This is a genomic window from Bacillus sp. 05T21 (assembly GCF_056396785.1).
This window is the reverse complement of the sequence record NZ_JBFTMD010000001.1, coordinates 458735-516097: the sequence shown is the minus strand read 5'-3', so window position 1 is coordinate 516097 and position 57363 is coordinate 458735. Positions and strand designations below refer to the sequence as shown.

Sequence of the window (57363 nt, the reverse complement as noted above, 5' to 3'; positions counted from 1 at the left end):
TTAAAGATCGTTGAGCAATAAATATCTTTTTTGACCGATAAATAACACGGTCATTTGGTGATAAACACCGTTCTTTTGGTAGTTACTAAAACTATCGAGAGGGCGGTGTTTTTTTGTTGTCTGATTTCGGATTTCAAATCGAAAATTTTATGTTGTATTGTACGTCGAAGAATCTTTCGGTCAAGACTTTGAAAAGTTACGAACAAACACTTAGGTTGTTTTCAGCGTACATAAAGAACGAATTTGATATAAGTGAAGTCGATAAAGTTAAATCGGCACACATACGTCATTATATTAAGTATTTGAGAGAACGCGGTAAGTATACGGTAACAGTTAACAAAAAATCTGCGACAGTTAATTTTCCGCATAAGCGAGACGATTATCGTAAGCCTTTAAGTACTACGACGATTTCTAATTATATTCGAAATATAAAAGTGTTTTTTAATTATTTATACGAAGTAGAGCGGGAGATACGCAAGAATCCAGTCGAAGCGATAGAAAGTATAAAGCCTAGCCGTAAGAAGAAGCCGTTATTGTCAAAAGAAGAACTTCAAAAAGTAATGAGAACTTTCGATAACACAACGTTTCATGGGTATCGTGATTGGTTAATTACACGTCTGATATTAGATACAGGAATGCGGATTGGAGAATGTTTATCTCTTACACCCGACGTAATTGATTTTAAAACGAAGTCTATTCTTATTGAAAACCCTAAAAACAATCAACAAAGATATGTGTATTTTTCTCAAAAGGTATCTAGAGAATTGAAAAATTGGCTGTTATATAGAGATCGCTATTCAAACAGTTTTTATCTATTCCCTACGATAAGAGGGACTCAATTAGAAATTCGTAATTTTGAAAGAACGCTTAGGTTGAACGGTAAGAAGGTAGGAGTAGATATACATCCACATCAATTACGGAATAATTTTGCGAAGTATTACCTGTTAAATGGAGGAGACTTTGTTACATTATCACGTATTTTAGGACATTCAAGCGTAGAAGTAACGCAAAAAGCGTATTTAGATTTTACAGATGGTGAGATTGGGCGCAAATATCAACGCCATTCACCGTTAAGTCATTTGGATATTTAATCGAAAAAGAAAAAGTCCCCAGCGCCAACTGGAGACTCAAAACATTCGCATATAACTAAATAACCGATGACCCCGTCATTTAGTACCTTCATTCTATCGAAAAAATTCGAAGGGTGCAAGGCTTGGTTTCCTATTGTCTTTTTTAGGTACTGATGCGGTAAGTCGAAAAAGCGGAAGCCGTGCCGCTATAAAAACGTAAAAGGGGAGCTAGACCGCTGCAAACACTAGCGCTATACAATTCAACGCATATCATTCCCCGTGCGTCGTATAGGTCTAGCCGATTGCGGGCATTGTACGGCAAGGGTGGAAATACGTTGTTACTACGGTAACAGGGTGTATCGAAAGATTGCGCACTACGGGACGTTTTGTAGTGTAGAAAGTCGATGTTACGAGAAGTCGTAAAGGACGGGGAATGCGTTACTGAAAACCTCACACAACGAGCCGACGCTAGTTGTTAACGCCTCACCTCTATTCGCATTGATATATACGAAAGCTGACGAAGTTTAAATGCTTCGTTATTTTTTAATCTTTGCGAAATAGGGGTTCAAACTGCGCCCTGCTTCCTACAACTTCCTTGCCTCCGCTAGTTGATGTGTCACTGCTTGTCAATAGCATAAATTCGGTATTTAACGTCACTTGCGGAAGTGAGTTGAATATCGGAGGATAACACAGGCGCTATAAGAGGTGGAAGACTTACGCATGGAAAGCAGACTTAATATAAGACAATATGCCGTTAGAGGCGAAGACATAGACACAACATTAAACAGAATCGCAATATTAGCTAAGAAAGAAGTGGAAGATTATTACACTGGAATATATGATAATAAGTATATAGAAAAAATTGAAGCGCACTACATACCGTTGATTGAACACCTGGCCAATGATAGCTGGTATAAGGTAAATAATGAAGTACACTTAATCGAGGATTGTTTCCGTAAGATAAGATATGCGATCAGAACGTTTGATATATATCGAGGGGACTTTGACAGTCGAGTTAAATGGTTATTGTATCAGAGTGTACGACAGTATTGCGGAAGTAGAGGAAAGAAGCGAGGTGCGTTAACGTTGATCGGAGATACTAGCGTATTGGAATCGTTAGGGGATTGCATAGATAATACAGAAGAAAAAGCGATCTATAATGTAAGTACATACGAAGAGATATACGCAAAGCTAAGCGAGAAAGAAGCAGATATTTTGGTATTGGATGCAATGATCTATGCGGCAAAGCATTACGATAAAGTTTCAGAGAGATCGGTTTCCCGATTGTTATCTGAAAGGACTGGAAGATCGTTTGATTCCGCTAGAGGTGCGGTAAGAGGTTTTAAGAAGAGATTGCGCAAAAGGAACGTCAGAAGGGAGGATGTAGCGTGAAAAACAAGAAGGGTAGCGGAACTATACTATTATTAATCGCATTAATGTTAATGTTTGTAACGAAGGCGATTGGGAACGTCATTATAGGAGGACTGGCAGTAGTATTCGGGCTAGCTGTAGCCGCATCGGTTGTTACGAGTATGGTAGGCGACTTCATACGCAAGCGGAAGGAAGAAGAGGACGTATAAAGGTTCGATTTAAGAAAGAGGACGGAGGAATTATACTATGAAAAACAAACGCAAAGAAACGTTATTCATCGTATTCGCATTTTTATTTATGACCGCAGCAAAGGCATTCGGTAATCTGTACGTAGCAGCATTCGGTGTTGCATTCGGATTATCGGTAGGTTTGGCGTTTTTAACTGACATGATTTCGAAGGCACGAGGCAAAGATACTCGCAAGTGATCGCGTTAATGAATTTAATATGCGAATGAAAGTGTGCTAATTTACGTAAGAAGAACATGCAATAGTAACGGTATTTGCGGTGGTGTATGCGTAAAGAATATTGTTTACGCTGTTGAGCAAAAAGTATTACGTATGTGCAGGATAGGCTTTTTAAATCAATAACTTTATATCTCCAGTTATGAAAAAATGTATAATAAAATTGTCGCTTATTGTTATTTAATGTAAAGAAAAAAGAAAGAGTGAAGCAATTTAAAAAGAAAAATTGATCTTCTAAAAGTTAGGTGGGGGAATAATTGAACAGTATACTTACTTGGGTTAATTCAAACGTTTGGATAGTCTCTATTATTACATTAGTTTTTGGAGCTGTATTAAATGCAATTTTAACAAAAAATAAAGACATACTTATAAAAATAGCAGATAAAAAAAGTCAATACTATGCTGAGTATATTAAAGCTTTATTGGAATTTAGTAAACCAGCACAAAATCAAGAACAAAAATATGAGATAGAGAGAAATTATTTTTACTCTAAAAATTTAGTGATTTTGTATGGCTCAGATAATGTTATAGAGAAATGTGCTGTTTGTGAAAAGCACAGTCATGATTTTACATCACCTAAAGGACAAGAGAGATATATTGAATTAATTAAAGCTATGAAACAAGATGTGGAGAATCCTAAAATTATTAAATACTGGTTTAAGCGCAGAAAATCCTATGATTTAGATAATGACATTGCCGATATAGTGTTTAATTTATAAAAAGCAGTAAAGGAATAAGGGTGAATGAATATGCGTCGATTCATATACACTACATAACATTGGGGGAAATATACTATGAAATTTAGCACGAAGTCATTTAAGAAATTATTTTTATTAGGTACGGTTTCCGTATCGATTTTTGGCGTGGTCGGGTGCGGTAATGATTCTATAAAGAATACTGAAAGCGATACAAAGGACAATGCGAAACAAGTAACGAAGACCGATGCACAAAAGAATGATGAATTAAAAGAGAAAAGCAAAGAAACTAACGATAATACACCATACTATAAAGAAACGAATGACGACGGTATTCCTGTTTATATGGAAGAGTACGAGAAAATAGAGGTCGGAATATCTGCTAATAAGGTGAAAGAACTAATCGGAAAACCTAGCGATATTGAAAAATATAAGTCTTATTCGCTATATCGTTACGGTGGTTGGGATAGCGAAGGCACAATGGTTATCTACTTCGATACAAACGGCACTGTTACGAAGAAGGAACAAAATGGGCTTCGTTATCAGCCAGACGATTTTGAACGTAATTATGGCGTTAAGCGTGAAGATGTACAAGCCCCAACGAAGAAAGCCGAGGAAAAGACGCCCGCATCTGTTACGGATTCCGAGCCTACTCATTCGCCTGTAATCGAAAAGCTATTGGGTCTAGAGCCAGGCAGTCAATCTAAAGCTGTATACAGTGACGAAGCCAAACGCATAAAGATCGGTATGAGTTACGATGAAGTTACTGACATACTAGGCACACTCCCGAACATAGTCGAGGGTTACGACACGCACGGAATCGAAGCGGCTTACAAAGGTTACTATAGCGGTTTGCTTGTCGTTGAATTCAATATGCAAGGGGAAGTCGCGCATATAGAAGACGAAGGTATACAATCTAAAGCGGAAGTTGAATCCGAGAAAGTTAACGATAAGAAATATGAGAAACAACGGGAAGAAGAATCCAAGAAACTACAAGAATCATACAAGGAATCTGAACAGAAACGTATAGAGGAATACAAGAAAGTACCCGAAGGTGCGAATCATTCGAATTACGATAGCACATTACCGAATGGTGGCATGGGCGTAGATTAAGTGAATAGGATACGAATGAGAGACGCTGTAATATGCGTCTTTTTTTGTTTCTGTAGAAAGCGAAGATATAAGAAGAAAACGGAAAGACAAGCGCTAAGGTGAGCGCATCCTTCCGTTTTATGAAAAATCCGTTCTTATTGAGAGAGCACATGAATAGAGCGTGTGACAGCAAGCTCTATCTTTCTTCATATTATAGCACTTCTTTCCGATATTAACGATATGTCGATTCTACGTCACCGTTTTCAAGTCTAACGTCTTATTATCGGAAACTTTACGTTTACTAGCATTAGATCATTGCTTACTAAGGGCAATTCGGGATATATCACCAATCCTTATAACGCTATCTCCTGTTTTTCTACCTGTTAGTTCACTTTTATCTATATTGATTTTTTCTATTATTGTCTTTTTTTGTTTAGTCCCTCTAATTCCACCAAGTCCAGCCATACTCTGAGAAAGTGCTACCTGAAGAGGCGAAGGGATGTCTATTTCTTTAGTTACTTTCTTTTGGCATACTGCAAATTTCGGATATACTTCAGTAACTTCTAAGGTATCCTTTATGAAATCGAGCGTCCCCAGTGTTTTGTGGTCATTAAATGGATCGGTTATTTCATCCCCTTCCAAATATATTTCAATGCTATCCCCTATTGAAATATCTTCATAGAGTCCACCGTTTATTACGATGCTATATTCATCAATAATCTTAATTACTTTGAATTTTGTATAACTGCTCATCAAAATCCCTCTTTTCTTTATTCATTATCTCAATTGTTTTGCTTTTCACATTTGTTGTAAGCACTCTTAATTCTTGATGTTTCTGTCCTCTGCATGAATCTTTTACATGAACTTCAAATTCAGTGATTAATTCACCTAACTTGGGTAAGTCATGTTGTATAAATAACTTTCTTTTATGTACAAAATTATCGTACTTACTAATTGATTCATCAGAATTCCTTTTTTCGTTTTTTAGCTGAGTGAGTTCGGTATTTAAGGAGGTAAAACTTTTTTGAACTCCAGTTAGTTTGTTGTGCAAATATATTACTATTCCCAGAAAATAAACAGTGGATAATATGAGTGTTAAGAGCAATTTCACAGTAATGCTCCACGAAGGATTAAAGAAACTTAAAACCCCAGCAAACCCAGGTAATATAGCTAAAATGAAGTTTCGTAACTGTTTCAATTCATTTCACCCCCTTTAATTAGAAGTTTAATAGTTCACTGGTTTTCCTCATTTAAAATTATTATACATTTTTTCTTAGTATTATAATAACCACATATACTTGATTTTTCCAAGTGAAATTGATTGTTTGTATCCGAATGTATTGAAATGAATTTATTTGTAGTGAAATGTAAGATCGCCCATCGATTTAAACGCAGTAATAATCGGGGATATAGTTATTTATATAAAAGTGTAGGCGAATGTAGCGGAATGAATCGAAATGTAAACTCCCCGATAATCTAACAGAAAACGGCGAATCCCTTGCGAGAGTAAGCGCCATACGCATGTGAATGAACGTAAAAAAGTTGACGATAGGTTACGTATACAGGAATTATCCGAGGGATATGCGTATGAATTACGATAGGTTAACGTTGAGTTATCGCCTTTATATTAGCTGGAAAGGCCGAGAGAAAGACCGATCTCAAAAACCAGGGGGTGCAGCGAGACAAGTTTTACGATAAATAAAAAGACCGACCAAAAGCGGCCGATCCTTCACGCATTATAATACGAATTCGTTTAAACTGTTTTCAATTTCTTCGCTAGTAATTCCGATATATGTCAATGTAACTTGCGGGTGTGAGTGGTTTAATATCGTTTGAAGTTTCGCAACGTCCTTCGTTTGCTTATAGAACCAATAACCGAACGTTTTTCTCATCGTGTGAGTTCCGATGCTTTCTACTTCTGCGAATTCAGCGGCTTTTTGTAACTGTCGATATGCCTGCGTTGTCGTGATCGGCTTATCACCTTTTCTTGACGGAAATAACCATTCACTATCGTTAGCCTTCGCATAGGTTTGTACTTCTTCGTATATGTTTAATAGATTAACTTCACGGACTTTTTTTGTTTTTCCCTCTGAAATCTTTACGATCTTTCTACGAATAACATCCGATGTTTTCAACTTCAAAAGATCTCCGACACGTAATCCCGTATTAATACCGATAAGGAATAATATGTAATCTCTTTCAGAACAATGACGCTTCAAAGCCCACTTCATATCCTCTATTTGTTCTTTACTGCGGATCGGCTGCACGTCCTTAAGTTGATTCATGTTATTTCCTCCTATTATAAACCTAATATTTATGCGGTTTTGAATGTACGTTTTTTTAGTGTATTTATAGAATATCACCGAAATGCGTACGCGTCAACAATACCAACGATATGAATGTACGTTTTTATCTAAAATCATACATTCGACCAGGATGCGCATTGTATTACGAATAGGCCCGTATATATCTGCACATTATCAGCGGACCAGGGCACACGCTCATATATAACCAGGCCCGTATATGTATCGACCAACAGGCCAGCACCTATCGACAATAGCCCGACATACATCCCCGTTATATCATGGCCCACCACGTGGGGCCGTACGAGTCTGCACAGTACGTTGTATATGTATATGAATATCTGTATTAGAAATAGAATAGAAAACATTCTCGAAGCAACTGGGAAGCCTGGTGGGTATCTGTCACGCTCTATCATATGCCAGCAACTGGGCTTATGTCTGTATGCTATCATGTCGCAGGCTGCTGCAATGCATCATGTTGTCTATCATCGTGAGTAGCTGCGGATCTTTCTTCGTTCTTCTTTCTTCTTATTAAAATATATTATCGAATCGATTCGAATTGTAATTGTTCTTTGTTTGTTGAGATCTTCTTTGATCAAGATCGTTCGAAGTTAGTTGCGCTCTTTCTTCTTATTAATATAATAGTTTGATCAATCGTAACTGAATCGAATTGCAATCGAATCGTAATTGATTTCGTTTGTTTAAATCATTCTTATTTTGCGTGAAAGAAATCAGCGAAGAAAAGTCTTTCTTGTTTCGTTGTCGCAGTCGAATCGAATTGAATCAGCAATGAAGCAAGCGGACCAGGCACGGCGATCCCGAATCGGAAAATCAGCCAATCCCCCCAAAGGCCCAGCGATATCCCCAGCAGCAAGCGGCCAGAAATAGCGAGCACAATTTTTAAAGTCGGGTAGTTAGATCGCGCGCCAACTGTCGCAGCCTCTCACGAAGTAACGTCGAATCTATCGACTATAATTTTGCGCTATCTCCTTCGAAAATCCTTCGCTTATTCTTCGTTAAATATACGTATATCTATTTTAAGGCCTATGACACCTTTCTAACACGTTCCTAGTAATTTTGATTTGTATTAGATCGATAGATAACGTGAAATAGCGTCGAATCTCGTAATCCGTTTTCGCAGTCTATCGAATCTATTTTACCCAGGGCGATCATTTTGCGTTATTTCGTTAACCGTAAAAAAATTTCGCAGCAATTTTTTAAAACAGGCCCGTTTTTAACCCAGGTTCTAAATTTAGAGCGCCTATGTTTTTGTAAGACAAGAAACGCAAAATAAATCGTAAGGCCGAAGCCTAAAATGTATAGGCGATTGCACCTATATTAAAAGGCGGGCCGTCGGCGATTATTTATATAAAAGATCTTCTCTATTAATCTATAACTTTTTATGCGTAGAGTGAGAGTATTCTTTTTATACTCGAAACTCAAATGATTAAGTAAAGATGAATAGATTAAAGCTGAATAAAGTAAAGCTGAATTCCGTATATCATGTTAGCCATCAAAAGGCCAGCATGTTAGCCACAAGAAGGCCAGCATGTTAGCTATCAAAAGGCCAGCATGTTAGCTACGGCACACGAAACCAAAATAAAACAGGAGGAATCGACGTGAAACTAACAATAAAACAGATAGTAGAAAACGGAAAGTTAGCGAGACAGGCGACAGAAAAGCAGCCTCAACAACCACTATATGATAAAAACGATTTCACGGACGGATCTGGATTTATTAGAACGCCGTCCCAACTAAGGTATTACACGGATCTATACCCGTACGGAATTACAACCGATGCAATGTGGATATATCAGTTAATTATCGACTGGTACAACCACGAAGACGGATCGGCATATCCTTCACAATATGTTATTGCTCGCAGACTTCGAAAAAGCGTTGCGACAGTAAAGAAGCACATTTCAGCGCTGCGAAGTGTCGGTCTTATCAGCGTACAATCTCGCGGCATCGGTCGAAGCAATTTGTACTTACCACTAAAGCCGCTAGACAAGCAAACGATGTACGAGCGATTCCCACTGGCAAAGCAATTCGCCGATGAACATGAAGCGCTTATAGATAAATACGAAGGTATCGACAAAGCAACGATCGAGCCGAACAAGAAACGCCAGGATGAGAAAAAAGCCGAAGTGGCTGCGGAAAATAAATAAAACATACGGAGGAATTCAAATGAAAAACACTATCAAAAATCAATCAATCGTAAGAAACACAGAAAAGGGATTCGACATAATCAAAATGGATCGAATCAACATCGGAAAAAGAAAGAACAAGATAGAAAGATATATCGCTACACTATCAGACGGAACCCAGCGAAATTTCAAACGTTGTATAGGCGAATGTGGTGAAATGCTTACATACGAATCATTCCCGAATAATCACGTGACTAGGGACGGACATCTAAATGTATGTAGAAATTGTAGATCGGAATCGAGTCGTAAAAGACAAGCGAAATTAATGGCCCAGGTAAACGAAAACGAAAAACGTACATGCTCAGTATGTAATGAAGATAAGAGAATATCAGAATATAACACCAAGGGATATGGGTACCGAAAAGAATGCAAAAGATGCCAGTACAAAGAAGATAGACTGCGAGCACATGCCCGAAAAAGTAGAAAACTAGGGTTACACGTAAAACTAGAAGGTGAAGGAATGGAGGAGTTTCGAAATATAGTAATGAATGCAGCTTGTATATTAACGGGAAGTTTCGAAAATGTATCGAGTGATCATATTATCCCGACGTCGTTAACAGGTGGAAGTCATATAAGTAACCTATTGCCGATCCGACGAGAACTAAACGCATCAAAAGGGGCGCTTCCATTCTTTTTATGGGTTAGAACGAAGAATTTCTGCGAAATCGCGAAAAAATACGATGTTAGGCCCGAACGAGTTGAATTTTTTATTGATCTTGCCGCAAAAAGTAATTGTATGACAAGCGATCAATATGAACGTTATACATTATGGGTTTGGAAGATGCAGCAGGACAAAGACACGAAACATATCACGGCGAATCCTACGTTTTCAGAGGCGAGCGACTACGGAACGGGGGAATTATGTGGATTTTCCCACGACGGGGCCGTGTATTATCGACCAACAGTAACAGACAAGGAAAGAGCTGAAATATATGCGAATTTCGACGCAGAACAAGCGAATTAATAAAAAGTTTCGTAAAAGTTAACCCGAATTCTGAGAAATAGGAGCCTATGTTTTTGTAAGGGAAAGCGAAATTGATCGGAAATATTACAAGCGTGTTACATATCGGAAATGAACGGAATTAGTAACCCCGATAGACGTCCATATGTAATAGAAGATCTTTTCCTTTTTCTGATTTCATAGTTTTGTTGGCTGCTGGTTTTTGGAAAGGCTGGCAGCCGTTTTCTCCTAATACATACGAAGGGGTGAACAACTAAGCTTGCTAAAAGCATATAAGAAACCATAAATTGATTAGCGGGGAAACCCGCAAAATAAAAAATAGAAATCGATGTTACTATATCGAAGTTATAGAGAGACTTCTTTGAACAAAAATTCTTCGAACATTTAAAAGGCGCCTTGTGTTTGTCGCCGCGGCGCCACGCGGTAGACATACGTTACACAGAAAAGCATACGTAAGGGAACGGCGGTGGCGGTTTAGTGGTTTTTCCTTCGCTGCGTCTCCTTTATTTGATCAAACGGGGTGAGATATCCCGACAAGAAAGGAACGAATACACGTGATAACATCTAGCATTCTATCATTGATACTAAAATTTTCAGCATTAACACAATATGAATTTGCTGAAAAAATTGGTATTTCTCAATCGGCGCTATCAAGGTACATCATAGGTGAACGAGAAATCCCGTACGAAGTGGCCGCAAGCATCACGAAAACGATCGGGGAACACAATATATTTTTGCTGCGAACCTTTGACAGCGGTTTAAACACGATCGAGATCGATATTAAAAAGCGAATGAACGAAAACTATAAAAATGAAAAAGGGGAACCAAAACTATGAAAAACACAAATAACACAGTAGAAAACAATAAACTAACGGTAGAGGAAATAAAAGGACGCTTGCAAGATGCGCATGTTCTTCGAAGTTCTCTAACTTCTCATATGGCAAACGAAGTTTTACCACGAACGCGCCAGGCGATTTCGGCTATTAGAAAAGATCAAGAATTAACGTTCAAAGGACAACAGGCGAAAATCGAACGATATAAAAAGCAACAGGAAGTGCGATTGCTTGATGAAATACACACGTTGAAAAAATCACACGGTTTATTGCTAGCCGATGCAAAAGCGTCAGCAGAAGCGATTCTAATTGCCGATGTTGAGCAACCAGACGAAACGGCACAAGCACTATTTAATATGCGAAAACAGAAATTGCAATCAGCGATCATGTATGCACCGACACCGCAAGCGAAACTAAAAGCACTGTCAGACTTTGCCGAACTAGGAAACGAAGGCCAGGCGTTTGCACGTCAGATTCAAGGAGATTTCCAACAGTTATCACTAATGGCGATGAACTCGACAACGAATTCTGGCGAACTGCAATCGATCACGAAGGCATTAGGCACGATCAACGCAAAACTAGAAAATGCAGCTTACACGGAAGAACAACAAGAGGTCGCAGAGTTGCTGCAAGGTATCGATGAGAATCTGAATACGCGTTTTGTAAATACGACTGTTCTAGGTACATCATTAAGCGAGATCTCACAAACAACACTTGAATACGCGAATAAAACAGATGAATACGAAACAGATTTTGCCGAAGACGTGGCCGAATACGAACAGGCGAAGAACCTGGCATTATTAATAAAATAACGAAATCATAGCAAAGAAAATGGCGGTTAGGTTTGGCGCCTGGCTGCTGCGCTTGATCACAATAAACGAAACTATGCAATATATCGGGGGAAACTGGACATGAAAACAAACTACAATCCAGAAAATAATGAGAGAATCGAAGGAAAGTCGGTACAAAGTGTATTATCAGCGGCGCGCGTGCGTTTTGGCGGGAATTGTCTTGTACTAAACACGCAAACGTACAACAATCCACACTGGATCGCTGAATACAATGGCCCGACAAAAGGAAACGCAGGGATTGACGACGTTACGAGAAGCATTTCGCCAGGAGGCGCGGATCTTATGTAGAAAAATTTCACACACCAGACTATAAAACGAAAAGGAAGCGACACTATGAAAACACTAATCGAAATCTATCAAGAGGAACAAAAGCTATACGAGGAGAAAGAAGTGCGACTAAAAGCGCAGGAGGCGGCCGAAAAGGAATGGCAGGAAGCAATCAGCAGACTACAAGAAGAAAAAGCGAAGGTTTTAGATCATGAGCGAAACAAACGTGAAGGCGTGGCAATGAGTCGCATGATTGTCGGATAATATTGCGAAGAAGGACGATACTTAGGGGCGTTGCCTTACCAAATCATAAGGCACGATAATTCTAACGGAAAGGGGAGGCGATAGTGGTGGTGGCCCAATCGTCAATAGCTTCCATATCGAAAACATGAATGTACGTGACGATAGTGATATCGAAAGAATTGCGCGAGAGTTAAAGACAATGGAACGTACGCAAGATCGGGCGCGTGGTATATAGTAACGAAGATTGGCGGGAGGATTCCCGCCTTTCTTTATTTTATAGACTATATGCGAAAAGTGCGATGCCGAGAATGACGGTACTCTATATATCTTAGGCGACGAAACGGTCAAGGAGGAAGAAGTCGTTAAGGCGTTAGCTAAAACGAAGTAATCGTAAATGATTGGTTAGGGATTCGGCTCATTCACATTCAAAGAAAATAACGTTTCTAGTGCGATTGGGCAGCCGTTATCGGAACTTATCCCCCGACAGTGTGTTACAATTAAACGAAGCGGAAAGCGAGGATCTCCAATTGACTGGACGTGTGATTAGTTGGACAGTTTAAGAAGGTTGTATAAAAAGGGAGATGGCGCAAAGATGGCGAGAGCAAACGAGAATGATATAACGGAGAAATTGGCAGAAGGTCACCGAAAATATGGTGACGGCAACTTTACAATACAGAACATCGGCGATGAAACTAATTCGAATTGGACTGTCGTAAAAAATGTGAGGAAGGGATCAGCAGGCATCCGAGAAGAGGAAGATATATTAAGACTGCAATCAAAATATATAAAATAGTGCGGAAATGGGCGGGGATCAATTCGCCTGTCTTTCTTTTTATAGAATATATGCGAAAAGCGCGATACTGAGAGACGCAATTCTAGACGATTAGATTTAATATGATGAACAGTTCGCCTATATGCGTTCTATTTCGATTTAATTAGATTAAGAGACGGGCGGAAGTGAGGTGAGCGGCAGATTTGCTACACCTTTTTTATTATTTATGTGATATATTTAGAAGATAATATTGTAAAAATTAGATAATATAATATTACGCAAGTTGCGTAATGAGAAGGAGAGGATCATGTGGAAATTGAGGAAGTACTAGCGTCGTTGAAAGAAAGTAACGCTAAGGAAGTTGGAAAAGAAATTGGTATGTGTGATAAAAGGTTGTTAAAGAGGTTAAAAAACGCGGGGTATAAACATAGTAAAAAAGGTGGTATAGGTTGGTATTTTACAGGACAAGGAGAAGCGCGTTTAAAAGCGGATATCCGAGAATTTATAGCGGTTGCCGATGATACGAAGGTAGAAACTACAGATGATGTACTTACGAAAAAAGACATAAGTGAATTACGGAAAATGCTAAGCGAATGGGGTCCGACTAAAAACGCAGTTAATACGATCATGCAACAGAAGGAAAAGATTTCGGCGCATAAGAATATAAATCCGATCTATTCGTTGTATATGTGTATTGGAGAAAGTGGGACGCAAGAAAAGGTGAGTAGGACAGTGAATCTCGACAAGGGGATATGTACGAAAATAGATAGTGTCGAGGAGAAGCATCGTTTAAATCGTGATGAAATTGTAGAGATTGCGCTTTTTGAGTTCTTTGAGAAGTATAAGGTGTAATAGCGGTGAGAGGGACGTGGGATTTCGTTATCTACGTCCTTTTTTCGGCTATAAGTGCATAAGGTTGCGCTGAGAAACACAATTTGAGACGATTATCTTGTCTTCCATGGATATAGTATCATCTAAATGCGTCAGAATCGTCGATAGAGAATCGGTAGAATATGAGCATATACAAGTTATTATAGAATCGTGAGATTTGCGCTTGCTATTGCGTTAGATTTTCGATATTATGGAATTAACGAGGTAGATACAGTTTACCGATAAATTCGGTAAGGATAAGCCTATAAACTACCAAAAGAACGGAAAAGATAAAACGATTAAAAACGTTATAACGTCAGCATTCGATACTGTATCCATGTCAAAAGCAAAACCTACGAATTCTGAGTTCATCGCAATGGTTGCGGATAAGCTAAGACTTGAACATAAGGCTAGTTGAGATTAGTATATTCAAAATAAATATTTTTATAAAAGATCAATGAGTTTAAAACACTCGTTGATCTTTTATTTTGTTTCCCACATTCATAATTTTAGTGGGTAAGTTATCCGTGATATAATAGGTGATAATAAAAAGCCCTGCAAAACAGGACTATATTATTCTTCGTCTTTATTTTGTTTTTCTAATTCAACTAACTTTTGTATTAAAATATGCTGTGGCATATGCATAAGTTGTTCAAGTGGAACACCTAACGCTTTTGATAGGCGGACTGCAGTGTCTGGAGAAATTTGTAATGGTCTCATAGAAGTACCTCCTTTTTCGTATAGTATAGCATAAGATTGGGGGAGTGAGGATGACTCTTATATTTGCACATCGTGGTGCAGCGGGAACGTATCCGGAAAATACAATGATTTCATTTGAAGCGGCGGAGGCTTTCGGGGCAGATGGAATTGAACTCGATGTTCAATTCACGAAAGATGGAAAAGTTGTCGTTATTCATGATGAAACGGTGGATCGGACAACAAATGGAAAAGGTGCGGTTCGAAATTATTTATATGAGGATTTATGTAAGTTGGATGCGAGTTATAAATTCGGTGACAAAGTAGGTTTTTGCAAAATACCTCTTCTAGAAGAGGTGTTAGAATGGCTCGCAAAAACGAAATTGCTACTCAATATTGAACTGAAAAATAATAAAATTCCATACAGAGGTTTAGAAGAAGAGGTTATAACACTTGTACGTAAGTTTAGTCTAGAGGATCGTGTTATATTTTCTTCGTTTAATCACTACAGTATGAAAAAATGTCATTTGATGGCTCCTGATATTCAAACAGCTATTTTGTATCGTGAAGGTTTGCATAGCCCGTGGGCATATGCAAAAAAGATGGGTGCTACTGCAGTGCATCCGAATTATCGTTATCTTCAAGATGCTATCGCTGAATTAACGATGGAAAGTGGTGTGGAGGTTCGTCCTTACACAATAAATGAAGAAACGCTTATGCGTAAATATTTTGATATGAATATATCAGCGATTATTACTGATCATCCTGAAACAGCAAGAACTTTATTACCGATAAAAAAATGAGACCTAATATAATGGTCTCATTTTTTTATCGGTATGTGAAAACTTTGTTCTATCTTCTGAAGCGAGCTTGCACTTTATTTCTCTTACGATCTCTGTGTAAGACGAAGCCGCCGAAAATATAAAACCCGAGTGCAAAGCAAAGAGCGCCGATTAAAAATTGTAACCATAATATAGGGATTGGGGAGAATAAAATCCCAAATACAGTATCTCTCATTAGTTTAATACCAAGCACGGCTAATGAAATTGGGATGAGTGCTAATGATAGAGCGAGGTAACGCTGCATACATAACGCTCCTTTTCAGATTATTTTGTGTATTTTAATGATGTTATATGGAATGGGGGTTTGTCAAGAGGTTGCTGAACGAGTAAGATAAGAATGTGAAAAATTTTGCAGAGATACTTCGAGAGGAAGTGTAATGTATGAAACAAAATGTGTTAATTATTGGAGCAGGTGAAGGTGGGAGTACACTGCTGAGTCTGTTGCAAAATTCGAATATATTTCAAATTATAGGGGTTATTGATATTAATCCAATTGCGAAAGGATTACAAATCGCAAAGGAACATGGAGTTCCGATTGGTGATAGTGTAACTCCGTTTCTTTCTATGCATATTGATGTAATGTTTGATATGACAGGTGATTATGATTTACATAAAGTGTTATTGGGAAGTAAGCATAAAGATACTCTTCTTATACCAGGGGATATTGCAAAAATTGTTACGAGACTAGCGCATGAGAAGGAAAGTTTAATTGGAAAGCTAGAAGAACAGACGCAACAAGGGAATTTAATTTTAAATTCAACGCATGACGGTATGATTGTTATAGACCAAGAGGGACAAGTTCGTCTGTTTAATAAAAGCGCAGAGCGTATTACTGGATATAAAAAAGAGGAAGCAATAGGGAAATATATTTTAGAAGTTATTCCAACGAGTAAGTTGCTTCGTATTATACGCACGAAAAAATTAGAAGTGAATCATGAACTGACGTTAGAGAATGAAAAAAAGATTATTACAACGCGTATTCCGATATTAAAAGAAGGTGGAGAGGTTCAAGGGGCATTTGCGATTTTTAAAGACATTACAGAAGTTGTAGATTTAGCGGAAGAAGTTACAGACTTAAAAGAAATTCAAACGCTACTTGAGGCGATTATTAACTCATCTGAGGAAGCAATTTCGGTTGTTGATGAGAAAGGAAGAGGACTAGTTATAAACCCTGCTTATACGAAGTTAACGGGTTTGACTGAAGAAGAAATTATTGGGAAGCCGGCTACAACTGATATTGTGGAAGGTGAAAGTATGCATATGAAAGTACTTCGGACGCGCCGAGCGGTACGAGGAATACATATGAAGATTGGGCAAAAAAAGCGAGATGTAATTGTAAACGTAGCACCGGTTATTGTCGATGGAATATTGAAAGGGAGCGTCGGGGTAATTCGCGATGTATCAGAAATTCAAAAGTTAACAAATGAATTGAATAGGGCAAGACAAATTATTCGAACGTTAGAAGCAAAATATTCATTTGATGATATTGTTGGTGATTCAGATGAAACGACGGCAGCTATTGAACAAGCAAAACTTGGAGCGAATACACCGGCAACAGTATTGCTTAGAGGGGAATCTGGTACGGGGAAAGAGTTATTTGCACACGCTATTCATAACAGTAGTAATCGAAAATACAATAAGTTTGTACGAGTAAACTGTGCTGCTATTTCTGAGACCTTATTAGAAAGTGAATTATTCGGTTATGAGGAAGGTGCGTTTTCTGGAGCGAAAAGAGGCGGGAAACGAGGATTCTTTGAAGAAGCGAATAATGGAAGTGTTTTTTTAGATGAAATCGGAGAGTTATCTGCAAATACGCAAGCGAAGCTCCTTCGTGTGCTACAAGAAAAGGAAATTGTGAAAGTAGGGGGAACGAAAGCGATACCTATTAATGTTCGAGTGATCGCTGCGACGCACGTGAATTTAGAAAAAGCTATTTTAGAAGGGAATTTCAGAGAGGACTTATATTATCGTTTAAATAAAATCCCGATTCAAATTCCTTCCCTTCGTCAGCGTAAAGGAGATATACCAGCGATTGCAGAAAGGTTAATTCAAAAAATTAATCAAGACTATGGTCGTAATGTAGAAGGACTCACCGATTCAGCCGTTTCGTATTTACAATCATATGAATGGCCAGGGAATGTTAGGGAACTTGAAAATATTTTAGGACGAGCTATTATCTTTATGAATTATAACGAGATATATATTGATGTACATCATTTACCGCCTTTACATAAAGAAGAACAAGTAGAGACGAAACAAAATAATTTATTACCTGAATTAGAAGAGAAGGCCCTTGAACACCTAGTGACAGAATTTGAGGGGAATATTATCCGTGAATATTTAGAGAAATTTGATGGGAACAAAACGAAGACTGCAAAAGCGTTAGGAATTTCAGTTCGAAACTTATATTACAAGCTAGAAAAGTATGACTGTGCAAAAAATAGCATGCAATAAATTGCGTACCGTGCAATTTATTGCGTGGTATACAAAAAGCGACAAAACGAGACAGAATATTTCGTTGTTTTCCAAAGTATTGATTTTACTGCATTTTGAATGCGTTTTCATTATTGGTAAGACCACTTTTAAAAGTTGGCACGGTATTTGCTTAATGAATAGACGAGGGACGACGGAAAGGGTTGATTACAAAATATGAAGTTAGAACACTTAATTGATCAAGCAGCAGGACAGCCTAAAAAAACTGTGGCTGTAGCAGTAGCTGAAGATCATGAAGTAATTGAAGCTGTAGCGAAAGCAATCAAGTTACAGCTAGCTCAATTTCGTCTATATGGAAATCAAGAGAAAATAATAGGGATGCTACAAGAGCATGGGTTACAAACTTCAGAACATATTGAAGTGATTGCAGCAGCGTCAAGTGCTGAGGCTGCAGAACTTTCTGTTAAATCTGTAAGCAATGGCGAAGCAGATGTGCTAATGAAGGGGAACATCCCAACAGCAAATATTTTGAAAGCTGTATTAAATAAAGAGTGGGGACTTCGTAAGGGCAGCGTGCTTTCACATGTTGCAGCGTTTGAAGTTCCAAATTATGATCGTCTTATTTTTGTTACAGACGCAGCGATGAACATTGCACCTGATGTAACACAAAAAGCTGCTATTATACAAAATACTGTAGAAGTTGCCCAGGCAATAGGAATTGATTTGCCGAAGGTAGCGCCAATTGCAGCGGTAGAGGTTGTTAATCCTGCGATGCAAGCGACAATTGATGCAGCGATGTTAACTCAAATGAATCGCCGCGGACAAATTAAAAATTGTGTCGTTGATGGACCACTTGCTTTAGATAATGCAGTATCACAAATTGCAGCAGAACATAAAGGCATAGTAAGTGATGTAGCAGGTAAGGCAGACATTTTACTCGTCCCAACGATTGAAGCTGGAAATGTGCTATATAAATCACTCGTCTATTTTGCAAATGCAAAGGTAGGAGCGATGATTGCTGGCGCTAAAGCACCGATTGTTTTAACATCACGTGCTGATTCAGCAGAAACAAAAGTATATTCATTAGCATTGGCAGTTGCGACTGCTTCAAAATAAACCAAATAGGGTAAAACAATTAGGGGGAAACGACAATGACATTAGAAATCTTCGAATACTTAGAAAAATATGATTATGAGCAAGTGGTATTTTGTCAAGATAAAGAATCTGGTTTAAAAGCAATCATTGCAATCCATGATACAACACTTGGACCAGCTCTTGGTGGAACAAGAATGTGGACATATGATTCTGAAGAAGCGGCGATTGAAGATGCATTGCGTCTTGCAAAAGGGATGACATACAAAAATGCAGCAGCTGGTTTAAACTTAGGTGGTGCAAAAACAGTAATTATCGGTGATCCACGTAAAGATAAAAGCGAAGCGATGTTCCGTGCATTAGGACGCTACATTCAAGGACTAAACGGACGTTACATTACAGCTGAAGATGTTGGTACAACAGTAGATGATATGGATATTATCCATGAGGAAACTGATTTTGTAACAGGGATTTCACCATCATTCGGTTCTTCTGGTAACCCATCTCCAGTAACTGCATACGGTGTTTACCGTGGTATGAAAGCAGCTGCAAAAGAAGCATTTGGTACAGATAACCTAGAAGGAAGAGTAATTTCTATTCAAGGTGTTGGTAACGTAGCGTATCACCTATGCAAACATTTACACGCTGAAGGAGCAAAATTAATCGTTACAGATATTAATAAAGAAGCTGTACAACGTGCAGTAGAAGAATTCGGTGCAACAGCAGTTGAGCCAAATGAAATTTACGGTGTTGAATGTGATATTTACGCACCATGTGCATTAGGCGCAACAGTTAATGATGAAACTATTCCACAACTTAAAGCAAAAGTAATCGCAGGTTCTGCAAATAACCAATTAAAAGAAGATCGTCATGGCGACCTTATTCATGAAATGGGTATTGTATACGCACCAGACTATGTTATTAATGCAGGTGGCGTAATTAACGTAGCAGACGAATTATATGGATACAATAGAGAACGTGCATTAAAACGTGTTGAGTCTATTTATGACACAATTGCAAAAGTAATCGAAATTTCAAAACGCGATGGCATAGCAACTTATGTAGCAGCAGATCGTCTAGCTGAAGAGCGCATTGCAAGCTTGAAAAACTCTCGTAGCACATACTTACGCAACGGTCACGACATTATTAGCCGTCGCTAATCATTCATATATAACTTTTACAAAAGGTGTGGTTACCTCTTATGAGGTTTCCACTTCCTTTTAAATTTATTAGTGGAGGTAGCAACATTGTCTGTAAATCGAATTCTTGTTATTAACCCAGGTAGTACATCCACAAAGATTGGTGTTTTTGATAATGAAAGACCCGTTCTAGAAGAAACTATTCGTCATGACGTAGAACAGATTGGAAAATATAAGCGAATTATCGACCAATATGAGTTTCGTAAAGAAACGATTTTAGAAGTTCTACATTCTCATGGTATTAACATTTCAAAATTAAACGCTGTTTGTGGACGTGGTGGATTACTTCGTCCAATCGAAGGCGGTACGTATACAGTAAACGATGCGATGTTAGAAGATTTAAAAAATGGGTTTAGCGGTCATCACGCTTCAAACCTTGGAGGCATTTTAGCATATGAAATTGCTTCTGGATTAAACATTCCTGCATTCATTGTGGATCCTGTCGTTGTAGATGAAATGGAGCCAATTGCTCGTATTAGCGGTATTGCTGGTATGGAACGTAAAAGTATTTTCCATGCATTAAACCAAAAAGCGGTTGCTCGTAAAGTAGCAGATGAATTAAATCACAAATATGAGGATTTAAATTTATTAGTTACACATATGGGCGGCGGTATTACAGTTGGTGCTCATAAAAAAGGAAAAGTTATCGATGTGAATAATGGCTTAAACGGAGAAGGACCATTTAGTCCAGAGCGTGCTGGTACAGTACCAGTAGGACAATTAGTTGAAATGTGTTTTTCTGGTGAGTACTACCGAGACGAAATGGTTAAAAAACTTGTCGGACAAGGTGGACTTGTAAGTCTTATCGGTACAAACGATGCAATTAAAGTAGAACAAATGGTTGAAAAAGGTGATCCTGAAGCAACTCTTATTTATAAAGCAATGGCGTATCAAGTTGCAAAAGAGATTGGCGGAGCTAGTGCTGTACTTCACGGGAAAATCGATGCAATCGTATTAACTGGTGGACTTGCGTACAGTAAAATTCTTGTCGATGAAATAAAAGAACGTGTTCACTGGATTGCAGATGTTATCGTACATCCAGGAGAAGATGAATTACAAGCGTTAGCAGAAGGAGCACTTCGTGTATTACGTGAAGAAGAAGCTCCAAAAGAATATATTGTACGAGAAAAACAAACAGTAGCTAGGGGTTGAGATAATGGCAAGAGAATATGATTTAGTCATCGTTGGCGGCGGTACTGGTGGATATGTTGCTGCTATTCGTGCATCACAACTAGGGTTAAAAACTGCACTTGTTGAAAAAGAAAATCTTGGTGGTACTTGTTTACACAAAGGATGTATTCCTAGTAAAGCTCTTTTACGTAGTGCGGAAGTATACGCAACTGCTAAAAAAGGAGAAGAGTTCGGAGTTATTGCAAGTAATGTAGAACTAAACTTTGCTAAAGTACAAGAGCGTAAAGAGAAGATTGTAACGCAGCTTCATAAAGGCGTTCAGCATTTAATGAAACAAGGTAAAATTGATGTGTTTGAAGGTATTGGCCGTATTCTTGGCCCATCTATTTTCTCTCCAATGCCAGGTACAATTTCAGTTGAACTTGCAAGTGGAGAAGAGAATGAAATGTTAATTCCAAAAAATGTACTTGTTGCAACAGGTTCTCGTCCAAATTCATTACCAGGATTAGAGTTAGACGGAGAGTATGTAATGTCTTCGGATCATGCCCTAAAAATGGAAACGCTTCCTAGTTCAATTATTATCGTTGGTGGCGGTGTAATTGGTATTGAGTGGGCATCTATGCTTGCTGACTTCGGTGTAGAAGTTACTGTATTAGAATATGCGAAAAACATATTACCACTAGAAGATAATGACGTTTCAAAAGAAATGCAACGTCTATTCAAGAAAAAAGGTATTAAAGTGGTAACTGGTGCAAAAGTATTACCAGAAACATTGGTAAAAGATAATGGAGTAACAATTCAAGCTGAACATAACGGTGAGAACAAAGCATTTAAAGCAGAAAAAATGCTTGTATCTGTAGGAAGACAAGCGAATACGCAAAATATGGGCTTAGAGAACACAGATATTGTTGTGGAAAAAGGATACATTCAAACAAATGAGTTTTATCAAACGAAGGAATCTCATATTTACGCAATTGGAGATGTAATCGGTGGCTTGCAACTTGCTCACGTTGCTTCTCATGAAGGAATTGTTGCAGTAGAACATATCGCTGGTAAAGAAGTTACACCAATTGATTATTCTATGGTATCAAAATGCGTATATAGTAGTCCAGAAGTTGCTTCTGTCGGCTTAACAGAACGAGAAGCAAAAGAAAAAGGCTATAAGTTAAAAGTAGGTAAGTTCTCATTCCGTGCAATCGGAAAGGCACTTGTATACGGAGAATCAGACGGTTTTGTAAAACTTGTAGTTGATGAAGAAACAAATGACATTCTCGGTGTTCATATGATCGGACCACATGTAACAGATATGATTTCTGAAGCTGGTCTTGCAAGAGTACTTGATGCAACACCTTGGGAAGTAGCACATACAATTCATCCGCATCCATCATTATCTGAGGCGATTGGTGAAGCTGCACTTGCTGTAGATGGAAGAGCGTTACACGCATAAAAATGTGGATTTAGGAGGTTATGAAAAATGGCAGAAGTAAAAGAAAAGCGCCATGAAGAGCTTGGCTTAAGTGATGAGCAAGTATTAGAAATGTTCCGTACGATGTTACTTGCACGTAAAATTGACGAACGTATGTGGTTATTAAACCGTGCAGGTAAAATTCCATTCGTAATTTCTTGTCAAGGACAAGAGGCTGCACAAGTTGGAGCGGCGTTCGCTCTTGATAGAGAGAAAGATTATGCATTACCATACTACCGTGATATGGGTGTTGTACTAGCGTTTGGTATGACAGCTAAAGAGCTTATGTTGTCTGCTTTCGCAAAAGCTGGAGATCCAAACTCTGGTGGTCGTCAAATGCCTGGTCACTTCGGTCAAAAGAAAAATCGTATTGTTACAGGATCATCACCAGTAACAACGCAAGTACCACATGCAGTTGGTATTGCACTAGCTGGAAAAATGGAGAAGAAAGATTTAGTAACGTTCGTTACATTCGGAGAAGGCTCTTCAAACCAAGGTGACTTCCATGAAGGAGCAAACTTTGCTGGTGTACACAAACTACCTGTTATTTTCATGTGTGAAAATAACAAATATGCAATCTCTATTCCAGTTGAAAAACAATTAGCATGTAAAAACGTATCAGATCGTGCAATTGGTTACGGCATGCCTGGATATACAATAGACGGAAACGATCCGCTTGCAGTATATAAAGCTGTAAAAGAAGCAGCAGACCGCGGTCGTCGTGGTGAAGGTCCGACTTTAATTGAAGCAGTATCATATCGTTTGACAGCACATTCTAGTGACGACGATGATCGTGTTTATCGTGATAAAGAAGAGGTAGAAGAAGCGAAGAAAAAAGATTCAATTATAACATTTGCAGCTTATTTAAAAGAAGTTGGTGTGTTAACTGAGGAATTTGAAAAACAAATGCTAGACGAAATTATGCATATCGTAAATGAAGCAACAGAATATGCAGAAAATGCTCCGTATGCAGCACCTGAAGATGCATTGAAGCACGTATACGCAGAATAGGGGGGAACGTTTCATGGCTGTAATGTCTTATATTGATGCTATTACATTAGCAATGCGCGAAGAAATGGAACGCGATGAGAAAGTATTCGTTTTAGGAGAAGATGTTGGTAAAAAAGGTGGCGTGTTTAAAGCGACACACGGTTTGTATGATCAATTTGGTGAAGATCGTGCGCTTGATGCACCGCTTGCAGAATCTGCAATTGCTGGGGTAGCAATTGGTGCGGCAATGTATGGTATGCGTCCAATCGCTGAAATGCAGTTTGCTGATTTCATCATGCCAGCAGTAAACCAAATTGTTTCTGAGGCAGCAAAAATTCGTTATCGTTCTAATAACGATTGGACTTGTCCAGTTACAATTCGTGCGCCATTCGGCGGGGGTGTTCACGGTGCATTGTATCATTCACAATCTGTAGAAGCGATGTTTGCAAACCAACCAGGTTTAAAAATTGTTATCCCTTCTACACCATATGATGCAAAAGGCTTATTAAAAGCTGCAATTCGTGATGAAGATCCAGTATTATTCTTTGAGCATAAGCGTGCATATCGCTTAATTAAAGGTGAAGTGCCAGAAGATGACTATGTATTACCAATCGGAAAAGCAGATGTAAAACGCGAAGGTGATGATATTACTGTTATCACTTACGGATTATGTGTTCACTTTGCTCTTCAAGCAGCTGAGAAGTTAGCACAAGATGGAATCTCTGCACACATTCTTGATTTAAGAACGGTATATCCTTTAGATAAAGAAGCGATTATTGAAGCGGCTTCTAAAACAGGTAAAGTTCTTCTTGTAACAGAAGACAATAAAGAAGGAAGTATTATAAGTGAAGTGGCAGCTATTATCGCTGAAAATTGCCTGTTTGATTTAGATGCACCAATTGCACGTCTTGCAGGCCCAGACGTTCCAGCAATGCCATATGCACCAACAATGGAAAAATTCTTTATGGTAAATCCAGATAAAGTTGAAAAAGCAATGCGTGAACTTGCGGAATTTTAATCGGGGGGACTATACATGGCTGTAGAAAATATTACAATGCCCCAGCTCGGGGAGAGCGTTACAGAGGGTACAATTAGTAAGTGGCTCGTTAATGTTGGCGATCACGTAAATAAGTATGATCCGCTTGCAGAAGTAATGACGGACAAAGTAAATGCCGAAGTACCATCTTCTTTCACTGGTATTGTGAAAGAGCTAATAGCTGGCGAAGGTGAAACGTTAGCCGTAGGTGAAGTTGTTTGTGTCATTCAAGTAGAAGGCGCAGATGAAGTAGCAGCAACAACTGTAGAGGAAAAAACGAAAGAAGAACCAAAAGCAGAAATAACTACGCCTGAAAAAGCACCGAAAGCAAAACAACCAACTGATGGAAAACCACGTTTTTCACCAGCGGTTTTAAAACTTGCGGGCGAGCATAACGTCGATTTCGATTTAGTAGAAGGTACGGGGGCAAATGGCCGTATTACTCGTAAAGATATTTTAAAGCTAGTGGAATCTGGAAATATTCCGCAAGCAGGTGCCAAGAAAGAGGAAGTTGTTGCAGTAGCAGAGCGTCCAGAAGCACCAAAATCAGCGGCAGTAGCACCGGTAGCGCAAAAAGTAGAAGCTGCAAAACCAGTTTCTGTGCCGACAATGCCTGGAGATATCGAGATTCCGGTAACAGGTGTGCGTAAAGCAATTGCAGCAAATATGTTACGCAGTAAACATGAGGCACCTCATGCTTGGATGATGATTGAAGTAGATGTGACAAACCTTGTATCATACCGTAACTCAATTAAAGGCGATTTCAAAAAGCGTGAAGGCTTTAACTTAACGTTCTTTGCTTTCTTCGTAAAAGCAGTAGCACAGGCGTTAAAAGAATATCCTCAAATTAACTCAATGTGGGCTGGCGATAAAATCGTTCAGAAGAAGGACATTAACCTTTCTATCGCTGTTGCAACAGAGGAAGAACTATTTGTACCAGTAATTAAGCACGCGGACGAAAAAACGATTAAAGGCATCGCTCGTGAAATTACAGAGCTTGCAGGAAAAGTACGTACGAAATCGTTAAAAGCGGACGAAATGCAAGGCGGAACATTTACAATTAATAACACAGGATCATTCGGTTCTGTTCAATCTATGGGTATTATTAATTACCCACAAGCGGCTATTTTACAAGTTGAATCAATTGTAAAACGCCCAGTAATTATGGATAATGGTATGTTCGGTGCTCGCGACATGGTTAACTTATGTTTATCACTTGATCACCGTGTACTAGATGGCTTAATTTGTGGTAAGTTCTTAGGACGTGTAAAAGAAATTTTAGAAAATACGTCAGAAAACAATACATCTGTATATTAATAAAAAGCTCGCTTATGCGAGCTTTTTATCATCTTATTTCTTCATCTGCATCCTACTATATGTACAAAACTTTTCCCAGTAATCTTACAATGAACGATTATGTATTAGAAATTTACGAAAATACATTGCTGATATATGGTATATAGATATAAAATAAGAAAAGAATAATTTTTTTGGCAAATCTTACTGATGAAACTGTAGTATAATATATTGTATTGTATGAAAAAGAGAGTTATTCTATATAAGTGTTTTATAGATAATGTGTAATCAGTCGTCAAAACATGAAGAATGTTGACTCCTGGTTTTTTATTTTGCTGTAACAATGTTTCAGGAGGATGTCATGAAAAGAAGTACCGAGTTTCTAAAAAGTTTAGATGTAAAATTAATTTTAATTTTGTGTGCATTTTGTGTTATAAGTATAACTGCTATATATAGCAGTCAGCAAACCGGACAGTATGGAGATGCAAACTTTGCTATGAAGCAGGGAGTTAACTACATAATTGGGGTTGTATTGTTACTTCTTGTTGCTAGCATCGACTTAGATCAGTTGCAAAAATTGTCTTGGCCGCTTTATATTGCTGGGTTTGCTTCACTTATTCTTTTGAAAGTATTACCACCATCAGGTTTCACACCTGAAAAGTTAGGGGCAAAAAGGTGGTTCGTTTTTCCAGTACTTGGACAAATTCAGCCATCCGAGTTTTTCAAAATCGCATTGCTTCTTGTAGTAGCAAGTATAGCAGTGAAGCATAATGCACAGTATATGGCAAGGACATTCCAAACGGATTTAAAATTAGTAGGTAAAATTATGCTAGTATCCCTCCCGCCTATGGCCGTTGTATATAGCCAACCGGATACAGGTATGGTGTTCTTATATGCAGCAGCTATCGCATGTATTTTATTTATGTCAGGAATTCAAAAGAAATTAATTGCGTTATGTACAGTTATTCCGGTGACCATATTGTCTACATTAATATTTATATTTGTAAAATATCCAGATTTCTTCTTTAATAAATTAGTTACTTTGTTAAAACCTCACCAACAATCACGTATTATAGGTTGGCTAAATCCATTTGAGAATGCAAATGAAGGCTATCAAACACAGCAATCGATTTTAGCTGTAGGTAGTGGAGGTATGGAAGGGAAAGGATTCGGTGAAGGGAACGTCTATATTCCAGAGAAACACACTGACTTTATTTTCGCTACAATTGCCGAAGAAGGTGGATTTATAGTAGCGGCGTTAGTTGTGTTCTTGTTCCTATTACTACTATATCGAACAATTATTATCGGTTATTCTGCTGATAATTTATTTGGTACATTATTATGTGCTGGATCAATAGGAATACTAACGGTTCAAATATTCCRAAACATCGGTATGATCGTTGGATTAATGCCTGTAAAAGGTATCGCATTACCTTTCTTATCATATGGGGGAAGTTCCTTATTTTCGAATATGATTATGATGGGGCTCATATTATCGGTACGGAAAACGTATAAAAAATATATGTTTTCAGTTAAGTAAAAAAGCTAGTTCGTGTAAAAACGAACTAGCTTTTTTACATATATGCCCTTAAACGTTGCAAACTAAGACAGAATAGCAGTTTGAGACGGGTAAGGAGTGCAAAGTGATGCATATGCATATTTTTGAAGGAGCACGGCATCTATCTAATGGTGAATGGGTTATTCGAGCTATCATAGCATACATATTTTTAATATTAGTTGCGAAAGCGATGGGACAAAGGTCCATCGCACAACTTCGTTTTTTAGATGTCGTATTAGTATTATTGCTTGGTGGGAATATTTCTAACGCATTATCTGATGAAAAAGTGGGGTTACTCGGCTCGATGATTACAACGTTCATACTCGTTGTACTTCACATTATAAGCTCAGTCTTAATGTTGAAATGGGATAGATGGAGACGCTTTTTAGAGCCAGCACCTATTATTCTTATACACAATGGTTCCATTGATTTTAGCAATTTGAAAAAAGCGAGAATTACGGTGGAATATTTATTTTCGGAAATTCGTATGCGAAATGTGAGCGATATTCAAACGATTAAATTAGCATTGTGGGAAGCGAATGGTGTTGTTTCTATATTTCAGTATCCAGAATATGAAGCAGTTTCGCGGCTTGATCTGAAAGTGGCGGGAAGAAGATCTCCAGTTTCTTTTGTATTAGTAAAGGATGGGAGGATTCAGCAAGATGTTCTAGCTTTAGTAGGAAAAACAGAAGAGTGGGCGAAAGAGTGTTTAGAGAAGAGTGCAGAAATCGAATCCATTATGTTAGCTACAGTAGATGAAGCGCATAAAATAAATGTTTTGTTAAAAAAATGAAAAATATACGCATTTTGTCGTTTCATACATATGATACAATAGTGTGGACAACGAAAAAGGAGGGATACGATGGGATATGTAGAGGAATTACGAAAAGTAGTTGGTCATCGCCCTTTAATTTTAGTTGGTGCTGTTGTACTCGTTATAAATGAAAGTGGATATGTATTATTACAGCAAAGAACAGAGCCGTACGGAAAATGGGGGTTGCCTGGCGGGCTAATGGAGCTTGGTGAGTCACCAGAAGAAACAGCTTACCGTGAAGTATATGAAGAGACAGGAATAGAAGTAAAGAACCTCCGATTAATCAATGTATTTTCTGGAGCGAACTATTTTTCAAAATTAACAAACGGTGATGAGTTTCAATCCGTAACGACAGCCTATTATACCGATGAATACGAAGGGAATTTTGTTATGAATAAAGAAGAAGCGGTTCAGCTTAAATTCTTCCCGGTAACAGAGCTACCTGATTATATTGTGGGATCGCATAAAAAAATGATTGTAGAATATATGAAAATTATGGAAAAAAAGATATAATAGTATTGGAAGAAATACAAAAACACAGATCTGGTTGGTAGTCCAGACGCATGATTTCATGTCAGTAACCTTCCCCTCCGGGATGTCCAGTATTTCTAATTTTTTTAAAGGAGGGGCTGTCAATGGATTTGACAGTATATCACGATGGTCAATTTTTCGTAGGAATTATTACGCATAAAGAAAAAGGAAAATTGTATGGAGCAAGGTATATTTTTGGAATGGAACCTTCAGATGAAGAAGTACTTATATTTGTGAATGGTCCAATGTTAGCATATTTCCAGCACGTTGCAAAATGCGGTGTGGAAGTGAAAGAAAAACAGCGTCCCAAAAATATAAAACGTATCATACGACAAGCGGCAAAAGAAGTAAATGTAAAACGTTTTACTAAGGCACAAGAAGCGATTAGTTTATCTTATGAATTGTATAAACAAGAAAAGAAAGTGCAGTCTAAAGAGAAGCGAGAAGCTGAAAAACAAAGAAGACGTTTAATTAAAGTACAAAAAGCAAAGCAAAAGCATCGTGGCCATTAAAAAAAGGTGTTAGAGCAAGGGCTCTAACACCTTTTCTATGCCTAAATACAAGTAAACTTACTTGTATTTCATAAACATTAACTGGTAAGATACAAATAGGTAGAATTAGAGGAGGGAAAAGATTGATTAACTTTAACTTTTTTATGAATGATGTTGTCCGTCAAGCGCGTGAAGAGATTGTCTCTGCGGGATATACAGAATTGACGACACCAGAAGCAGTCGAAGAAGCATTTAAAAGAAATGGAACAACACTTGTAATGGTAAACTCTGTATGTGGTTGTGCAGGTGGCATTGCTCGTCCTGCTGCTGCACATTCCGTACATTATGATAAACGCCCTAACCACCTTGTAACGGTATTTGCGGGTCAAGATAAAGAAGCAACAGCAAGAGCTCGTGAATATTTTGAAGGATATCCACCTTCATCTCCATCATTTGCGTTATTGAAAGATGGAAAAATTGTAACGATGGTAGAACGTCATGAAATTGAAGGTCATGAACCAATGCAAGTAATTGCAAAACTACAATCTTATTTCGAAGATAATTGCGAAGAACTATAAGTAAGAGAAAAAGCGGTACGTCCAGGACAAGTGGACGTACCGCTTTTTTATTTGTTTTTTATCCCGCTATTTGTGGGCAGTAAAACTCCCACCTCAAAATTCAGGTGGAGCAAAGAAGTTAGGTGGGAGTCGGGGCTGCCCGTAAACGCCCGATTGGTGAAGGCTAATAATCAGTCCCACTGATTAAAGTTTCACTTTATAATGATTGGACATACATAGGATTGATATTTTATGCATGTTTTTATGCAGTGAAAACGAACTTAATAATGTTTTTGTGTTTATTTTTATTTTAAATATTGCATAAAAATGAAAGTGCTGATACAATACAAACATCGAATAAATATTCTATTAAACTTTTAAATATACATTATTAGGGGGAAGAAAGATGAAGAAGTTATTATCAATATCATTTGCACTTATTTTAATTGTAAGTATGTTCAGTGCTTGTAGTAATGGGGAAGAAAAGGCGAATGGCAAAAATAAAAAAGTACTCGTTATGGGGACTTCAGCAGACTATAAACCGTATGAATACGTGGAAGCTTCAAAAAGTGATGAAATTATCGGCTTTGATGTTGATATTGCAAAATATATCGGAAAAGAACTTGGATATGAAGTAAAAGTGAAAGATATGGATTTTGGCGGATTATTAGCATCTCTTAATTCAGGAAAAGTTGATTTCGTTATGGCAGGTATGACGCCAACTGCAGAGCGTAAAAATAATGCTGATTTCACAGATATATATTTTGTTGCTAAAAATATGATTGTTTCAAAAAAGGGCTCTAATATTAAATCGTTAGAAGATTTAAAAGGGAAAAAAGTAGGGGTACAAACAGGGTCAATTCAAGAAGAAAAGGCAAAAGAATTTCAGAAACAAGTCGATTTCAAAGCTGAGGGACGTGACCGTATACCAGAAATCGTACAAGAAATTAAAGCTGGTCGTTTTGACGCTGCAATTATAGAAGACACGGTTGCAAAAAATTATTTAGAAAAAATGAAAGAACTACAAGGAATTGAAATTCAAGAAGCACCAGAAGAAGTAGGGGCAGCAATTGCTCTTTCAAAAAATAGTGATAAAACAGAAGAATTTAATAAAGTAATTAAGAAAATGCAAGAAAATGGAGAGATGGATAAATTAGTTAAGAAATGGTTTGGCAGCGGAAAATAAGCTGCCTTTCACTTTTCTGTGAGGGGAATGAAAAGGATGAATTTGGATTTTTCGGCAATTACGCCTTCAATACCATATATATTAAAGGGCTTAGAAGTTACATTAAAAATTGTAGCTGCATCAGCTTTAGCAGGATTTATTTTAGGGACGTTATTAGCACTTTGCAAAATTGCTAGAATACGAGCATTAAATATTGCAGCAGATATATATACTTCAATATTTCGTGGTACACCACTAGTATTACAATTAATGATTATTTATTTCGGTGTTCCGCAAATGATTGGATATGAGATACCAGCCTTTTTAGCAGCTGTACTTGCATTTAGTTTAAATTCAGGTGCATATATGTCAGAAGTAATTCGTGCCGGCATTCAAGCGGTTGATAAAGGACAAACAGAAGCAGCTATGGCTTTAGGGATTCCTTACGGGAAAATGATGAAAAATATTATTTTTCCTCAAGCTTTAAAAAATATATTACCAGCACTTGTAAATGAATTTGCGACTCTTACGAAAGAATCGGCTGTAGTAACTGTAATTGGAGCCACAGATTTAATGCGCCGTGCTTATATTGTAGGCGGTGAAACGTTTAAATATCTTGAACCATTACTGTTTGTTGGACTTATTTATTATATGTTAGTCATTATTCTTACATTAGTCGGGAAAGCCATTGAAGGGAGAATGAAGAAAAGTGATTAAAGTTGAAAACCTTCATAAGTCATTTGGAAAAAATGAAGTATTAAAAGGAATTACAACAACGATTGAAAAAGGAGAAGTTGTTGCAATTATCGGACCGTCTGGATCTGGAAAGTCAACGTTTTTACGCTGTATGAATGTACTAGAAGCACCGACAAATGGTCAAATTTGGATTGGAACGGAAGAAGTAACGAATCCGAAAACAAATATTATGCATGTTCGTGAAAATGTCGGAATGGTATTTCAACATTTTCACTTATTCCCTCATATGACTGTATTAGAAAATATTACGTATGCTCCTATCAATGTAAAAGGAGTAACGAAGCAAGTGGCTGAGAAAAAGGCTCAGGAACTTTTGGATAAAGTAGGACTGCTTGATAAGAAAGATTCATATCCAAATCGTCTTTCAGGAGGACAAAAGCAACGTGTAGCAATTGCAAGAGCGTTAGCGATGGAACCGGAAGTTATGTTATTTGATGAACCGACCTCTGCGCTAGATCCAGAAATGGTGAAAGAAGTGTTAGAAGTTATGAAATCATTAGTTACGACAGGAATGACGATGGCAATCGTTACACATGAAATGGGATTTGCAAAAGAAGTAGCAGACCGTGTTCTCTTTTTAGATGGTGGAAAGCTCGTAGAAGATAGTAATCCGGAAGAGTTTTTTACAGCACCAAAAAGTGACCGTGCAAAAGAATTTTTGCAAAAGATATTGTAATATGTGAAGGGTACGTGAATAATAGGTAGAAAAGGATGACATTGCGTCATCCTTTTTTTATACTATTTTTAAATACGTTTATACATATAGGAGTAATGATATGCTTAAAATTGGATATAGAACAGTGAAAACAGCGCTTGGAACGGGTGCTGCAGTTTTTATTGCTCAGCTATTAGGATTAGAATTTTATAGTTCAGCTGGTATTTTAGTCATTTTATGCGTGCAAAATACGAAACGAAAATCAGTTCAAGTATCGTTGCACCGTTTTTTAGCTTGTGTATTATCAATGGTATTTGCGTTTTGTATTTTTGAAACGATTGGTTATACACCACTAGCGATTAGCGTATTACTGCTTACCTTTATTCCAACTGCAGTTATGTGCAAAATTCAAGAAGGGATTGTCACGAGCTCGGTTATCGTTATGCATCTGTATTCATTAAAGCAAATTACATGGTCTATAGTTGGTAATGAAATTGCTATATTAACGATTGGAATTAGTGTTGCTTTATTAGTAAACATGTACATGCCAAGCAGTGAGAATAAACTGAAAGAGTATCAAGGAAAAATAGAAGAGCATTTCAGAACGATTTTGTTTGAAATGGTCGTTTATTTACGGAATCGAGATAGTAATTGGAGTGGGGCCGAATTAATTGAAACAGAAATGATGCTGAAAGAAGCGAAAGATTTATCATTTAAAAAACTTGAGAATGAATTTATGCGTGAAGATGACTATTATTATCGGTATTTTGATATGCGTATGCAACAATTTGAAATTTTGGAGCGCATGATACCATTAGCTGCATCACTATCTTGGACGTATGAACAAGCTGATATGATTGCAGACGTAATTGAAAATATAGGGAATTCTATTCGACCTGAAAGTACAGGGGTCATTTCGTTAAGACAACTTCAAGAAATGCGAGAAGTATTTAGAGAAATGCCTTTACCAGTCTCGCGAGAAGAATTTGAAATACGTGCAAAACTTGTTCAACTTGTTTATGAGATGGAGCAATATTTACTCATTAAAAGTCGTTTTAGGGGAAAGGATAATATAAAAGAACTTATTTAGAAGGTAGGAACTATATATGCCGTATCTTCTTTCTTTATTATTATGTCTTTCTCTATCACCGATCTGGCCTCTTGGTGATAACCCACGTGCTGGAGATCCTTTTATAATTGTAAATAAAGCAACGAATAAACTAGCTTACATCGATGATGGGAAGATCCAAAAGGTTTTTCCAGTAGCGACAGGAAAAACAAATGAATTAACCCCAGAAGGAACCTTTGACATTGTATTGAAGGCGAAGGATCCCTATTATATTGCGAAGGATATTCCTGGGGGCTCTCCAAAAAATCCACTTGGATCGAGGTGGATGGGATTTAATGCAAGAGGAACGGATGGAAGTAAGTATGGGATACACGGGACAAACCAGCCTAGTTCAATTGGAAAATATATTTCGCAAGGATGTATAAGAATGAAGAAACATGATGTGGAATATTTGTTTGATCGTATTCCAATTGGAACAAAAGTATCGATTGTGAAATCGAAAAAAACATTTCAGCAATTGGCGAAGGAAAAAGGGGCCATAGTATTTGGAAAAGTCAACGAAACGGTTGGCTTTTTCTTTTATTATAAGTTGTCTTGACATGTGTACATAACCATGCGTTAATGAGAATATATAAAGATAATTGAGTAAAGGGGTTGCTCATATGTATTTAAATCCAAAAATTTCTTACATGCAGTTTTGTGTTGGTTTTCTATTTGTTATTACATTCATATTGGCAACTTTTAATATATGTTCTTACGTTGTAGCGATTGTATTTATGGCATTACTCAATCTTACTTTTGTTATTGGGGCATTTCAGCAGAAACAATATACAAGTTTTGTAATAGCACTTGTAATGGCCTTTTCCTTTAGCATTGTAGCAATTGTAATATATATAAAATAAAATGTTCATTACAAGATAGACTATCTCGATTTCGAGATGGTCTATTTTGTATGTGTAAGCAGTAAAAAAAGGACGAGTGAATCGTCCTTTTTACCAAAACATACTTGCGCCAGTAAGTAATGTTGTTACAAGCATAGAAATTAACATTATATAAACCATAATTTTTTGAGCTTTTTTATGCATCGTTAAACCTCCTTGCAAATCAGTACAATTTCATTGTAACGAGAAATGAAATTGTGGACAAGGGGAGAGAAAGGACAAAATTCGGGAAGGGGGTGCAAAATATTACAGGGAATTTGAGCATACGTAGAGAATATGTTAAAAGATAGATTATTAATTTTTTGTTATGCAAGCTGAAGAATGGAGATACAATGATGAAAATATACGAGACAGATCGTTTACATTTAAGAGAAATTGATGAGTCGTATGCGGAAAAAGTTCTTCAATATTACGACAAAAATCGTGAATTTTTAAAAGCGTGGGAAGAGTATAGACCGGAGGGTTTTTTCACGTTAGATTATCAAAAGAAAAAGTTACAAAAGGATAGAAAAGAGTTCGCGGAAGGCAAGATTATCAGGCTTTGGATTTTTAAAAAGGGTGATGATACAAAAATTATTGGATGTATTTCATTTAATCTAATTGTTCGCGGAATTTATCAATCTTGTGTACTCGGTTATAAATTAGATAAGGAAGAATTGAATAAAGGTTACACAACAGAAGCGCTTAGAAAAGCAATTCAAGTTACCTTTGAAGAATTTCATTTACATCGTATAGAAGCACCAATTATGCCACGAAATTTAGCATCTATACAAGTAGTGACGAAGATAGGATTTCAATATGAAGGTGTATCTCGAAAAATGCTAATGGTAAATGGCATCTGGGAAGATCATATGCGCTGGGTATTGTTAAACGAGTAATAGAAGGCAGATGGGTATCTAGATGTGTTAACCATCTGTTTTTTGTCTTGTATTTCGAAACTTTTGCGAAATTCTGTTATAATTAATGTTGTTACATACATAATGGTAGTGCAGGAGGCGCAGTCTTATGATTAATCAAGAACGTTTAGTAAATGAATTTATGGAGTTAGTACAAGTAGATTCTGAAACGAAATTTGAAGCAGAAATTTGCAAAGTGTTAACAGAGAAATTTACTGCTTTAGGTGTAGAAGTATTTGAGGATGACACGATGGGTGTGACTGGTCATGGTGCAGGTAACTTAATTTGTACTTTACCAGCAACAAAAGACGGTGTTGATACAATTTATTTCACTTCTCATATGGATACAGTAGTTCCTGGTAATGGAATTAAGCCTTCTATTAAAGATGGATATATCGTATCAGATGGTACTACAATTTTAGGAGCCGATGACAAAGCTGGATTAGCATCTATGTTTGAAGCGATTCGTGTCTTAAAAGAGAAAAACATTCCTCATGGTAAAATTGAATTTATTATTACAGTTGGAGAAGAATCTGGTCTTATTGGCGCAAAAGCGTTAGACCGCGAGCGCATTACAGCAAAATATGGTTATGCATTAGATAGTGATGGAAAAGTTGGTGAAATTGTAGTTGCAGCGCCAACACAAGCGAAAGTGAATGCGATTATTCGCGGGAAAACAGCTCATGCTGGCGTAGCACCAGAAAAAGGTGTATCTGCAATTACTATCGCAGCAAAAGCAATCGCAAAGATGCCACTTGGTCGTATCGATTCTGAAACAACTGCAAATATTGGACGTTTTGAAGGTGGTACACAAACAAATATCGTTTGCGATCATGTTCAAATCTTTGCAGAAGCTCGTTCTTTAATAAATGAGAAAATGGAAGCACAAGTTGCAAAAATGAAAGAAGCATTTGAAACAACTGCAAAAGAAATGGGTGGTCATGCAGACGTTGAAGTAAACGTTATGTATCCAGGATTTAAGTTTGCTGCTGGCGATCACGTTGTAGAAGTTGCGAAACGTGCAGCTGAAAACATTGGTCGTACGCCTTCTCTTCACCAAAGTGGTGGCGGAAGTGATGCGAACGTAATCGCAGGACATGGTATCCCAACAGTTAACTTAGCAGTTGGTTATGAAGAAATTCATACAACAAATGAAAAAATTCCTGTTGAAGAATTAGCGAAAACAGCAGAATTAGTTGTAGCTATTATTGAAGAAGTAGCGAAGTAAGTAATAAAAAAAGACGCGTGAACCAATTATGGTTTACACGTCTTTTTTTATTTTGATTCAATTGCTTTCACAAGGCGGATAAGCCAATATAAGAAGACCCACGGAAGTACATAAGTTGTTGTAAAACGTATGAAATGAGAGAAGATTCCTAAAGCGTAAATGTTAATGTTAAAAAGGGGAAGTAACAAATAATTAATCGCAAGGATTACTATAATAATAATAAATACATAATTGAGTTTATTATGTTGTTTCATAACGATTCATCTCCTTTACAATAATATCCATTTGTTACGTACAGTATAACAAAAAATAGATAGAGAAAAGCCCATAATTATTATAAAGTGTAAAGAAATTTGATATAATGAAGGAACAAATGTTCTTTGAGGGGTGAGTAGTATGCGAGAAATGTATCCGAAAAATGGTCGTGTCATTTTACATGTAGATATGAATTGCTTTTTCGCATCTGTTGAAATTGCTCATGACCCATCATTACAAGGAAAGCCATTAGCGATTGCGGGGAATGAAAAAGAGAGAAAAGGGATTATCATAACATGTAGTTATGAGGCGAGAGAATATGGAATACGTACGACGATGCCTCTATGGGAAGCGAAGCGATTATGCCCGCAATTAGTTGTGAGGCACCCTAATTTTACATTATATCGAGAAGCTTCATTTCAAATGTTTCAAATTCTTTCCCGTTTTACAGAAAAAATACAACCGTTTTCTATAGATGAAGGGTATTTAGATATTACAGATTGCTATGCGCTCGGTTCGCCTCTTGAAATAGCGAAGATGATTCAACAAGCGTTACTAACAGAGTTACAGCTTCCATGTAGCATTGGGATTGCCCCAAACCTTTTCCTAGCAAAGACTGCTTCAGATATGAAAAAACCTCTTGGAATTACAGTACTTCGAAAACGTGATATCCCAGAAATTATTTGGCCACGATCAGTTGCAGAGATGCATGGAATCGGAGAGAAAACTGCTGAAAAACTAAAAGACATTCATATACATACAATTGAACAGTTAGCAAAAGGAGACGAGCATATCATTCGCGCTAAAATTGGAAAGCACGGTGTTGATTTACAAAAACGTGCAAAAGGTATGGATGACAGGGAAGTTGATCCGAATCAAATGGGACAACATAAAAGCGTTGGAAATTCGATGACTTTCTCAAAGGATATGGACGAAGAAAAAGAATTACTTGATATGTTAGAAAGATTATCGAAATCAGTAAGCAAAAGGCTACAAAAACGAACTCTCGTTAGTTATAACATTCAAATTATGATTAAATACCATGATCGTCGCACGGTAACACGGAGTAAACAATTGAAAAATGCAATATGGGAAGAACGGGTTATTTTCCAATCAGCATCACGTTTATGGAAGCAACACTGGGATGGTGATTCTGTTCGTCTGTTAGGTGTTACAGCTACTGAATTAGAGTGGAAGACAGAATCAGTGAAACAGTTAGATTTGTTTTCATTCGAAGAAGATGCGAAAGAAGAGCCGTTACTTGCTGTTATTGATCAAATTAATGAAAAGTATGGAACACCTCTTTTACAGAGAGGTAGTCAATTATTGCGTAAGCAAGAAAAGTCGTTTCAGCAAAAATTAGAAAATAAGTTTATGTAGAAGGTTTTAGAGATTTAAACCCTTCTTTTTTAGCCCCGTACYAAGTTGAAACAAAAAGATTGAATGAGTATGGATTACTTTTAGTTATTCCTAGCAGTTGCTAATAACTTGAAAATAAAACAGAAGGTGTCATGAATATTAAACCTTCTGTTTTATTCATGACACCTTTATGATTTAACTTGCTTCTAAGTCTAGTGTTGTCTTCCACCCCGCGGCAGTAACACCAGATTCTAAAAGCATTCTACTTACTGTTTTTTCAATTAAGACAGCTGCATTTGTATTGCAATGTAATGTAGCTTGTATACATACTTTTTGGTTAGAATCAACGTCTTCACTGTACAATTCTTTTAAACCGATACCTTCAGAACTTACCATGTGCATGAGAAGAAAACGAATATGCGCTTCATTTTCTTCTGAACAAGTAAGAGAAAGTAAGTAGTTTGTTTGCTCGGGTAAATCTTCTTTTGATTTATTATTCATAAATAGAGCGATTGGGCGTAGTAGTATATTTGCTAGTAAGACGCCGGCTGCACCTAGCATAGCTGCAACGAGGAAGCCAGCACCTGTAAGAGTACCAACAGCAGCTGCACACCATAAAGTTGCCGCTGTATTTAACCCTCTAATACTAAAACCGTCACGAATAATAACACAGCCTCCTAAAAAGCCAATACCACTAACAACTTGAGCGGCGATGCGTGATGGACTAGCATCATGATCAAGCATGACGGATAATAAAACAAATATACAGGCGCCAAGTGATACGAGAGCATTTGTCCGCAAACCAGCCATTCGATGTCTCCATTGTCTTTCCATTCCGATGCAAGCTCCTACAATAATTGCTATAAATAACCTTAATACGATGTCATACCATATCATCATGGTCACCTCCATACATATAAGTACATGTTATATTTTTTGAGAATGAGTGAGAAATACCCACTCATTCTCATTTTTACAACCAGCTATGGAATTTTTTAATATAAAGCTTTTTCAGGAATTGTGTTAAGAAAGCATAACCTAATAATATTCCTATGAGCCACGGGAAATAGCTTAGTGGTAATGCTTGTAAACCAATTGCTGCACCAAGTGGTGAGAATGGAATGTAAATTCCGATTGCCATAATACAAGCGGTTAATACAAGAACTGGTATTGATGCTGTACTTTTAATAAACGGAATTTTCTGTGTTCTGATCATATGGACAATTAATGTTTGAGTTAGTAACCCGACGACAAACCAACCAGATTGGAATAGTGATTGTTCTCCAGGTGTATTTGCACCGAATACATTCCACATGACAACGAATGTGATAATATCGAATATAGAGCTAATTGGACCGATGCAAATAATGAAGTTACGCAAGTTTGCAGTATCCCATTTTCTAGGCTTCTCTAGAAATTCCTTATCCATTTTATCCCATGGAATTGAAAGCTGTGAAATATCATAAAGTAAGTTTTGAATTAAGAGATGAATTGCAAGCATCGGTAAAAATGGAATGAAAGCACTTGCTATTAATACACTAAATACATTTCCGAAGTTAGAGCTCGCCGTCATTTTGATATATTTTAAAATATTGCCGAACGTAGTACGTCCCTCTAAAATACCTGCTTCTAATATAGTTAAACTTTTTTCGAGTAAAATAATATCAGAAGATTCTTTTGCGATATCGGTAGCGGTATCAACAGATATTCCAACGTCAGCTTCACGTAATGCCACGGCATCGTTAATGCCATCGCCCATGTAACCTACAGTATGACCATTACCTTGTAATACGTGAATAATACGAGATTTTTGCATTGGATTTAGTTTTGCGAACACTGTTGTTTCTTCTGCCAGTTTTGCTAATGCTTTATCTGGTAAAGAATCGATTTCGTAACCGAGGACAGGCTCTCCTATATTTAATCCAACGTCTTTACAAACCTTTCTTGTAACAATTTCGTTATCACCAGTTAAGATTTTCACTTGTACGCCGTGTTTTTGCAATGCTTGAATTGCAGAAGCAGCAGATGGTTTTGGTGGATCTAAAAAGCCGATATATCCAGTAAGGATCATAGCGGATTCATCTTGTACTGCATAAGCTTTATGATAAGGTTTGTTATCTTTCTTGTATGCTACAGCGATGACACGCATTCCTTCACTATTTAAAGTTTCGCTAAGATGTTTTACATTTGCTCTCATTTCTTCAGTGAGAGGGACAATTTGTCCATCAACTTCAGTGTAATTACAGATTGATAAAATTTCTTCTACGGCACCTTTACAAACCATTGTATGTTCACCTGAAATATCTTTCACGATGACAGACATACGACGACGAGCAAAATCGAATGGAATTTCATCTAGCTTTTGAAAAGCTGATGGATCAAATTTATGGTTTTCCTCTGTATGTTCAATAACAGCTTTATCTATTAAATTTTTCAATCCCGTTTGATAGAAGCTATTTAAATAGGCAAAGTGTAATACACGATCGCATTCATTTCCGTTAGGATCTAAATGACGAACTAGGACAACTTTATCTTCTGTTAAAGTTCCAGTTTTATCTGTGCAAAGAATGTTCATAGCACCTAAGTTTTGAATAGAGTTGAGCTGTTTTACAATTACTTTTTGTTTAGACATGTTAACGGCACCTTTAGCTAAATTAGCAGTTACAATCATTGGCAGCATTTCAGGTGTAAGACCAACTGCAACAGCAATAGCAAAGAAGAAAGCTTCTTGCCAATCTCCTTTTGTGAATCCATTAATGAGAAGGACAATGGGTGCCATAATAAGCATGAATGTGATTAAGAGCCAACTTACTTTGTTTACGCCTTTATCAAAGCTTGTTTCTGCACGTTTTCCGATAACCTTTTTTGCTAAAGAGCCGAAATACGTATCCGTACTAGTTGAAACAACAACAGCTTTTGCGCTACCGCTAACAATATTTGTACCCATAAAGCAAAGGTTTTCCATATCGAGCGGATTGTAATTTTTTTTCATGTTTTTCGGTAATATATGTTTATTTTCCGTATGGTAGCAGTTTTCGTATTTTTCTACAGGAAGTGCTTCCCCGGTTAAAGAAGACTGATTAACAAATAAATCTTTTGCGGATAAAATACGCACATCAGCTGGCACGATATCACCAGCTGAAAGTGAAATAATATCGCCAGGTACAAGTTCTTCAATTGGAATTTCTGTTGTGTAATTTCGATTTAAATTTGTTACGTTTTTTGTTTCGTGTACAAATCCATCTATTCTAAAGACACTCGCAGTTGTTCGAACCATAGCCTTTAACTTATCCGCCGCTTTCTGAGAGCGGAATTCTTGTAAAAAGCGAATCGTTGCACTTAGCAGTACCATTACAGATACGACAATTGTTCCTTGTATATCATCTGTGAAAAAAGAGAGTGCTCCAAGAGCTAACAAAACAAAAATAAATGGATTTTTAAATGCCAGCAGAAATTGAATATACCATGGCAATGTTTTATTATGAGCAATTTCGTTCGGACCGTATAAAGAAAGTCTACGAGACGCTTCTTGTTTAGAGAGACCATCTTGTGTTGTTTCTAAGAGTTTTAACGCAGAGTTTACATCCTGTGTTGCAACTTCCACTAATAATTCGTTATTTGCTTTCATGCTATCTTGATCGTAAGCATGCTTTGTTTCTTGTCTTTGTAAATTTAACATTGGTAGTTCCTCCTCTTTCATGAAGGAGGAAACAATCTGTTACTCGACTATTTAAAATTGGGAGGAACAGCTTCTTTCCTACCTACATGGTGAAATATTAACGTAAAACATATGGGTATCTGGGCCGAATCATCACTTGCCACTGTTCCTCACCTCCGTACAATTAGTAGTTTCTGAATATGCTATGTTTGTTTCATAGTAAGGTGCATAAAGACATAAAAAAGACCTTTACTCAAAACGAGTAAAGGTCTGAATTCGTAGTCAAAAAGAGTCAACAACAAAGACTGTTAGTAAACATAGATAAAAACAGTTTTTGTGTATGACAAAACATACGCACCTCTCCCTCGTTGAGTTTTAGCACTGTATAGCATAGGTACTGAAACCAGCTACGTTAAGAAAGGCCTTCATTCCGACCTTTCCTGTTGACCCATTGGCGTCTCTCGACATTTTTGGGCAGCAGCGTTTCTCTATACAGGAGCCTCACCTAACAGAGACCATATTCAATTACAAGTTGAATGTTAGCACTGTAAAATCGTAGTGTCAATATCTTTTTAATCTATTTTTTTGAAAAATCAAATAGATTTATGATGGCTATATAGTAGGAAATAAGCGGAGTTTTTGAAATAAGGCGGGAAAATAAATACTTTAATGAACATAAATAAAAAGCACTGTAATCAGTGCTTTTTTATTTTAGATTATGAGATTGTAGCATTTTCAAAAATAACAATTTCTGAACTGTTTGTTGTTGAAACGCGTTGTGCGTAATATGTTAAAGCTGAAGAAATATATGTTGGTAACGAATCATTTGTATGTGTTGTTGTATATTCATGGATTAATTCTTTTAAAGTCGTCCATTCTAATTGTGCTGGGTGATCAGAAACGAAAGAACTTACCCAGCGATCAAATGAAGATGAAAAATCAGTTTGTAAACGAAATGCTTCTTTCATAATAAAACGCTCCCTTAAAATGTAGTATAATCATTTTAACATAAAACACGAACGATTACTAAGTTTTTTGATTATAATGTTCGTGTTATATAGTTGTCTAGATGATTGGTTATGTAAATTCGATTTGCCATTTGAAATAACATTCCGTAAGATGAAAGATAGATTATATAAAGAGCTGGAGGAAAGAAAGTGGAATTTGTATTTTTAGGAACTGGTGCAGGTGTTCCTTCGAAAGGAAGGAATGTTTCAGCAATTGCTCTGCAATTGCTAGAAGAACGAGGACAGACTTGGTTATTTGATTGTGGCGAGGCGACGCAACATCAAATATTACATACATCAGTACGTCCACGCCGCATTGAAAAAATATTTATTACGCATTTACATGGTGATCATATTTTTGGGTTGCCTGGTTTATTAGGAAGCCGTTCGTTTCAAGGAGGGACTACACCTTTAACAGTGTATGGACCAAAAGGAATTAAACAATTTATTGAAGTGGCATTATCAGTAAGTACGACACATGTTAAATATCCGCTTGAAATCGTTGAGATTACGGAAGAAGGTATTGTGTTTGAGGATAATGAATTTTGTGTAGAAACAAAAAGGTTATCACATGGAATTGAATGTTTCGGATATCGAATTGTAGAGAAAGATATACAGGGAGCTCTTTTAGTGGATAAGTTACTGGGAATGGGTGTGAAACCTGGTCCAGTTTTTAAACGCTTAAAAGATGGTGAAGTAGTTGAATTAGAGAATGGCACAGTGTTAGATGGAAAAGATTTTATTGGCCCGCCTCAAAAAGGAAGAGTTATTACAATTTTAGGCGATACACGATATTGCGAAGCGAGTAGAGAGCTTGCGCAAGATGCTGACGTACTTGTTCATGAAGCAACTTTTGCGGCAGAAGATGAACAACAAGCGTATGATTATTTTCATTCCACATCTAAGCAAGCTGCGAGTATTGCACTTCAGGCAAATGCAAAACGCTTAATATTGACTCATATTAGTTCTCGTTATCAAGGAGATACATATAAGGAATTATTGAAAGAGGCAAGAGAGCTATTTTCTAATACAGAAATAGCTACGGATTTAAAATCATTTCCAGTAGACAGATAATAATGTTGTGAAAAAATGGTGACGATAGGTTGCCATTTTTTTTATTTCTAAAAAAAATTAAAAATAAAACTGTTATCATTTTATTTTTATATAGGATGACACAGAAAGTTTTAATGATGTGAAGATATAGGGTAAAAATACATAATACCGATTATTTAGAAAAACTGTTATATAAGTCAGACGACATACGAGTGGTACAAGTAGCAAAAATGGATTTTTATTCAGAACTTTTAAAATTCATTAAAAGTAAGCGTTTTATTAAAAACAAGCTATAATGAGGGCAGATTATAATTTATTGTAGGCTACATGCGTTTTAGCCATTTGTCATAACAAGTGAAGTTGACTAAATCGTGAGAGAGCAACATGGAAATTATAATAGGAAGGATATTACTATTATTTGTACTAAGTCTTTTTTCACTTTTTAGCTTTAAAACATCAAAAGGTATGAAAGCAATGGGAGTTTCACTTGTTTATGCTATGCTTGTAAGGGGTTCTGTGTTAAACTTTGGATTGCTACCAGACTTTATTATGGACTATCTTATATTATTTTTAAATGCAGGTAATGCTAAGTTTCTTATTTATTATTATAACTGGTATTATTTCAGGATATATTGCTTCACTGTTATTCAAAAACTATCCAATTCTTACAGCGGAACAAATTCGTGGTACGACTGGAACAGCAACCGATTCGGTAGCTTAATAGAATAGTAAATAATTTTTTCATAGAGGTTTAGGGGGAGTTATGATGAAGTATCGCTCAGTGTTTGATATTATTGGTCCGGTTATGATTGGTCCATCAAGTTCACATACAGCAGGCGCGGCAAGAATGGGGCAAGTTGCTCGTCAGCTGTTTCGTCATGAACCAGAGAGAGTTAGCATTTCATTATATGGTTCATTTGCAAAAACATACCGTGGTCACGGTACGGATGTAGCGCTAATCGGTGGAATACTAGGATTTGAAACAGATGATTTACGTATTCCAAGTGCGTTAGATATTGCAAAAGAACGCGGGATTGAAGTGGAATTCATTGAAGAAGATGCAAATGCTCCGCATCCAAATACAGCGAAAATTCGTCTGTATAAAGGTGAAGAGGAAATTGAAGTTGTTGCTTGCTCAATTGGTGGCGGTAAAATTGAAGTTGTAGAATTAAACGGATTCGATCTTCAATTAACAGGCACGAGTCCAGCACTACTTATTGTAAATAACGATCGCTTTGGTGCTATCGCAGCTGTAGCTTCAATCCTTGCTAAGCATGAGATTAACATAAGTACAATGAGTGTTTCTCGTAAAGAAAAAGGAAGAAGAGCGCTTATGGTCATTGAAACAGATGAATTATTAGCAGATGAAGTAATTGCGGAAATAAATGGGCAACAAAATATTTGTCAAGTAACTATTATGGATTAATTGCAGGGGGGACACACCATGTTTCGGAACGCAGCGGAACTAGTGGCGCAAGCTAAAGAGCAAAATGTAAAAATCGCAGAAATTATGATTCAATGTGAAATGCAAACAAGAAATATCTCACGTGAAGAAGTAATTGCTGGAATGGAAAAGAACTTAGTCGTGATGGAACAAGCAGTAGAACGCGGTATTCGTGGTGTAAAATCACCGACTGGTTTAACTGGCGGGGATGCTGTGAAAGTCCAAGCGTATATGCAGAGTGGAAAAGGCTTATCTGGAGATACGATTTTGGACGCAGTGAGTAAAGCTGTTGCGACAAATGAAGTAAATGCGGCGATGGGAATTATTTGTGCAACACCAACAGCAGGATCTGCTGGAACAGTGCCAGGTGTACTGTTTGCACTGCAAGAAAAATTACAGCCGACACGCGAAGAAATGATTGAATTTTTATTTACAGCAGGAGCTTTCGGTATGGTTGTTGCGAATAATGCTTGTATTTCTGGCGCGGCAGGAGGTTGCCAAGCTGAAGTAGGTTCAGCAAGTGGAATGGCAGCTGCAGCAGCAGTTGAGATGGCTGGTGGAACACAAGATCAAGCAGCTACAGCGATGGCGATTTCATTAAAGAATATGCTTGGTTTAGTATGTGATCCTGTTGCAGGGCTTGTAGAAGTACCTTGTGTAAAACGTAATGCAGCAGGAGCTGCGAATGCCATGATTTCAGCTGATTTATCATTAGCTGGTGTAACTAGTACAATTCCATGTGATGAAGTTATTGAGGCGATGTTTAGAATTGGACAAACGATGCCAGTAGCACTTCGTGAAACAGCAGAAGGTGGCCTTGCAGCAACACCGACAGGTCGTCGTTTGCAAGAAGAGATTTTTGGTAAGAGTAATAACTAAAAGCATATCATATGATTAAAGTAAAAACGGAGCTCAAATAAAGTTGAGCTCCGTTTTTTATTTTTCTTTTGCTATTTCTTCTAATGTTTTTCCAAGATCGTGTGATCGTTTCGTTGCTTGTGTAATACATGAGATTAATGCTTGTTGAAAATTATGCTCCTTTAATACTTCAATACCTGCTTCAGTTGTTCCGCCAGGAGAAGTAATTTCTTTTCGCAAAATAGAAGGGTGTTTTTCGCTTGCTTTTAGCATTTCAGCAGAACCAATCATCGTCTGAAGAATAAGAGATTTTGCAACATCTTCTTTTAAACCAATTTTTTTTGCTGCCTCTTCCAGTGCCTCTACCACGTAATAAATATAAGCTGGTCCACTTCCAGATAATGCAGTGATAGCATGCATATCTTCTTCTTCTACAACAGAGACGAGACCAATCGTTTCAAATAAAGATGTTGCAGTGCGAATATGTTCCTCCGTTGTGTGTTCTGAAGGTGAGATAGCGGTAGCGGATTTTAAAATGGCTGCAGATGTATTTGGCATTGCACGAATAATCGGAACGTCTTTTTGAAGTAGGTTTCTAATTGAATGAGTAGAAACACCTGCTAATAACGAAATAATAAGCAAGTCATTATTTATGTATTCTTTAAGAGGAATAACCGCTTCTGCGACATCTTTTGGCTTCATAGCTAGAAAAAGAATATTTGCATCAGCAAGTAATTCCTTTTTATTATGTGTACCTTTGACACCGTATTTTTTATGTAACTCCTGTAATCTTGTCTCGTTAGAACGATTACTTACAGTGACGTGTTCTCCCTTAACAACATTTGCGTTTAATAAGCCACCAATAATCGCTTCGGCAATAGAGCCTGCACCGAGAAAGGAAATGTTTTGCATAGACATGATGTGCCTCCTTTAAATTTGGTTAGAAATACTTATAAATGTACATACATTCGTTTTTTTATGGAAAAGACCTCTTTTTATCTGAAAATAATGACAAATTTACAGGGAAGTTGTAAACTGAAGAGGTATTCATTTTTGAACCGGAAAAAGACAGGGGGGGCTAAGCATGACGGCGATTCATCGAATGGAGATTCCTGTTCCATTTGCAGTTGAGACAGTGAATGTGTTTTTAGTTGAGGGAGAAACATTAACGTTAATTGATACAGGGACAAATACAGAAGAAGCAAAGAAAGCACTAGAAAGTCAATTAGGTGCATTAGGATATAAGATAGAAGATATTGAAACGGTAGTGATTACGCATCACCATGCGGATCATTGCGGACTTTTAAATACATTTTCTGAAAAAGTAAAGATTATCGGACATCCTTGGAATGAACCGTGGATTACACAGAATGCTGAATTTTTAAAGAGGTATCATGAATTTTTTAAAGAGACAGCCTTGCAGTTCGGCGTTCCAGCAGTATTTCTGAATGGTGAGGCGTTATTGACGACGAAGACACTTAAATATTCTTGTAATAGATCGTTAACACATACCGTGAGAGAGGGAGATCGTATAGATTCGTTACCTGGATTTACAGTGATTGAAACCCCGGGTCATGCTTCCACTCATATTTCATTATATAGAGAATCTGATGGAATATTAATTGGTGGGGATGCTCTCATTAGTCATATTTCTTCAAATCCAATATTAGAACCACCATATGAAGGGCAAACAGAAAGAGCGCATCCTTTATTGCAGTACAATCAAACGTTAAAACGTTTAAGTGAAATGAATATTTCACGGATTTTATCAGGGCATGGGGAAGATGTTCTGAATGTGAAACAACTTATTGAAACAAGATTACAAAAGCAAGAGACACGTGCTTTTAAAGTGCTTGAACTATTAAAGGAAAAGCCAATGACAGCATTTGAGGTGTGTGTAAAACTATTTCCGGTATTATATAAAGAGCAATTACCACTTACTATCTCAGAAACTGTTGGACAATTAGACTTTTTAGCATATAATCAACAGGTGATGATTGATGAATCTTCACAACAATTGATTTATTATGCAAAGTAGGTGACAGCAATGACGGGACGTTTACAAGAAAAAGTAATCGTCATTACAGGTGCTTCTAGTGGAATTGGAGAGCAAGTTGCAATGCAGGTTGCAGAGCAAGGGGCGACGCCGGTATTAATGGCTAGAACAGAAGAGAAGCTACAAGCATTAGCAGACAAAATTAAAGTAACTTATAATACGCCTTGCTATTACTATGTATTAGATGTAAGTGAAGAAACGAAAGTACAATCTGTTTTTTCAAAGGTATTACAAGAAGTAGGACGTATTGATATATTGGTAAATAATGCTGGGTTTGGTATTTTTAAAACGTTTGAAGATGCTTCAATGGATGAAGTAAAGGATATGTTTCAAGTAAATGTATTTGGATTAGTAGCTTGTACGAAAGCGGTATTACCTAATATGGTAAAAAGGAACGAAGGACAAATTATTAATATTGCTTCATTGGCTGGAAAAATTGCAACTCCGAAGTCGAGTGCTTATGCAGCGACAAAACACGCTGTATTAGGATTTACGAATAGTTTACGTATGGAGTTATCTAACACAAATGTGTATGTAACAGCAATTAACCCAGGACCGATAGATACGAACTTTTTTGAAATAGCCGATCAATCAGGTACATATGTGAAAAATATGGGACGTTACATGTTAAAACCAACATATGTAGCAGAACAAATCGTAAAGGCGATGCAAACGAAAAAACGTGAAGTAAACTTGCCGAAGTGGATGGGAATGGGGCCAAAGCTCTACGCATTATTCCCAGGTTTATTTGAACACATTGCAGGCAAATCATTAAGTAAAAAATAGGAGATTTCCATATGGAAATCTCCTATTTTTTATTTTCCAGTTACATAATCGTAAACGATATCCTCAACAGCCTCGTATACATCAATTTCAGTATTTAAATGAATTATCATTTGAATATGTTTAATTAGCATTGCCTGATCCACTTTTGAAACAGGATTACATTGATATTGCCGAAAACTTTTTATAATCATTTTCTCAATTAATTTTTTATTCATGTTTTTCCCCGCCTGTATGTATACATGTATTGTTTTATTGTACTTGAAGTGAAATAAAAATACTACTATGCACTATTTTTGCATAAAAATCCACTTATATATATCACTTTTATAGTGAGGGTAATATTTTAAAGTTTTTAAAAATTATAAATATTTAATTGACTTTATAATTATGCAATATTATAATCAAACTTAATTTAAAGAATAGATATGAGGAGGAGCTTATGAAAGTCGCAATTATTGGAGCAACTGGATATGGAGGTATTGAGTTAATTCGGTTATTAGAGCAACATCCATATTTTTCGATAGCATCTCTCCATTCTTTTTCACAAGTTGGTGAATTTATAACAAATGTATACCCGCATTTTCGAAATGTTCTTGTCCATACGTTACAAGAAATTGATGCGGAGAAAATAGAGAAGGAAGCTGAAATTGTATTTTTAGCAACTCCAGCGGGAGTATCGGCAGAGTTAACACCAAAATTATTGGCAGTAGGTTTAAAAGTAATTGACCTATCTGGAGACTTTCGTATGATAGATCCCTCGTCATATGAATTGTGGTATAAAAGGCCAGCTGCACAGGAAGAACTTCTTAGGAAAGCAGTATATGGATTAAGTGAATGGAAAAGGCCTGAGATCCAAAATGCAAATTTAATTGCAAACCCAGGATGTTTTGCTACAGCTGCATTATTAGCGGTAGCGCCGTTAGTACGTAGCGGCATGATTGAAGAAGCATCGATTATTATTGATGCGAAATCAGGAGTATCTGGAGCGGGCAAAACGCCAACAACAATGACTCACTTTCCTGAGTTATACGATAACTTACACATTTATAAAGTTAATCAGCATCAGCATGTTCCTGAGATTGAGCAAATGCTTGCAGAGTGGAATCGTGAAACGAAGCCAATCACGTTTAGTACACATTTAATACCGATATCACGAGGGATTATGATTACACTTTATGCGAAAGTGAAAGAGGAAATGAAAATAGAGCAACTTCAAAAGTTGTATGAAGAAACGTATGAATACTCAGCTTTCGTTCGAGTTCGCTCGCAAGGAGAATTTCCAAGTCCGAAAGAAGTAAGGGGCTCAAATTATTGTGATATTGGGATAGCTTACGATGAAAGAACAGAAAGAGTTACGGTCGTTTCTGTTATAGACAATATGATGAAAGGTGCGGCAGGGCAAGCAGTTCAAAATGCAAATTTATTAGCGGGACTAGAAGAGACAACGGGTTTACAGCATATGCCGCTTTATCCATAAGGGGGAAATTATGATTAAAGCATCGTCTATTACAAAATTAGCAAATGGTTCAATTGTTACACCAAAAGGCTTTTTGGCAATCGGTACTGCAAATGGTCTGAAAAAGGTGAAAAAGGATATGGGTGCAATCGTTTGTGAGGTGCCAGCATCATGTGCCGCTGTGTATACAACAAATCAAATACAAGCAGCGCCGTTGCAAGTAACGAAGGATAGCATAGCAGCAGAAGGGAAATTACAAGCAATTGTTGTAAATAGCGGCAATGCAAATGCTTGTACGGGGATGAAAGGGTTGCAAGATGCTTATGAGATGCGAACATTAGGAGCGGAACACTTTGGAGTAAAAGAAAAGTACGTCGCAGTCGCTTCAACAGGTGTAATTGGAGTACCTTTACCGATGGATATCATTCGAAAGGGAATTGAATCTCTTGTGCCAACAAAGGAAGTAAGTGAAGCTTATTCTTTTTGTGAAGCAATTTTAACGACAGATCTTATAACGAAAGAAACTTGCTATGAGATGATAATTGATGGGGAAGCAGTGATCATTGCTGGGGTCGCAAAAGGTTCAGGGATGATCAAACCGAATATGGCAACGATGCTTAGTTTTATTACAACAGACGCCAATATAGAGCATGAAGTATTGCAAACAGCATTATCACAAATTACGAATCATACGTTTAATCAAATTACGGTGGACGGAGATACTTCTACAAATGATATGGTCATCGCTATGGCAAGTGGATTATCAGAAACGAAAACGATGAATATGGAACATGAAGACTGGGAAACTTTCGTAGTTGCTTTACAAAAGGTATGTGAAGATTTAGCGAAAAAAATTGCACAAGATGGTGAAGGTGCTACGAAGTTAATAGAAGTAAACGTGTTAGGGGCTAGAACAAATGAAGAAGCAAAGAAAATTGCAAAACAAATAGTCGGTTCCAGTCTTGTGAAAACAGCGATATACGGYGAGGACCCAAATTGGGGACGAATTATTAGTAGTACTGGACAGAGTGAAGTAATTATTAACCCAAATACAATTGATATCACTCTTCAATCTATTGCCGTATTAAAAAATAGTGAGCCTCAAATGTTTTCTGAAGAGGAAATGACAAAGAAATTACAAGAACATGAAATAAAAATTGATGTGTGTTTACATTTAGGAGATGAAACGGGATCAGCTTGGGGCTGCGACTTAAGTTATGAATATGTGAAAATAAATGCTTGTTATCGTACATAAGGAGAGAGAAGATGAGTGATTATATTGTAGTTAAATGTGGCGGTAGCATGTTGAATCGATTAAATAGTGTCTTTTTTGATTGTATAAAGAAATTGCAAAATAAGTATAAGGTTGTTATTGTCCATGGCGGTGGCCCAGAAATTGATGCCAAGTTAGAAGACTCTAATATCGAGATAGAAAAGAAAGATGGATTAAGAGTAACGCCGAAAGAGGTTATGGATGTTGTTCAAATGGTGCTATGCGGAAGTACGAATAAAAAATTCGTAATGAATTTACAAAAACATGATTTACTTGCGGTGGGGCTTTCTGGATGTGACGGTAATTTACTTCAAGTTCAACCTGTTGGCGAAGCGATAGGATATGTAGGAGAAGTAAGTTATGTAGAAACAGCCCTATTGAAAGGGTTGATAGATATGAATTATATTCCTGTCATTGCCCCAATTGGGATAAATGGTAATGAGGTTTATAACATAAATGCAGATACCGCTGCAGCTGGAATAGCATATGCACTATCCGCAAAAGAACTCATTTTTATAACGGACGTAGATGGAGTATTACACGAAGGAAGATTGGTAAAGAAAACGGATGAATATGAAATTCTTACTTTTATAGAACAAGGCGTCATTACAGGTGGAATGATTCCGAAAGTACAGGCGGCACTTACATCGTTAAAAATGGGAGTGAAAAAGGCTAGTATCGTAAATGGTACAAAGGATTTTACTGAGGTTACAGGAGAGTGTGTTGGAACTACGGTAACAAAAGGAGTGAGTATCGTATGACAAGCCATCTTTTTCAAACGTATGGGAGAAGAACTATTGACTTTGTAAAGGGCAATGGGGCGAAAGTTATTGATAAAAGTGGTGAGCAATATTTAGATTTTACTTCTGGTATTGGAGTATGTAACTTAGGACATTGTCATCCTAAGGTTGTAAGGGCAGTAGAAAAGCAACTTAGAAATATATGGCATATATCTAACTTATTTACGAACTCCTTACAAGAAGAGGTCGCATCATTATTAACAGAAGATACAGCATTAGATCATGTGTTTTTTTGTAATAGCGGGGCGGAGGCAAATGAAGCGGCTTTAAAGCTAGCACGTAAGCATACTGGAAAATCTCTCGTAGTAACATGTGAGCAATCTTTCCACGGGAGAACATTTGGAACGATGAGTGCAACAGGGCAAGATAAAGTGAAAGAAGGATTCGGTCCATTACTTCCGTCTTTTTTACATATACCATTTAACGACATACGAGCATTAGAGGAAGTAATGAATGAAGAAGTTGCGGCGGTAATGGTAGAAGTTATTCAAGGAGAAGGAGGAGTAATATTAGCTGATCCATCCTTTTTGAAGGAAATTGAAAAACTATGTAATGAGTACAATGCTCTTTTTATTATAGATGAAGTACAAACTGGAATAGGCAGAACAGGAACACTATTCGCTTATGAGCAAATGGGAATAGTTCCTGATATCGTTACCATCGCAAAGGCGCTTGGGAATGGTATTCCAGTTGGAGCGATGATTGGCCGGAAAGAACTAGGTTCTTCTTTTACTGCCGGGTCACACGGTTCAACTTTCGGTGGGAATTATATTGCTATGACTGCAGCGAAAGAAGTATTGCAATTCATTAAGGAACAATCGTTTTTTAAAGAGGTACAGGAAAAGGGCGAGTACGTATTAAAGAAATTGCAAGAAGAATTACGACACGTTGAATGTGTTCAAAATATTCGTGGTAAGGGACTTATGATTGGAATCGAATGTAAGCATGAGGTTGCAAATGTCATAGAACAACTAGAAAAAGCAGGACTTCTCGTATTACAAGCAGGGCCTAATGTTATAAGACTATTACCACCACTTATTGTAACGAATGAAGAGCTAGAACAGGCAATATATATGATAAAAAGAGTGGTTTGTACAAAAAATGCATCAATAATATAAGGGGGAAATTTCATGTCAACTGTACAAGTACCGAAATTAAATACGAAAGATCTTTTAACGTTAGAAGAATTGACGCAAGAAGAAATCATTTCTTTAATTGAGTTCGCTATATATTTAAAAAAGAACAAGCAGGAGCCTTTATTACAAGGGAAAATATTAGGTCTCATTTTTGATAAACATTCAACCCGTACGCGCGTTTCTTTTGAAGCAGGAATGGTACAGCTCGGAGGACATGGAATGTTTTTAAGTGGAAAAGAGATGCAAATTGGCAGAGGAGAAACGGTGTCAGATACTGCGAAAGTACTATCTCATTATATTGATGGAATTATGATACGCACATTTTCGCATGCGGATGTAGAGGAGCTTGCAAAAGAGTCCAGTATCCCAGTTATTAACGGTTTAACTGATGATCATCATCCTTGCCAAGCGTTGGCAGATTTAATGACGATATATGAAGAAGCTCATACGTTTAAAGGAGTTAAATTAGCTTATGTAGGTGATGGGAATAATGTATGTCATTCACTATTGCTAGCGAGTGCAAAAGTCGGAATGAATATGACTGTGGCAACGCCTGTGGGGTATGAGCCGAATGAAGAAATTGTTAAAAAAGCATTAGCGATTGCTGATGAAACAGGGGCTGAAATTGAGATTTTGCATAATCCTGAATTAGCGGTAAGTGGAGCAGACTTTATTTATACTGACGTTTGGATGAGTATGGGCCAAGAAGGAGAAGCAGAAAAATATACTTTATTCCAGCCTTTCCAAGTAAATAAAGAGCTTGTTATACATGCAAAGCAAACATATCGTTTCCTGCACTGCCTGCCTGCTCATCGTGAAGAAGAAGTAACTGGAGAGATTATAGATGGGCCACAGTCTATCGTTTTTGAGCAAGCTGGTAACAGGTTGCACGCGCAAAAAGCTTTATTAGTGAGTTTATTTAAAAATATAGAAGAGCCTTCCTAAAAGGGAGGTTTTTTATATTGAAATGTCGGATGTATATTTAGTTAATTATCTCTATATCATTTATAATAAAAAGAGAAAACTAAATTTGTTTTTCATATCATGTAAGGACATACTAGATAAAAAAATATAGTTAAAGAGATGATGAATTTGAAAACAACTAAGAAAACATATTCGTTTTTTCAGCGGATGTGGAGAATATTAAAGTTTCAATATTTTAAGTTGCTTCGATCGCCAGAAGGAGCAAAGAAAGTGTCACTAGGTTTTGCTATTGGATTTGGTTTAGAAATGTTGGTGATTTATACGGCATCGCTCGTATATTTAATATTTTATCCAATTGTCAGGTTAGCAAAGGGATCTTTTCCAGCCGCAGTCATTGGTAATATTATTGGGAAAATATCGTTTCTCCCAGTATTTTTATTTCCGTTTGCTTATGCGCTAGGAAAAATGATTTACCCATTTCATGTACAGAAAATACATCATGAACCATTTACGATATCAGATTTGTTTTCGAGCCATATTTTTACGATGTTAAAGAGCTTATTACAGAGTGAAGTATATGTATTAATTGGTATGACGATAATAGGAATTGTGTTTGGGGTAATTTCATATTTCGTTGTGCATTATTTATATGAAAAGAATCGTAAGTTACGTTTGAAGAAAAGAAAGAAACAAGTGAGAGAACCACTTGTTCAAATATAAAGAATGTCACATTCATTTTCTCCTTTGAATATGTTTAAGAAAAAGGGGGAGAGAATGAATGTATTATTACTATGTACCTCAAGTATATCCATATACAAATTATTATCCTGTAACTGGAGTGAGACAGCAATTCGGAGTATATCCGCAGCAACAAATGCAACAAATACAACAAATGCAACAAATGCAACAGCCTGAGCAGCAACCTGTTCAAGAACGAAAACCGTATTTAATGACATGGCCGTATTCAAATGTATACTATGGTAATTATTACGAATCATAAAGCTGCTTCTATTTAGAAGCAGCTTTATGCGTTTGTTTTCAAAATTAAATTTTGAATGGTTTTAAGAGAATAAATGAGCTTTTCACGCTCTTCCTCAGATAATGTTTGAAAATTTTCTTTTAGTTTGCCTAAAATGAATTGCTGATACTGACTTACTAACATTTTCCCTTCAGTTGTTAGGGAAATTAAAATGACCCTTCGATCTTTTTCGCTATAATGACGCTCTATTAGCTCTTCTTGAATAAGTTTGTTTAATAGAGGGGTCATGTTAGGCCGTGAAATCGCTAGCCGCTTGCCAATTTCTGAAACTGCTAATGTACCATTTTCATGCAAAAGCAGTAACACTTGCGTATGTGATGGCGGCATATGTCTTTGAGAAGAAAACTCTCCAGGAAGCATAAATTTGCGATAAAAAAGAGGCACTAGCGAAAGAAGATGATCAACAATACGTTCCCACTCGCGTGATTCCATATAACGGCCCCCTTCCACTATCATTGTAACAAAAAAGACAAGGTATAAAAATAGAATTGTTTCATGGTAGCCTTAATATTTGTAGGATAACACTTGCTTTGTAAATGTATTGGCAATAATCGTATAACCGTTATCATTTGGGTGTACTTGGTCAAATAGTAAATCTTTTTTATCCTTCGATATTAATTTGCGAATTGGTAAAACGATAGATGGCTGATTCGCTTTTGAAATAGCATAAATAGAATCATTCCAACCATCTAAAAACATATCTGCATAACTGGCAATGGAGTCATCGAGTTGTAAAGGGTTATAGAGTTCAGAGAGAATGAGTAAAGCATTCGGATTTTGATCTCGAACGGTCTTTACAATAGTTTTTACATCCGTTTCAAAACGAGCTTTTTCTTTATTTAGCATTTTAATACCATCTATAACACCTACATCACGATTTAAGCGAAATAAATTATTTCCCCCAATATTAATAGTAATTATATTTGCTTCCCTAATTTTTTGTTGAACTTCTTCGGACTGAACTTTTTTAGCGAGACGATCTGTAGTAAGGCCATTTACACCAAGATTTTCTACCGTAATTGGTTTATGAATTTGTCCTTCTATTTGCTTAGAAGCTAATTCGGCAAATCCCCCTTGTGTAGATCCATATCCTTTGGCGAGTGAATCACCTAATACGAGATGATAAAAGGAGTCGTTCGTTTGCTTATCAATCCAACTCGGAGCAGATGTTTTTTCTGCTTTTCCTTCAGTTTCTTTTTGTTTTGTCTCATCGTTCTTTTCAAAATTAGAATAAGAAATGATTAGAAGGAGGAGACAAACAATTGTTAAGATGACTTTTCTCATAAATTCATCCTCCTTGTAATTGGTAATTGTATCATATTCAGCAGTATTAGCAATGTAAGGGCATATTATATGTTTATGAAAAGTTTATAATAACTTTACAGAAAATTTGTTGAAGTTTGTCAAAAAATATTGACGAT

Annotated in this window: 64 protein-coding genes, 1 pseudogene and 1 riboswitch; of the genes and pseudogenes, 51 read left to right on the top strand and 14 right to left on the bottom strand. The window is 37.0% G+C overall.

Features of this window, described 5'->3' with window-relative positions; translation table 11 throughout:
- Positions 1-116 precede the first annotated feature (116 nt).
- The 6 genes from AC1DKZ_RS02695 (at position 117) to AC1DKZ_RS02670 (ending at position 4711) form a co-directional block, all read left to right on the top strand.
- Complete coding sequence (locus AC1DKZ_RS02695) at positions 117-1091, top strand: tyrosine-type recombinase/integrase (protein ID WP_476995720.1); 975 nt, start codon at positions 117-119, stop codon at positions 1089-1091.
- Between the two features lie 699 nt (positions 1092-1790).
- Complete coding sequence (locus AC1DKZ_RS02690) at positions 1791-2462, top strand: hypothetical protein (protein ID WP_476995619.1); 672 nt, start codon at positions 1791-1793, stop codon at positions 2460-2462.
- Positions 2459-2650, top strand: a complete 192-nt coding sequence (locus AC1DKZ_RS02685) for a hypothetical protein (protein ID WP_476995618.1) — start codon at positions 2459-2461, stop codon at positions 2648-2650. The genes AC1DKZ_RS02690 and AC1DKZ_RS02685 overlap by 4 nt, the downstream gene beginning before the upstream one ends.
- Before the next feature lie 37 nt (positions 2651-2687).
- Positions 2688-2867, top strand: coding sequence for a hypothetical protein (locus tag AC1DKZ_RS02680; protein ID WP_476995617.1), 180 nt, complete (start codon positions 2688-2690; stop codon positions 2865-2867).
- A 293-nt stretch (positions 2868-3160) separates the two neighbouring features.
- Positions 3161-3622: a hypothetical protein gene (locus tag AC1DKZ_RS02675; RefSeq protein WP_476995616.1), complete on the top strand. Its 462-nt coding sequence runs from the start codon at positions 3161-3163 to the stop codon at positions 3620-3622.
- 75 nt (positions 3623-3697) lie between these two features.
- Positions 3698-4711, top strand: coding sequence for a hypothetical protein (locus AC1DKZ_RS02670; protein WP_476995615.1), 1014 nt, complete (start codon positions 3698-3700; stop codon positions 4709-4711).
- Between the two features lie 291 nt (positions 4712-5002).
- Here the strand turns inward: AC1DKZ_RS02670 and AC1DKZ_RS02665 are convergent, their stop codons facing one another.
- The 3 genes from AC1DKZ_RS02665 to AC1DKZ_RS02655 form a co-directional block, all read right to left on the bottom strand.
- The gene (locus AC1DKZ_RS02665) at positions 5003-5443 is read right to left on the bottom strand and encodes a hypothetical protein (RefSeq protein ID WP_476995614.1); all 441 of its coding nucleotides are present in this window, start codon (positions 5441-5443) and stop codon (positions 5003-5005) included.
- Positions 5412-5888 (bottom strand): hypothetical protein, encoded by a 477-nt coding sequence (locus tag AC1DKZ_RS02660; protein ID WP_476995613.1) that lies wholly within the window; start codon positions 5886-5888, stop codon positions 5412-5414. The genes AC1DKZ_RS02665 and AC1DKZ_RS02660 overlap by 32 nt, the downstream gene beginning before the upstream one ends.
- Positions 5889-6426: 538 nt before the next feature.
- Positions 6427-6975 carry a tyrosine-type recombinase/integrase gene (locus tag AC1DKZ_RS02655; RefSeq protein WP_476995612.1) on the bottom strand — a complete coding sequence of 183 codons (549 nt, stop codon included), beginning with the start codon at positions 6973-6975 and terminating at the stop codon, positions 6427-6429.
- Positions 6976-8612: 1637 nt separating this feature from the next.
- Here AC1DKZ_RS02655 and AC1DKZ_RS02650 point away from each other — a divergent pair.
- From AC1DKZ_RS02650 to AC1DKZ_RS02610, 9 genes and pseudogenes are all read left to right on the top strand, one after another.
- Positions 8613-9161, top strand: coding sequence for a helix-turn-helix domain-containing protein (locus AC1DKZ_RS02650; RefSeq protein WP_070143551.1), 549 nt, complete (start codon positions 8613-8615; stop codon positions 9159-9161).
- Positions 9162-9180: 19 nt separating this feature from the next.
- Positions 9181-10164 carry a hypothetical protein gene (locus AC1DKZ_RS02645; RefSeq protein WP_070143549.1) on the top strand — a complete coding sequence of 328 codons (984 nt, stop codon included), beginning with the start codon at positions 9181-9183 and terminating at the stop codon, positions 10162-10164.
- Positions 10165-10715: 551 nt separating this feature from the next.
- A complete protein-coding gene (locus AC1DKZ_RS02640; RefSeq protein WP_171903113.1) occupies positions 10716-10997 on the top strand; it encodes a helix-turn-helix domain-containing protein in 282 nt (93 codons plus the stop codon).
- Positions 10994-11806 (top strand): hypothetical protein, encoded by an 813-nt coding sequence (locus AC1DKZ_RS02635; protein WP_476995611.1) that lies wholly within the window; start codon positions 10994-10996, stop codon positions 11804-11806. The genes AC1DKZ_RS02640 and AC1DKZ_RS02635 overlap by 4 nt, the downstream gene beginning before the upstream one ends.
- A gap of 99 nt (positions 11807-11905) precedes the next feature.
- Positions 11906-12133 (top strand): hypothetical protein, encoded by a 228-nt coding sequence (locus AC1DKZ_RS02630; protein ID WP_100246335.1) that lies wholly within the window; start codon positions 11906-11908, stop codon positions 12131-12133.
- 45 nt (positions 12134-12178) lie between these two features.
- Positions 12179-12376, top strand: a complete 198-nt coding sequence (locus tag AC1DKZ_RS02625; RefSeq protein WP_070143540.1) for a hypothetical protein — start codon at positions 12179-12181, stop codon at positions 12374-12376.
- Positions 12377-12947: 571 nt separating this feature from the next.
- Positions 12948-13148 carry a hypothetical protein gene (locus AC1DKZ_RS02620; RefSeq protein WP_002184906.1) on the top strand — a complete coding sequence of 67 codons (201 nt, stop codon included), beginning with the start codon at positions 12948-12950 and terminating at the stop codon, positions 13146-13148.
- A 288-nt stretch (positions 13149-13436) separates the two neighbouring features.
- Positions 13437-13979 (top strand): CopG family transcriptional regulator, encoded by a 543-nt coding sequence (locus AC1DKZ_RS02615; RefSeq protein ID WP_476995610.1) that lies wholly within the window; start codon positions 13437-13439, stop codon positions 13977-13979.
- A gap of 328 nt (positions 13980-14307) precedes the next feature.
- Positions 14308-14415, top strand: a pseudogene (locus AC1DKZ_RS02610) (sporulation transcription factor Spo0A); the annotation flags it as partial.
- 155 nt (positions 14416-14570) lie between these two features.
- Here the strand turns inward: AC1DKZ_RS02610 and AC1DKZ_RS02605 are convergent.
- Complete coding sequence (locus AC1DKZ_RS02605) at positions 14571-14717, bottom strand: YycC family protein (protein ID WP_001247671.1); 147 nt, start codon at positions 14715-14717, stop codon at positions 14571-14573.
- A gap of 50 nt (positions 14718-14767) precedes the next feature.
- Between AC1DKZ_RS02605 and AC1DKZ_RS02600 the strand changes: the two genes are divergently transcribed.
- The gene (locus AC1DKZ_RS02600; protein ID WP_431181676.1) at positions 14768-15496 is read left to right on the top strand and encodes a glycerophosphodiester phosphodiesterase; all 729 of its coding nucleotides are present in this window, start codon (positions 14768-14770) and stop codon (positions 15494-15496) included.
- 49 nt (positions 15497-15545) lie between these two features.
- On the opposite strand, the gene AC1DKZ_RS02595 is transcribed toward AC1DKZ_RS02600, so the two are convergent.
- Entirely contained in the window at positions 15546-15779 is a 234-nt protein-coding gene (locus tag AC1DKZ_RS02595; RefSeq protein ID WP_002111735.1) for a DUF2627 domain-containing protein, read from the bottom strand.
- Positions 15780-15916: 137 nt separating this feature from the next.
- On the opposite strand from AC1DKZ_RS02595, the gene AC1DKZ_RS02590 reads away from it, so the two are divergent.
- From AC1DKZ_RS02590 to AC1DKZ_RS02500, 19 genes are all read left to right on the top strand, one after another.
- A complete protein-coding gene (locus tag AC1DKZ_RS02590; RefSeq protein WP_476995609.1) occupies positions 15917-17989 on the top strand; it encodes a sigma 54-interacting transcriptional regulator in 2073 nt (690 codons plus the stop codon).
- A 195-nt stretch (positions 17990-18184) separates the two neighbouring features.
- Entirely contained in the window at positions 18185-19084 is a 900-nt protein-coding gene (gene yqiS / locus AC1DKZ_RS02585; RefSeq protein ID WP_002033959.1) for a phosphate butyryltransferase, read from the top strand.
- A gap of 35 nt (positions 19085-19119) precedes the next feature.
- Entirely contained in the window at positions 19120-20220 is a 1101-nt protein-coding gene (locus AC1DKZ_RS02580) for a leucine dehydrogenase (RefSeq protein ID WP_002015088.1), read from the top strand.
- Positions 20221-20307: 87 nt separating this feature from the next.
- Positions 20308-21411, top strand: coding sequence for a butyrate kinase (gene buk / locus AC1DKZ_RS02575; RefSeq protein ID WP_002088555.1), 1104 nt, complete (start codon positions 20308-20310; stop codon positions 21409-21411).
- A gap of 4 nt (positions 21412-21415) precedes the next feature.
- Complete coding sequence (gene lpdA / locus AC1DKZ_RS02570; protein ID WP_002111728.1) at positions 21416-22837, top strand: dihydrolipoyl dehydrogenase; 1422 nt, start codon at positions 21416-21418, stop codon at positions 22835-22837.
- 27 nt (positions 22838-22864) lie between these two features.
- Positions 22865-23866 carry a 3-methyl-2-oxobutanoate dehydrogenase subunit alpha gene (gene bfmBAA, locus AC1DKZ_RS02565; RefSeq protein WP_002033961.1) on the top strand — a complete coding sequence of 334 codons (1002 nt, stop codon included), beginning with the start codon at positions 22865-22867 and terminating at the stop codon, positions 23864-23866.
- Between the two features lie 13 nt (positions 23867-23879).
- Positions 23880-24863, top strand: a complete 984-nt coding sequence (gene bfmBAB, locus AC1DKZ_RS02560; protein ID WP_000290070.1) for a 3-methyl-2-oxobutanoate dehydrogenase subunit beta — start codon at positions 23880-23882, stop codon at positions 24861-24863.
- A 15-nt stretch (positions 24864-24878) separates the two neighbouring features.
- On the top strand, positions 24879-26198 hold the full coding sequence (locus tag AC1DKZ_RS02555) for a dihydrolipoamide acetyltransferase family protein (RefSeq protein ID WP_476995608.1): 1320 nt from the start codon (positions 24879-24881) through the stop codon (positions 26196-26198).
- 340 nt (positions 26199-26538) lie between these two features.
- Positions 26539-27717, top strand: coding sequence for an FtsW/RodA/SpoVE family cell cycle protein (locus AC1DKZ_RS02550; protein WP_476995607.1), 1179 nt, complete (start codon positions 26539-26541; stop codon positions 27715-27717).
- A 106-nt stretch (positions 27718-27823) separates the two neighbouring features.
- Entirely contained in the window at positions 27824-28528 is a 705-nt protein-coding gene (locus tag AC1DKZ_RS02545) for a DUF421 domain-containing protein (protein ID WP_113937098.1), read from the top strand.
- Between the two features lie 69 nt (positions 28529-28597).
- Positions 28598-29062 (top strand): NUDIX hydrolase, encoded by a 465-nt coding sequence (locus AC1DKZ_RS02540; RefSeq protein WP_431181675.1) that lies wholly within the window; start codon positions 28598-28600, stop codon positions 29060-29062.
- A gap of 122 nt (positions 29063-29184) precedes the next feature.
- Positions 29185-29592, top strand: coding sequence for a YjdF family protein (locus AC1DKZ_RS02535; RefSeq protein WP_002015096.1), 408 nt, complete (start codon positions 29185-29187; stop codon positions 29590-29592).
- Between the two features lie 143 nt (positions 29593-29735).
- Positions 29736-30149: a BrxA/BrxB family bacilliredoxin gene (locus AC1DKZ_RS02530; RefSeq protein WP_002015097.1), complete on the top strand. Its 414-nt coding sequence runs from the start codon at positions 29736-29738 to the stop codon at positions 30147-30149.
- A gap of 385 nt (positions 30150-30534) precedes the next feature.
- On the top strand, positions 30535-31314 hold the full coding sequence (locus AC1DKZ_RS02525) for a transporter substrate-binding domain-containing protein (protein ID WP_002015098.1): 780 nt from the start codon (positions 30535-30537) through the stop codon (positions 31312-31314).
- A 36-nt stretch (positions 31315-31350) separates the two neighbouring features.
- Complete coding sequence (locus AC1DKZ_RS02520) at positions 31351-32010, top strand: amino acid ABC transporter permease (RefSeq protein WP_002015099.1); 660 nt, start codon at positions 31351-31353, stop codon at positions 32008-32010.
- Positions 32003-32725, top strand: coding sequence for an amino acid ABC transporter ATP-binding protein (locus AC1DKZ_RS02515; RefSeq protein ID WP_002165089.1), 723 nt, complete (start codon positions 32003-32005; stop codon positions 32723-32725). The genes AC1DKZ_RS02520 and AC1DKZ_RS02515 overlap by 8 nt, the downstream gene beginning before the upstream one ends.
- 100 nt (positions 32726-32825) lie before the next feature.
- On the top strand, positions 32826-33794 hold the full coding sequence (locus AC1DKZ_RS02510) for an aromatic acid exporter family protein (RefSeq protein WP_113937101.1): 969 nt from the start codon (positions 32826-32828) through the stop codon (positions 33792-33794).
- 16 nt (positions 33795-33810) lie between these two features.
- On the top strand, positions 33811-34371 hold the full coding sequence (locus tag AC1DKZ_RS02505; RefSeq protein WP_002015103.1) for a L,D-transpeptidase: 561 nt from the start codon (positions 33811-33813) through the stop codon (positions 34369-34371).
- Positions 34372-34435: 64 nt separating this feature from the next.
- The gene (locus tag AC1DKZ_RS02500) at positions 34436-34675 is read left to right on the top strand and encodes a DUF3894 domain-containing protein (RefSeq protein ID WP_002088543.1); all 240 of its coding nucleotides are present in this window, start codon (positions 34436-34438) and stop codon (positions 34673-34675) included.
- Positions 34676-34765: 90 nt separating this feature from the next.
- Here the strand turns inward: AC1DKZ_RS02500 and prli42 are convergent, their stop codons facing one another.
- Positions 34766-34858: a stressosome-associated protein Prli42 gene (prli42, locus tag AC1DKZ_RS02495; protein WP_000549036.1), complete on the bottom strand. Its 93-nt coding sequence runs from the start codon at positions 34856-34858 to the stop codon at positions 34766-34768.
- Between the two features lie 188 nt (positions 34859-35046).
- Here prli42 and AC1DKZ_RS02490 point away from each other — a divergent pair, with 188 nt between their 5' ends.
- Both AC1DKZ_RS02490 and AC1DKZ_RS02485 read left to right on the top strand, forming a co-directional pair.
- Entirely contained in the window at positions 35047-35592 is a 546-nt protein-coding gene (locus AC1DKZ_RS02490; protein ID WP_002015105.1) for a GNAT family N-acetyltransferase, read from the top strand.
- Between the two features lie 127 nt (positions 35593-35719).
- Complete coding sequence (locus tag AC1DKZ_RS02485) at positions 35720-36838, top strand: tripeptidase T (RefSeq protein WP_002015107.1); 1119 nt, start codon at positions 35720-35722, stop codon at positions 36836-36838.
- A gap of 47 nt (positions 36839-36885) precedes the next feature.
- Here the strand turns inward: AC1DKZ_RS02485 and AC1DKZ_RS02480 are convergent, their stop codons facing one another.
- A complete protein-coding gene (locus tag AC1DKZ_RS02480) occupies positions 36886-37092 on the bottom strand; it encodes a hypothetical protein (protein WP_000809197.1) in 207 nt (68 codons plus the stop codon).
- 142 nt (positions 37093-37234) lie between these two features.
- Here AC1DKZ_RS02480 and AC1DKZ_RS02475 point away from each other — a divergent pair, with 142 nt between their 5' ends.
- Positions 37235-38473 (top strand): DNA polymerase IV, encoded by a 1239-nt coding sequence (locus AC1DKZ_RS02475; protein WP_219303511.1) that lies wholly within the window; start codon positions 37235-37237, stop codon positions 38471-38473.
- 174 nt (positions 38474-38647) lie between these two features.
- On the opposite strand, the gene AC1DKZ_RS02470 is transcribed toward AC1DKZ_RS02475, so the two are convergent.
- The 3 genes from AC1DKZ_RS02470 to AC1DKZ_RS02460 form a co-directional block, all read right to left on the bottom strand.
- Positions 38648-39349 carry an MgtC/SapB family protein gene (locus AC1DKZ_RS02470; protein ID WP_476995606.1) on the bottom strand — a complete coding sequence of 234 codons (702 nt, stop codon included), beginning with the start codon at positions 39347-39349 and terminating at the stop codon, positions 38648-38650.
- Between the two features lie 76 nt (positions 39350-39425).
- The gene (gene mgtA / locus AC1DKZ_RS02465) at positions 39426-42131 is read right to left on the bottom strand and encodes a magnesium-translocating P-type ATPase (RefSeq protein WP_242307716.1); all 2706 of its coding nucleotides are present in this window, start codon (positions 42129-42131) and stop codon (positions 39426-39428) included.
- A gap of 331 nt (positions 42132-42462) precedes the next feature.
- A riboswitch (M-box (ykoK) riboswitch) is annotated at positions 42463-42630 on the bottom strand.
- A gap of 196 nt (positions 42631-42826) precedes the next feature.
- Positions 42827-43078, bottom strand: a complete 252-nt coding sequence (locus AC1DKZ_RS02460; protein ID WP_000656495.1) for a DUF3932 family protein — start codon at positions 43076-43078, stop codon at positions 42827-42829.
- Between the two features lie 189 nt (positions 43079-43267).
- Here AC1DKZ_RS02460 and rnz point away from each other — a divergent pair, with 189 nt between their 5' ends.
- The 4 genes from rnz (at position 43268) to sdaAA (ending at position 46493) form a co-directional block, all read left to right on the top strand.
- Positions 43268-44191: a ribonuclease Z gene (gene rnz / locus AC1DKZ_RS02455; protein WP_113937105.1), complete on the top strand. Its 924-nt coding sequence runs from the start codon at positions 43268-43270 to the stop codon at positions 44189-44191.
- A gap of 363 nt (positions 44192-44554) precedes the next feature.
- Entirely contained in the window at positions 44555-44899 is a 345-nt protein-coding gene (locus AC1DKZ_RS02450) for a hypothetical protein (protein ID WP_113937106.1), read from the top strand.
- Positions 44900-44936: 37 nt separating this feature from the next.
- Positions 44937-45596, top strand: a complete 660-nt coding sequence (gene sdaAB / locus AC1DKZ_RS02445) for an L-serine ammonia-lyase, iron-sulfur-dependent subunit beta (RefSeq protein WP_002088527.1) — start codon at positions 44937-44939, stop codon at positions 45594-45596.
- 18 nt (positions 45597-45614) lie between these two features.
- Complete coding sequence (gene sdaAA, locus AC1DKZ_RS02440; protein WP_002033842.1) at positions 45615-46493, top strand: L-serine ammonia-lyase, iron-sulfur-dependent, subunit alpha; 879 nt, start codon at positions 45615-45617, stop codon at positions 46491-46493.
- A gap of 57 nt (positions 46494-46550) precedes the next feature.
- Here the strand turns inward: sdaAA and proI are convergent, their stop codons facing one another.
- Positions 46551-47390: a pyrroline-5-carboxylate reductase ProI gene (gene proI, locus AC1DKZ_RS02435; RefSeq protein WP_002066991.1), complete on the bottom strand. Its 840-nt coding sequence runs from the start codon at positions 47388-47390 to the stop codon at positions 46551-46553.
- A gap of 166 nt (positions 47391-47556) precedes the next feature.
- Here proI and AC1DKZ_RS02430 point away from each other — a divergent pair, with 166 nt between their 5' ends.
- Positions 47557-48510 carry an MBL fold metallo-hydrolase gene (locus AC1DKZ_RS02430; RefSeq protein WP_002014957.1) on the top strand — a complete coding sequence of 318 codons (954 nt, stop codon included), beginning with the start codon at positions 47557-47559 and terminating at the stop codon, positions 48508-48510.
- A gap of 9 nt (positions 48511-48519) precedes the next feature.
- Positions 48520-49314: an SDR family oxidoreductase gene (locus AC1DKZ_RS02425; protein WP_476995605.1), complete on the top strand. Its 795-nt coding sequence runs from the start codon at positions 48520-48522 to the stop codon at positions 49312-49314.
- A 29-nt stretch (positions 49315-49343) separates the two neighbouring features.
- Here AC1DKZ_RS02425 and AC1DKZ_RS02420 read toward each other — a convergent pair whose 3' ends face one another.
- A complete protein-coding gene (locus AC1DKZ_RS02420) occupies positions 49344-49529 on the bottom strand; it encodes a YqzH family protein (RefSeq protein ID WP_476995604.1) in 186 nt (61 codons plus the stop codon).
- A 224-nt stretch (positions 49530-49753) separates the two neighbouring features.
- On the opposite strand from AC1DKZ_RS02420, the gene argC reads away from it, so the two are divergent.
- The 7 genes from argC (at position 49754) to AC1DKZ_RS02385 (ending at position 55903) form a co-directional block, all read left to right on the top strand.
- A complete protein-coding gene (gene argC, locus AC1DKZ_RS02415) occupies positions 49754-50791 on the top strand; it encodes an N-acetyl-gamma-glutamyl-phosphate reductase (protein ID WP_002066994.1) in 1038 nt (345 codons plus the stop codon).
- Positions 50792-50801: 10 nt separating this feature from the next.
- A complete protein-coding gene (gene argJ, locus AC1DKZ_RS02410; protein ID WP_002088515.1) occupies positions 50802-52025 on the top strand; it encodes a bifunctional glutamate N-acetyltransferase/amino-acid acetyltransferase ArgJ in 1224 nt (407 codons plus the stop codon).
- An 11-nt stretch (positions 52026-52036) separates the two neighbouring features.
- The gene (gene argB / locus AC1DKZ_RS02405; RefSeq protein ID WP_016096141.1) at positions 52037-52804 is read left to right on the top strand and encodes an acetylglutamate kinase; all 768 of its coding nucleotides are present in this window, start codon (positions 52037-52039) and stop codon (positions 52802-52804) included.
- On the top strand, positions 52801-53961 hold the full coding sequence (locus tag AC1DKZ_RS02400) for an acetylornithine transaminase (protein ID WP_476995603.1): 1161 nt from the start codon (positions 52801-52803) through the stop codon (positions 53959-53961). The genes argB and AC1DKZ_RS02400 overlap by 4 nt, the downstream gene beginning before the upstream one ends.
- Positions 53962-53973: 12 nt before the next feature.
- Positions 53974-54924 carry an ornithine carbamoyltransferase gene (gene argF / locus AC1DKZ_RS02395; RefSeq protein WP_219303503.1) on the top strand — a complete coding sequence of 317 codons (951 nt, stop codon included), beginning with the start codon at positions 53974-53976 and terminating at the stop codon, positions 54922-54924.
- 147 nt (positions 54925-55071) lie between these two features.
- A complete protein-coding gene (locus AC1DKZ_RS02390; protein WP_002088510.1) occupies positions 55072-55623 on the top strand; it encodes a DUF2062 domain-containing protein in 552 nt (183 codons plus the stop codon).
- Positions 55624-55681: 58 nt separating this feature from the next.
- A complete protein-coding gene (locus tag AC1DKZ_RS02385) occupies positions 55682-55903 on the top strand; it encodes a hypothetical protein (RefSeq protein ID WP_242307723.1) in 222 nt (73 codons plus the stop codon).
- 24 nt (positions 55904-55927) lie between these two features.
- Here the strand turns inward: AC1DKZ_RS02385 and AC1DKZ_RS02380 are convergent, their stop codons facing one another.
- Together AC1DKZ_RS02380 and AC1DKZ_RS02375 are read right to left on the bottom strand one after the other, a co-directional pair.
- Positions 55928-56374 carry a MarR family winged helix-turn-helix transcriptional regulator gene (locus tag AC1DKZ_RS02380; protein ID WP_002088507.1) on the bottom strand — a complete coding sequence of 149 codons (447 nt, stop codon included), beginning with the start codon at positions 56372-56374 and terminating at the stop codon, positions 55928-55930.
- Between the two features lie 72 nt (positions 56375-56446).
- Positions 56447-57226 carry a GDSL-type esterase/lipase family protein gene (locus tag AC1DKZ_RS02375; RefSeq protein ID WP_431181668.1) on the bottom strand — a complete coding sequence of 260 codons (780 nt, stop codon included), beginning with the start codon at positions 57224-57226 and terminating at the stop codon, positions 56447-56449.
- Positions 57227-57363: the final 137 nt, after the last annotated feature.

What these genes read in the sequence shown, in the direction of transcription:
- prli42 (WP_000549036.1), bottom strand. Translation starts at nt 34,858, where the DNA reads ATGCATAAAAAAGCTCAAAAAATTATGGTTTATATAATGTTAATTTCT.
- sdaAB (WP_002088527.1), top strand. Translation starts at nt 44,937, where the DNA reads ATGAAGTATCGCTCAGTGTTTGATATTATTGGTCCGGTTATGATTGGT.
- AC1DKZ_RS02450 (WP_113937106.1), top strand. Translation starts at nt 44,555, where the DNA reads ATGGAAATTATAATAGGAAGGATATTACTATTATTTGTACTAAGTCTT.
- AC1DKZ_RS02595 (WP_002111735.1), bottom strand. Translation starts at nt 15,779, where the DNA reads ATGCAGCGTTACCTCGCTCTATCATTAGCACTCATCCCAATTTCATTA.
- AC1DKZ_RS02380 (WP_002088507.1), bottom strand. Translation starts at nt 56,374, where the DNA reads ATGGAATCACGCGAGTGGGAACGTATTGTTGATCATCTTCTTTCGCTA.
- AC1DKZ_RS02520 (WP_002015099.1), top strand. Translation starts at nt 31,351, where the DNA reads ATGAATTTGGATTTTTCGGCAATTACGCCTTCAATACCATATATATTA.
- argF (WP_219303503.1), top strand. Translation starts at nt 53,974, where the DNA reads ATGTCAACTGTACAAGTACCGAAATTAAATACGAAAGATCTTTTAACG.
- AC1DKZ_RS02510 (WP_113937101.1), top strand. Translation starts at nt 32,826, where the DNA reads ATGCTTAAAATTGGATATAGAACAGTGAAAACAGCGCTTGGAACGGGT.
- argC (WP_002066994.1), top strand. Translation starts at nt 49,754, where the DNA reads ATGAAAGTCGCAATTATTGGAGCAACTGGATATGGAGGTATTGAGTTA.
- yqiS (WP_002033959.1), top strand. Translation starts at nt 18,185, where the DNA reads ATGAAGTTAGAACACTTAATTGATCAAGCAGCAGGACAGCCTAAAAAA.
- AC1DKZ_RS02425 (WP_476995605.1), top strand. Translation starts at nt 48,520, where the DNA reads ATGACGGGACGTTTACAAGAAAAAGTAATCGTCATTACAGGTGCTTCT.
- AC1DKZ_RS02420 (WP_476995604.1), bottom strand. Translation starts at nt 49,529, where the DNA reads ATGAATAAAAAATTAATTGAGAAAATGATTATAAAAAGTTTTCGGCAA.
- AC1DKZ_RS02590 (WP_476995609.1), top strand. Translation starts at nt 15,917, where the DNA reads ATGAAACAAAATGTGTTAATTATTGGAGCAGGTGAAGGTGGGAGTACA.
- bfmBAA (WP_002033961.1), top strand. Translation starts at nt 22,865, where the DNA reads ATGGCAGAAGTAAAAGAAAAGCGCCATGAAGAGCTTGGCTTAAGTGAT.
- AC1DKZ_RS02490 (WP_002015105.1), top strand. Translation starts at nt 35,047, where the DNA reads ATGATGAAAATATACGAGACAGATCGTTTACATTTAAGAGAAATTGAT.
- AC1DKZ_RS02635 (WP_476995611.1), top strand. Translation starts at nt 10,994, where the DNA reads ATGAAAAACACAAATAACACAGTAGAAAACAATAAACTAACGGTAGAG.
- AC1DKZ_RS02670 (WP_476995615.1), top strand. Translation starts at nt 3,698, where the DNA reads ATGAAATTTAGCACGAAGTCATTTAAGAAATTATTTTTATTAGGTACG.
- AC1DKZ_RS02655 (WP_476995612.1), bottom strand. Translation starts at nt 6,975, where the DNA reads ATGAATCAACTTAAGGACGTGCAGCCGATCCGCAGTAAAGAACAAATA.
- AC1DKZ_RS02525 (WP_002015098.1), top strand. Translation starts at nt 30,535, where the DNA reads ATGAAGAAGTTATTATCAATATCATTTGCACTTATTTTAATTGTAAGT.
- lpdA (WP_002111728.1), top strand. Translation starts at nt 21,416, where the DNA reads ATGGCAAGAGAATATGATTTAGTCATCGTTGGCGGCGGTACTGGTGGA.
- AC1DKZ_RS02540 (WP_431181675.1), top strand. Translation starts at nt 28,598, where the DNA reads ATGGGATATGTAGAGGAATTACGAAAAGTAGTTGGTCATCGCCCTTTA.
- AC1DKZ_RS02375 (WP_431181668.1), bottom strand. Translation starts at nt 57,226, where the DNA reads ATGAGAAAAGTCATCTTAACAATTGTTTGTCTCCTCCTTCTAATCATT.
- AC1DKZ_RS02630 (WP_100246335.1), top strand. Translation starts at nt 11,906, where the DNA reads ATGAAAACAAACTACAATCCAGAAAATAATGAGAGAATCGAAGGAAAG.
- AC1DKZ_RS02620 (WP_002184906.1), top strand. Translation starts at nt 12,948, where the DNA reads ATGGCGAGAGCAAACGAGAATGATATAACGGAGAAATTGGCAGAAGGT.
- AC1DKZ_RS02505 (WP_002015103.1), top strand. Translation starts at nt 33,811, where the DNA reads ATGCCGTATCTTCTTTCTTTATTATTATGTCTTTCTCTATCACCGATC.
- AC1DKZ_RS02555 (WP_476995608.1), top strand. Translation starts at nt 24,879, where the DNA reads ATGGCTGTAGAAAATATTACAATGCCCCAGCTCGGGGAGAGCGTTACA.
- bfmBAB (WP_000290070.1), top strand. Translation starts at nt 23,880, where the DNA reads ATGGCTGTAATGTCTTATATTGATGCTATTACATTAGCAATGCGCGAA.
- AC1DKZ_RS02535 (WP_002015096.1), top strand. Translation starts at nt 29,185, where the DNA reads ATGGATTTGACAGTATATCACGATGGTCAATTTTTCGTAGGAATTATT.
- AC1DKZ_RS02625 (WP_070143540.1), top strand. Translation starts at nt 12,179, where the DNA reads ATGAAAACACTAATCGAAATCTATCAAGAGGAACAAAAGCTATACGAG.
- AC1DKZ_RS02680 (WP_476995617.1), top strand. Translation starts at nt 2,688, where the DNA reads ATGAAAAACAAACGCAAAGAAACGTTATTCATCGTATTCGCATTTTTA.
- AC1DKZ_RS02480 (WP_000809197.1), bottom strand. Translation starts at nt 37,092, where the DNA reads ATGAAACAACATAATAAACTCAATTATGTATTTATTATTATTATAGTA.
- AC1DKZ_RS02665 (WP_476995614.1), bottom strand. Translation starts at nt 5,443, where the DNA reads ATGAGCAGTTATACAAAATTCAAAGTAATTAAGATTATTGATGAATAT.
- AC1DKZ_RS02690 (WP_476995619.1), top strand. Translation starts at nt 1,791, where the DNA reads ATGGAAAGCAGACTTAATATAAGACAATATGCCGTTAGAGGCGAAGAC.
- AC1DKZ_RS02485 (WP_002015107.1), top strand. Translation starts at nt 35,720, where the DNA reads ATGATTAATCAAGAACGTTTAGTAAATGAATTTATGGAGTTAGTACAA.
- mgtA (WP_242307716.1), bottom strand. Translation starts at nt 42,131, where the DNA reads ATGTTAAATTTACAAAGACAAGAAACAAAGCATGCTTACGATCAAGAT.
- AC1DKZ_RS02580 (WP_002015088.1), top strand. Translation starts at nt 19,120, where the DNA reads ATGACATTAGAAATCTTCGAATACTTAGAAAAATATGATTATGAGCAA.
- AC1DKZ_RS02500 (WP_002088543.1), top strand. Translation starts at nt 34,436, where the DNA reads ATGTATTTAAATCCAAAAATTTCTTACATGCAGTTTTGTGTTGGTTTT.
- AC1DKZ_RS02545 (WP_113937098.1), top strand. Translation starts at nt 27,824, where the DNA reads ATGCATATGCATATTTTTGAAGGAGCACGGCATCTATCTAATGGTGAA.
- AC1DKZ_RS02605 (WP_001247671.1), bottom strand. Translation starts at nt 14,717, where the DNA reads ATGAGACCATTACAAATTTCTCCAGACACTGCAGTCCGCCTATCAAAA.
- AC1DKZ_RS02400 (WP_476995603.1), top strand. Translation starts at nt 52,801, where the DNA reads ATGACAAGCCATCTTTTTCAAACGTATGGGAGAAGAACTATTGACTTT.
- argB (WP_016096141.1), top strand. Translation starts at nt 52,037, where the DNA reads ATGAGTGATTATATTGTAGTTAAATGTGGCGGTAGCATGTTGAATCGA.
- proI (WP_002066991.1), bottom strand. Translation starts at nt 47,390, where the DNA reads ATGTCTATGCAAAACATTTCCTTTCTCGGTGCAGGCTCTATTGCCGAA.
- AC1DKZ_RS02430 (WP_002014957.1), top strand. Translation starts at nt 47,557, where the DNA reads ATGACGGCGATTCATCGAATGGAGATTCCTGTTCCATTTGCAGTTGAG.
- AC1DKZ_RS02645 (WP_070143549.1), top strand. Translation starts at nt 9,181, where the DNA reads ATGAAAAACACTATCAAAAATCAATCAATCGTAAGAAACACAGAAAAG.
- AC1DKZ_RS02470 (WP_476995606.1), bottom strand. Translation starts at nt 39,349, where the DNA reads ATGATATGGTATGACATCGTATTAAGGTTATTTATAGCAATTATTGTA.
- AC1DKZ_RS02475 (WP_219303511.1), top strand. Translation starts at nt 37,235, where the DNA reads ATGCGAGAAATGTATCCGAAAAATGGTCGTGTCATTTTACATGTAGAT.
- AC1DKZ_RS02600 (WP_431181676.1), top strand. Translation starts at nt 14,768, where the DNA reads ATGACTCTTATATTTGCACATCGTGGTGCAGCGGGAACGTATCCGGAA.
- sdaAA (WP_002033842.1), top strand. Translation starts at nt 45,615, where the DNA reads ATGTTTCGGAACGCAGCGGAACTAGTGGCGCAAGCTAAAGAGCAAAAT.
- AC1DKZ_RS02460 (WP_000656495.1), bottom strand. Translation starts at nt 43,078, where the DNA reads ATGAAAGAAGCATTTCGTTTACAAACTGATTTTTCATCTTCATTTGAT.
- AC1DKZ_RS02385 (WP_242307723.1), top strand. Translation starts at nt 55,682, where the DNA reads ATGTATTATTACTATGTACCTCAAGTATATCCATATACAAATTATTAT.
- AC1DKZ_RS02530 (WP_002015097.1), top strand. Translation starts at nt 29,736, where the DNA reads ATGAATGATGTTGTCCGTCAAGCGCGTGAAGAGATTGTCTCTGCGGGA.